We start from the raw sequence: 56,603 nt of genomic DNA, 5'->3' as shown, positions 1-56,603 counted from the left end.
AGGTCGGCGATGCAGGCGCGGGAGGTGTCGAGGCGGTCGTCGCCGACGCTGGGATCGACGCCGAAGAACGACTCGATCACCAGGGCCACATAGGCGCCGGCGGAGGAGCAGGCCCAGTCGATGATGTACGGCAGCTGGGGAGGCGCTTTGCGCGCGCCGCCGTTGACCGGCGGCATGGCCTCCTCGGTGAAGTGCGCCTGCCCGGGCGGCCCCTGGTTCGCGGAGCGGGCGAGTCCGGGGAGCCAGTCGAGGGCGGCGGACGGCGCGCCGAGCGCGACGAGCGAGCGGGCCGCGTCCGCGGGCCACGCGGGGTAGGCGCCGTTCCACTGGTGGTCGGGGCGGACGCTGAAGCTCGCGTCGGGGTCCCTTGGGGACAGTGAGCGCGTCCAGACCCCGGTCTGGAGTTCGCGCCGGTAGAAGTCGACCATCTCCCCGCGCACCCGGGCGGGGAGGTCGTCGGCGATGGTGGTGCCGACGACGCTGAAGTCGTAGACGTGCCGCACCGGGACGCGGGTGCCGTCGGGCTGGCGGGCGGCGAAGTGCCCGGCGCCGGGCAGGTAGAGGTCGACGACCTCGCCGACGAGGGCGTCCGCTTCGGCCGCCAGGTCCTCGGCCGTGTCGGGATCGCCGGTGGCGGCGAGGATCTCGGCCGCGGTGCGGAGGTTCCACACGTTCGCGGCGTTGAGGCTCGCGACCTCGTGCGTGTAGGAGCTGACGCATTCGAGGAGGTTGTCGATCTCGCCGTAGTCGGCCAGCGCGGACGAGCCGCGCAGGCCGCGCCAGGCCAGGGCCCAGTCGCGCAGATGCTCGCGCACCGGACGGCCGCCGGCGGACTCGTCGAGCAGGCCGGTGTCGCCGGTGAACCGGAGGTAGTCGTGGACGAGCCGGGTCATCGCGTAGTCGTTGACCGAGTACCAGCGGCCGACGGGCCCGCCCGTGAGGGACGAGGTGCCGAAGTGCGTGTGGATGTCGGAGGCGATCCAGTGCGACAGCTGACGTCGCATGACGTCCGGGTCGAGCAGCGCGTGCGTGATGGAGCTGAGGCTGTAGTCCCAGATGAACGTGGTGGTGGCCCAGTAGTTGGGCATGAGGGTGTCGTAGCTGCGTCCGAGGACGTTGCCCGCGAAGTCGCGCCGGAACCAGATGACGCCGAGCGCGCCCCACCAGTAGAGGCGGCGCAGCGCGTCGGAGGAGGTCTCCAATGTGGGCAGATGCCCGGAGAACTCGCCGTTCCCGGGCCGGAAGGCGGCGTCGAGCTGCGTGTTCCAGAAGGACTCGGCGGCGGCCACGGTGGCCGGGACGTCGGCGGCGATGGCGGCGAAGGCCGCGGTGGCGGCCGCTTCGGTGGCGCCGACGGCGTGGACGTAGCCGAATCGGGCCGTCCCGCCGGGGGCGACGTCGAGGCTGACGCGGACCTCGCCGCCGCGCTCGATGCCGCCGATGCCGACCTCGTGCTCCCCCGCGGCGGGGGCAATGCCGGAGAGCCGCACCTCGGCGTCGGTGTCGACGCCTTGAACGCTCCAGGCCGTGCCCGCCTCGTTCGCGAAGACCAGGCGCGAGGGCGCGGCGGTGGCGCGGTTGCGTTCCTCGGGGGCGACCGCGTCGAGCCAGGCCGTCCCGGATCGGGTCGCCGCGGCGGCGAGCGAGAGCGCGACCGGGACGGTCCGGGGCGCGTCGCCGGTGTTGGTGACGCTGACGTCGACGGCGACGCCGGCCCGGCCGGGGGCGCACACCGTGACGGTGGCGAGGTCGAGCCCGGGGAGGGACACGCTGCGGCGCACCCGGTCGGGACGCCATTCGTGCGTGATCGGCGCGCCGTAGGACTCCAGCAGGCGTCCGTCCACGAAGCACGCCGCGGTCCGGGTGGGGCCTTGGGAGACGGGCGGGAACGTGACGGCACTGATCGCGGTGAGGTCGTGCTCGACTCGGGCGGTGCCGAGCAGGTTGGTGAGCCCGCTGGGCGCGATCATGTCGTCGTAGTGGTGCGTGACCGGGTCGGCGGCGAGGTCGTCGACCGTGGGGACGGTGCGCGAGGCGGCAGGGCGCATGAGGACTCCTAGTACTGCCCGAGGGCGAGGCCGCGGGCGAAGAACTTCTGCGTGCAGAGGAAGAGCACGACCGTGGGCAGCGAGACGAGCAGGCCGCCGGCGAGCACGGTCGACATCTGCGCGCCGCCGTAGGTGCTCTGCATCCCGGCGAGGCTGGTCACGATGGGCCGCACGGTGTCGGACTGGCTGAGGGTGAGGCCGAGCAGGAAGTCGTTCCAGATGAACGTGGCCTGCAGGATGAAGATCGCGACGAGCGCGCTCGAGGCCATCGGCAGGTACACCCGGGTGAAGATGCGCAGGGTGGACGCGCCGTCGAGCACGGCCGCCTCGAAGACGTTGTGCGCGATGCCGGTGAAGAAGTTGCGCATCACGAACGCCGAGAACGGGACCGAGATCGCCGTGTAGACGATGACCATGCCGGTCCGGGTGTCGAACAGGCCCGTGCGCGAGTACGCGTCGAACATCGGCAGCAGGATCATCTGGAGCGGGAAGACGGTGCCGCCGAAGATCGCGACGAACCAGGCGAACCCGTGCCGCAGACGGAGCGCGACGATCGCGAAGCCCGCGGCGGAGCCGATCAGAACGGCGATCGCGGGCGAGACGACCGCGTAGAGCAGGGTGCTGGCGACGCTCTCACCGAGCCCGGACAGCCGCATGGCCTCGGCGATGTTCCCGAACAGCGAGAAGTCGGTGGGCCGCCACGACTCGGCGGTCGTGAACGTCTCCGGCGCCTTCGCGGCGTTGATCAGGAGCAGGTACACCGGCAGCAGCCAGATCAGGCCGAGGACGATGAGGACGCCGGTGCGGATGACTCGTGACATGGTCAGGCCTCGTGCTTCCGGGACAGCTGCTCGCGCAGGTAGAGGATCGCGGCGGCGAGCGTCACGACCGTGAGGAACACCGCGATCGCCGAGCCCAGGCCGTATTCGCTGTTCACGAAGGTCTCCTTGTACATCGTCAGCGCGAGCGTCTCGGATTCGCGGCCCGGCCCGCCCTTGGTCATGCCCTGCACGATGTCGAACGTCTTCAGGCTGGCGACGATCGAGAGCCCGACGACGACCGCGGTGAGCGGGCGCAGCATGGGCCACAGGATGCTGCGGAAGAGCCGCAGGCCCGTCGCGCCGTCCATCCGGGCCGCTTCGAGGGGCTCCTTGGGGATCGACTGGAGGCCGATCGTGAAGAGCAGGGCGTTCACGCCGACGCCCTGCCAGGCGGTCGCGAGGATCATCACGACCGTGTTGAGCGGGGCGTCGACGAGCCAGCGGGGCGTGTCGACGATCCCGAAGGCGGCGAGCGCCTGGTCGAGCGCGCCGTCGCCGCCGAGGATGAACGACCAGATCACCGCCACCCCGATGCCCGAGAGGGCGTACGGGATGAGGAACGGCAGCCGCAGCCAGCTGCCGCCGGCGAGGTTCCAGGTGAGCAGGGCGACCCCGAGCCCGATGCCCACCGGGACGAGGAGGGTGCCGACGACCCACAGCAGCGTGTTGAACACGGAGCCGAGGAACTGCGGGTCGTCGAACATCTCGACGTAGTTCTCGACGCCGACCCATTCGGGGTCGCCCAGGCCGTTGTACTCGGTGAGGCTGAGGAAGGTCGTCCACAGCAGCGGCAGGTACAGCAGCACCGCCACGAAGAGGACGCCCGGTGCGATGAACCCCAGGGCCGACCAGCGGTACGGGTCCTTGGGGGCCTTCACCGTCGGGGTCTTGTCGGACGTCATCGGGTGCTACTCCTGGTCTGCCCAGTAGTCGTCGGCCTCGGCCTGGATCGTCTCCAGGTACGGCAGCGGGTCGCCCGGGTCGGCGATGAACGCGCCGAACTGCTCGAGCGCGACGGTGAGGATCGGCGTGGGCGTGGCCTCGTAGTACCGGTCGTAGAGCTCGTAGTCGTCACCGGAGACGGTCGTGCCGAGCTCTTCGAGCATCGGGTCGGCGACGGTGGCCTTCGGGTTGAACGCGACGTCGCCGCGGGCTTCGCTCCACGCGGTCTGCGCCTCGGGCGACATCCACCATTCGGAGTAGGCCAGGCCGAGCGTCTTCTGCGAGGAGTTCTCGGCGACGCAGAGCGGTCCGGATTCGACGGCGACCGGGGTCTTGGCGAGGTCGGGGTTCACCGCGGGGATGACGAACATGTCGTAGTCCTCGCCGGAGACCATGCCGGCCCCGTCGAGCGAGCCGTTGAAGAACGACCCGAAGTTGATCATCGCGAAGTCGCCCTGCTTGAGGCCGACGGCCGGGTCGACCGTGCTGCCGGCGTCGCTGAACCAGCCCGCTTCCTGCTGGTCGCGCCAGGTCTCCATGATCGCGACGATCCGCGGGTCGGTGTACTGCACCTCGCCGGTGGCGAGTCCGTTGTAGAGCTCGGGGTCGGTGCCGGCGACGAGCTGCTGGAACCACGGGAAGGTGAACAGCGTGCTGGTCTGGTAGTAGGGCGTGATCCCGGCTTCGGTGAGCCGCTCGGCGATCGCGTCGAGTTCGGCCCAGGTGGTGGGCTCTTCGAGGCCCTGCTCTTCGAAGACGTGCTTGTTGTAGTACATCACCCAGTAGGCGATGTTCATCGGGACGCAGTACTGCTTGCCGTCGAAGGTGTAGGCCTCGCGCATGTCGGCGGCGACCCAGCCCTCGTCCACGGCCTCGGTCCAGATGTCGGTGGTCTCCGCGACGAGGCCCTCGTCGACGAGTTCGGCGAGCGAGGGGCCGGTCTGCCAGGTGAAGAGCCCGGGGCTCTTGTCCGTGCGGAAGGACTGCTTGATGAACGCGTCGTACTGGTCGGCGTCGGAGTAGCCGGTCGTGTTCAGCGTGATGTCGGCGTCGGATTCGCTGGTCGCGTTGAGCTCGTCGAAGTCGGGCTCCCACGCGGCCTTGTTCGTGTAGAAGTCGAGCGTGCCGGTGGTCGCGCCGTCGTCCTCGCCGCCTCCGCCGCAGGCGGTGAGCACCAGCCCGGCGGCGAGGGCGACGGCGAGGGGGATCTTCCTGGTTCGCATTGGGAACTCCTTTGTTCTTGTCGGTTCGGGGCGACGAGGGGCCGCCCGAAGTCGGTGTCAGGCCTCGCCGACGCGAGTGCCGCGGACGGAGGCCTTGACGGTCGCGAAGCGCTCACTGCGCGAGCGGGCGGTGCGGCGGACGACGTAGGGGCCGACCGCCGCCGGCACGATGAACGTCTCGGCGTAGTGGATCTCGTACGGGTCGAACGCGCCGGTGGGGCTGACGACCTCGACCTCGTCGCCTTCCACGAGGTTGAGCACGTTCACGGTGCCCTCGGTGTCGTGGGCGGCCTCCTCGGCGAACCAGTGGCGGCGGACCTCGATGAACTCGAGTTCGTGCAGCCCGGTGCGTTCCTCCACGACGTCGCCGTCGGCGGACACGACCTCGACCCGGTTGACGAGCTGCTCCTCGGTCCAGCCCGCGTCCCGGCTCCACACGAGGTTCCGTTCGCCGTGGTCCAGGTGGACGGGGCGGGGGATGCCGTCGAGGCCGAGGCGCCCCCAGTCCCAGAGCTTGAAGGTGAAGATGAACGGGGTCGCGGAGATCTCGAGGACCATCGAGTTCGCGCCGGAGCTGTGGACGGTGCCGGCCGGGATGAGGAAGTGGTCGTGTTTCTTGGCGGGGAAGGTGTTCACGTACTTCTCGGCCTCGAAGGGGCGCTCGCCGGTCTGCGCGGCGCGCAGGTCCTCCATCATCGCGTCCTTGTCGACGCCGTCCTTGAACCCGAGGTAGACGCGGGCGTCGTCCCCGGCGTCGAGCATGTAGTACGACTCGTCCTGCGTGTAGTGCATGCCGAACGTCTGCTGGATGTAGTCGGTGAGCGGGTGCACCTGGAGGGAGAGGTTGCCGCCCTCCATGGTGTCGAGGAAGTCGAACCGGATCGGGAACTCGGCGCCGAAGCGCGCGTAGGTCCGCTCCCCCAGCAGCGCCTTCGGCTGCGTGAACACCAGGTCCAGGGAGGGGATCTCGACGACGGCGCCCTCGGCGTCTTCGAGGAGCAGCGAGTTCTCCTCCGGGACGCAGTCGAAGCACCACGCGTAGTTCGGCTTCGCCGGGTCGAGGCCGAACCGGCGCTTCATCCACTGGCCGCCCCACGAACCGGGGTCGAAGAAGGGCACGACGCGGAACGGACGGCGCGCGGCGTTCGCGATCGCGGTGCGGAAGGCCTCGCCGGTGATCATGCCGGCCTCGCGGGAGGTCGGCTCGGCGGCGCCGATCGCGTTGGCGTCGAGCAGGAAGTCGACCCGGTCGAACAGGGTGCGCTTGTGGCGGTCGGCCACGCGCCATTCCACGAAGAACCCTCGCTTGTACTTGCGCAGCTGGTCCTCCCCCGGGTTCCGGGCCCGCCAGTTCGCGGCCCCGGCGCGCTGGCGCTGCTGGATCTCCCAGCGGGCCATGTCCGCGAGGACGAGCGCGTACGGGGCGCCGGTGCGGCGGGCGATGAGGTCGGCGCCCCAGCCGAGGAGGACGACGGGCCCGTCGTCGCCGTCCACTTCGACGGCGAGCTTGTCGAGGCGTTCGGCGTCGTAGAAGGCGTCCACGGTGGCGTGCGAGAGGACGCCGAAGACGCGGTCGTCGGTGAGGTTGTCGGCGATGCGGGCGTCGATCTGCTCGATCGGGAGGGCGGCGGCGTCCTCGACGTCGACCAGCCGCCACTGCGGGAGCGCGGCGGCGATCGCCTCCCCGATGCGCGGGAGGTCCGCACCGGGGTAGGCGTCGACGACGAGCAGCGGTGCGCGCCCGGCGGCCCGCTCGGTCGCGAGCGCCGCGGCCTCGGCCCAGGCCGGAGCACCGTGGAGCACGCGGGCCTCCGCCGGCAGCGGCACGGTCGGCTGCTTGACGTAGCTTCCGGTCGGACCGGCGGGGGACGGACTGGCGGTGGTCAAGGTCGCTCCTTCAGCGGTGGTGTTCGGCGGCGAGGACGGCGAGTCCGCGCAGCACCGAGAGGTCGGGTCGGTCGGGGATGACGAAGGCGGGCCGGTGCGAGCTGGTCCAGAGGTGCTTCCGGACGTGCGCTTCGACGGGTTCGGCGACGGCGCGGCCGGCGCGCATGACGCCGCCGGAGAGGATGACGACCTCCGGGTCGTAGGCGTGGCACAGGGACACGGCGGTGGCGCCCCAGGCGCGGATGGCGCGGTCGCGGAGGGCGAGGGCGGCTTCGTCGCCTACTGCGGCGGCGGCGAACAGCGCTTCGACGTCGGTGACCGCGTCGCCGCGGGCGGCGAGGTCGCGTCGGAGGGCCCAGGCTCCGGCGATCGATTCGGCGCAGCCGACGTTGCCGCAGTTGCAGGTCGCGGCGTCGAGGTCGACGGTGAGGTGGCCGCCGAGGATGCCCGCGTGGTCGTGGGCTCCTCTGAGGACGGTGCCGTCCATGGCGGCGGCGGTGCCGATCCCGGTGCCGAGGGTCATGAGGACGGCGTCCCGGGCTCCGGCGGCCGAGCCGGTGGTGATCTCGCCGACGAGCGCGGCGCGGGCGTCGTTCTCGACCACGGCCGGGAGTCCGAAGGCGGTCTCGGCCCAGGCGATGAGGTCGAGGCCGCCGAGGCGGGGGTGCTTGTCGTGCGCCTTCACGAGCCGGCCGGCGGCGCGGTCCACGACGCCGGGGACCGCGATCCCGGCGGCGGTCGGCGAGCAGTCGGCGACCAGCGCGGCCGCCGCGTCCCGCGTCGCCTCGAGGTCGCCCTCGCCGACGGGGATCGCGGCGGTGCGGAGGGGCGCGCCACGATCGAGGACGCCGAGCTTGATCGCGGAGCCGCCGAAGTCGATGCAGAGTTCCACCGCTCGTCTCCTTCCTCGTGCGTGGGCCGCGAGACCGTGGTGGTGAGCTTGAGGTTGGTAACGTTACCAACAACTGTCGAGACTGGCAACTCCCCTGGTCAGAGGCAAGATATCAGGGATGTTCGATGGTGACGGGCAATTCGACCGTGGTGGGCGCGGCGGTCTCGTCGCCCCCGTCGAGGCGCGCGAACAGGAGGGTCGCCGCCTCGCGTCCGAGCAGCCGCGCGTCGTGGTCGATGACGGTGACCGGCACCGGCATGAGCTCGGAGAGCTCGAAGTCGTCGAAGCTCACGATCGCGGGGCGGGGCCCGGGGAGGTCGTCGCGGATCCGCCGCCCGATCTCGCGCAGGGCGCCGATGGTGTTGCGGTTGTTGGCGCTGAAGATCGCCGTCGGCGGCTCGTCGAGGTCGAGCATCGCCTTGGCGGCGCGGCTGGCCGCGGTCACGTCCTGCTGGTCCCGGGCGACGATCGCGGGATCGATCGGCGCCCCGCGCTCGTTCATCGCCTGCTCGTAGCCGCGGTAGCGGCGTTCGCCGGTGAACACCGAGCTGCGGTTCCCGAGGAACCCGATGCGGGTGTGCCCGGCGTCGAGCAGCGAGATTGTGCCGCGGTAGGCGCCGCCCACGTCGTCGAGCAGCACCGTGTCGACGTCCAGGCCGGGCACGCGGCGGGAGGCGAGCACGAGCGGGACGTCGCCGAGGCGCTCGGGCCGCAGGTGCTCGGCGTCGCCGCTGGTCGGCACGAGGATGAGCCCGTCGACCTGGCGTCCGATGAAGTCGCTGACGAGCTGCCGTTCGCGCGCGTCGTCCTCACCCGTGTTGCCGAGGAGGATCCGCCGGCCGTGCTCGGCGGCGACCTCCTCGACGCCGAGCGCGAAGTTGCCGTAGTAGGGGTTCGCGAGGTTCGTGATCGCGACCCCGATGAGCCCGCTGGGCTGCCCGGGGCGGAGGCTGCGAGCGTTCTCGTTGCGGTAGTAGCCGAGTTCGCGGACGGCCGTCATGACGCGCTCTTGCAGATCGGGCCGGACGTTCCTGCCCCCGGCGAGTGTGCGGGAGACGGTCATCGGGCTCACTCCGGCGCGTCGCGCGACCTCTTTGATCGTCAACTGGCGCGCCCCTCGCGATGTCGCCATGCCCGCCCTCCTGCCAGTGGTGGGCCAATCCTATTCGAACGCCGCGCCGACCGGACGCCCCCGCCGCGGCCGGGCGTCGAGCGCCGGGAGGGCGGGCTTCGCCTTGCGCGCCAAGGGCCCGGCGCCCGGAGGAGCGTCCGGGCGCCGGGCCTTCGCCGCAAGGCGCTCGCGCCGCACCGCGACGCGGGCGGAGCGATGCTCAGATGGCCTGGCCGGTCTCGGACTGGACGGAGCCGCCCTCGGGGGCGGCCTCGGTGTGGACGGTGTCGAGGAAGCCGTCGCCGTCGGCGTCGGTCAGGACGGTGTCCGCGATCCCGTCGCCGTCGGAGTCGACCTCGATCTCGTCGACCAGGCCGTCGCCGTCGTGGTCCGTCGCGATGACGTCGGCGCGCCCGTCGCCGTCGAGGTCGGTGACGACCTGGTTGACGACGCCGTCGCCGTCGGTGTCGTAGGAGATCTGGTCCACCAGGCCGTCCCCGTCGGTGTCCGACTCGTAGGTGTCGACCACGCCGTCGCCGTCGGTGTCGGCGATGGCGGTCTCGAAGGTGCCGTCGCCGTCGAGGTCGATCAGCACCTCGTCGGAGATCCCGTCCCCGTCGTCGTCGACGGCGACCGCGTCGGCCTCGCCGTCGCCGTCCGAGTCGATGTACGTGACGCCGTCGGCGGTGAGGGTGGCGTCCGCGTAACCGTCGCCGTCCAGGTCGAAGACCTCTTCGACGTGCGAGACGGTGCCCGCGGCGTCGTCGTCGGCGGCCGTGTCCTCGGGCGTGGGTCCGGCTTCCTCGGGGGTCTCGTCGTACTCGCTCATCGGTCGCGTCCTTCACTCGGTGGTGCGTCGGTGCAGACGACTCTACGGTCGCCGCAGGGGCCCGGGATCCCCAGAGCGTGCCATCCGGCCCGGCCGTGCGGCGCCGTCACGGCCGGTGCGGTGCGGGCTCGGCCAGAGCCGCAGGTTCCGGCGATGCCGCCTGACGGGGCGGCGTACCGAGGTCGAGGGGCTTCACGCGCCTGCGGACGCCGCCGAGGAGGACGCCGCCGACGACCAGGACGCCGCCGAGGGCTTCGGGGAGCGTCACGGTCTCGCCCAGGATCAGCCACGCGGCGGTCATGCCGGTCACGGGCACCAGCATCGAGAACGGCGCCACCACCCCCGCGGGGTGGCGCGACATGAGCCAGGTCCACAGCCCCGAACCGAGGACCGTGGCGATCACGACGGTGTAGAGCAGGCCGACCACGGCCCCGACGGCGCCCGGTTCGCCGTAGTCGGTCAGCGAATCGGCGATGCGCGAGGGCCCTTCCCACGCCAATGCGAGCGCCAGCATCGGCAGGGGCGGGACCACGGACATCCACAGGGTCAGATGCAGCGGGTTCGCCGCTCGCGCCTGCCGGTTGCTGATGTTGCCGATCGCCCAGCCGAGGGCGCCGGCGAGCGTCAGCAGGAACGGGATCACGCTGGCGTGTTCGGCGCGCTGCCAGCCGACCACCGCGAGGCCGCCGACCGCGACCAGGACGCCGAGCAGCTGCGCGCCGCTCACGCGCTCGCGCAGGAACGTGGCGCCCAGCAGCATGGTGAACGGCCCGGAGGCCTGGAGGACCAGGGACGCGAGCCCCGCGGGCATCCCGGCGGCCATGCCCCAGTACAGGAACAGGAACTGCAGGGTGCCGAAGCCGAGGCCGTAGCCGATCAGCCAGCGCAGCGGCACGTCGGGCCGTTTGACCAGCAGCACCGTCGGCACGGCGATCAGGGCGAAGCGGAGCGCCACGAGGAACATCGGAGGGAAGTGCTGGAGCGAGGCGTCGATGGCGATGAAGTTGAGCCCCCACATGACGGCGACGGCGATCGCGAGGAGGACGTGGCGAACAGGCATGGGCCCATCATGAACGCCATGACTGTAAAGCACAAATGAAACTTGCTTAACCTATTATGTAGCATTGCTACATGGACGTACGCCACCTGGAGTTGCTTCGCGAGTTGGCCCTCCGCGGCAGTGTCACCGAGGTGGCGCGCGCCACGCATCGGACGCCGTCGGCGGTCTCGCAGCAGCTCAAGGCCGCGCAGCGCGAGTTCGGCATGGCGCTGGCGGAGCCGTCGGGCCGCGGGCTGCGCTTGACCGAGGCGGGCCGGGTGCTGGCCGAGGGCGGTTCGACGGTGGCCACCGCGCTCGAACAGGTGCGGGCCCGCTGGGACTCGTTCCTCGGGGAACCGTCCGGGACCGTCACCGTCGCGGCCCTCCCGAGTGCGGCGACGTTCATGCTCGCGGCGGTGATGCGGGACATCGAGGGCAGCGCGATCGAGCTGCGGTGCAGTGACATCGACCTTGCCGAGGCGGAGTTCGCCGCGCTGGCGGCCGACAGCGACATCGTGATCGCGCACAGTTTCACCGGTGTGCGCCCGGCGGGCGCGGCCTCGCTCACGGTCGCGCCGCTGGCGCGCGAGCCGCTCGACGTGGCGATGGCCGCGGACCATCCGCTCGCCGCGCGGGCGACCGTCCGCACCGACGACCTCGTCGACTGGGAGTGGATCGGCGTGCCCAAGGGCTACCCGTTCGACTCCGTGCTCGAGTCGATCGAGCGGGCGACCGGGACCGCGCTGCGGGTGTCCCAGCGGATCCGCGACAACCGGCTCGTGGAGTCGCTCGTGGCCGGGAGCCGCCGCATCGCCGTGCTCCCCCGGTTCACCACCCCGACGGGGACCGGTCTCGTCCTGCGCGAGATCGCCGACATCCCCACGCGACGGCACATCACCGCGATCCTGCGGCCGGACCGGGCCGAACGGCTGGCGGTCAAGCGCGTCCTGGACGCGTTCCGGCGGGTGGCCGCCGATGTGGAACGGCGGCACCGCCGCACCGAGGCCTGACCGGGGACCGCTTCAGGCGGCGCCGGTATGGCCTCCCGGCACGCGCGTGCCCACCTCGCCGCGAGGCGATGGCGTGTCCGGCGGGGGGCGCTTGAGTAGGGTGGCGCTGTGGCGAACGAATCGATGCGGCAGAACTGGTCCGATGCGGCCGACGGCTGGGTGGAGAACGAGGCGGTCTACGACGCCGTGCTCGCGCCGGTGACGGCGGCGATCCTCGAACGGTCCGACCCGCGGGCCGGGCACCGGGTGCTCGACGTGGGCTGCGGGAGCGGGACGCTCCTCGCGAAGCACGCCGCCGCGGGGGCCGAGGTCGTCGGGATCGACATCGCCGAGGGCATGGCCGCCGCCGCGCGCCGGCGAGTCCCCGGGGCGACTGTGGTGGTCGCCGACGCGCAGACCGCCGACCTGGTCGACGCGGTCCCGGGCCCCCCGTTCGACCGGGTCGTGTCGCGGTTCGGCGTCATGTTCTTCGAGGACCCGGAGGCCGCGTTCGCGAACCTCCGACGCGCCGCCGCTCCCGGCGCGCGGCTCGTGTTCGCCTGCTGGCGAAGCGAAGCGGAGAACCCGATCTTCAGCCTGGGGACGGACGTCCTCGCGGCGCGTCTCGACCCGGCGCCCGAGCCGCCGGAGCCCGGAGCGCCGGGCCCCACCGCGTTCGCCGACGCCGGCCGGCTCGAGTCGCTGCTCGCCGCGTCCGGGTGGGGCCGGACCCGGATCGACGCGTTCGACTTCGTGTGCGACTTCGGTTTCGACGGCGCCGACGGCGTCGAGGAACGGCTCACGATGATCTTGAACGGCCGCACCGGCCGCCTCGCCGAAGAGCAGCTCGTGCCCCGTATCGGCGTCGACGGCTGGGAGTCCGTCGTGGAGGAGGTCCGCGACGAACTCCGCCGCCACCTCGTCGGCGGCGCCGTCCGCCTGCCGGCCGCGGTATGGCTCGTCACCGCGGTCAATCCCGCTTGACCGGCGCTTCGCGGGCTACGTGAGCGCGGCGGCGACCGCGTCGAGCCGGGCTTCGCGGGAGGCCTTGACGAGCACCACATCGCCGGCGGCCAGGTGGCCGCGCAGCCATTCGGCGGCGGTGTCGTTGTCCTCCAACGCCACCGATCGGGCTCCCGCGCCCTCGGCGATCGGCCGCGCGGTCTCGCCGACCGCGACCACCACGTCGGCCCGGGAACCGGCGTACGCCCCGATCGCGCGGTGCTCGGCCTCGCTCGCGTCGCCGAGTTCGGCCATCGCGCCGAGGACGGCGATGCGCCGCCCGCCTTCGATCGTCGCCAGCGCGTCCAGGGCGGCGCGGGCCGAGTCCGGGTTGGCGTTGTAGGAGTCGTCGAGCAGCGTCACGCCGCTCTCGAGGGGGCGCAATTCCATGCGCCACTTCGAGAGTGAAGCGGAGGCCAGGGCCGTCGCGGCCGCTTCGAGGGGCACGCCGGCCGCCAGACCCGCCGCTGCGGCGGCCGCCGCGTTGCACGCCTGGTGGGCGCCCACGAGCGGCAGGGTGACGGGCACCGAGGTCTCGGCCGTCCGCAGCGTGAAGGTCGGGCGCCCGAGCCGGTCCACGCGCAGATCGAGCACACGCACGTCGGCGTGCGCCGCCCGGCCGAAGGTCAGCACCGGGCCGTCGGTGAGCGCGCGCATGGCGACCACTCGGGGATCGTCGGCGTTGAGGACGGCGGTGCCGCCGGGCGCCAGGCCCGCCACGAGCTCGCCCTTGGCCTCGGCGATGGCCGCCCGCGACCCGAAGTGGCTGAGGTGGGCCTGCCCGACGTTGAGCACGACGGCGGTGTCGGGTGCGACCAGGTCGGTGAGCGCGGCGATGTCGCCGACGCGGCGGGCGCCCAGTTCGAGTGCGAGGAACCGGGTGTCGGCGTCGGCGCGCAGCATGGTGGTCGGGACGCCGAGTTCGTTGTTCCGCGAGCCGATCGCGGCGATCGTCGGCGCGGCGCTCGACAGCACGGCGCCCAGCAGGTCCTTGGTGCCGGTCTTGCCCTGCGAACCGGTCACTCCGACGACGTGGAGCCGACCGCGCAGCCGGGCCACGACGTCGGCGGCGAGCGACTGCAGCGCGGTCTGGGCGTCCTCGACCACGACGGTGGGCAGCGAGGTGGGCCGCGATCCGAGCACGGCCGCCGCTCCGGCCCGGCCCGCCTGGTCGGCGTAGTCGTGGCCGTCCACGTGCTCGCCGTCGAAGGCGACGAAGAGACCGCCGGGCTCGGCTTCCCGGCCGTCGAGCACCGCGGGCGCGGTGACCATGACGGTGCCGTCGCCTTTGACCGTGCCGCCGGTGATCGCGGCGATCTCGCCGATGCCGAGCGGGATCATGATCGGACCGCCCGGGAGTCGGTGAGGCCGGTGGCGGCTCGGTCGCGGCGGCGGCCGTCGAAGGTGTTGCTGCGATAGGTCATGCCGCCCAGTCAAGGCGCCGCGGTGTTGCCGTCGCGTATGCGTTTTTCGATACGGCGACGATAGGCGCGAAGGCGGCCCGGATATCACCGGACGGTAGCTTATCGTCGGCATATCGAAAAGCGCATACGCCCTCACAACGGCGGGACGCCTTGACTGGGCGGCATGTCCGACAACGAACCAGCGCTCACAGCGGCCGGCCGTGCCCCGTCGCCGCCTTCCCCGTCCGCAGCCGTGGGGATCACCGTGTACGGATGCGAGGAGGACGAGGCCGCCCTGTTCCGGGAGATGGCGCCCCGCTTCGGGGTGACGCCCCGCATCACCGAGGCCGGCGTCGCCGAAGCGAACGCCGCACTGGCGTCCGGAAACCGATGCATCAGCGTCGGCCACAAGACCCGGATCACGAGCGCCGTGCTTCGCGAGCTCGGCCGCGTCGGCGTGCGATACGTCTCGACGAGGAGCATCGGCTGCGACCACATCAACGTGCCGTACGCGGCGAGCATCGGCATCACCGTCGGGACCGTCGCGTACTCACCCGACAGCGTGGCCGACTACACCCTGATGCTGATGCTGATGGCGATCCGCGACGCGAAGACCACCGTCCGCCGCGCCGACGTCCACGATTACCGGCTGAACGACAGGCGCGGCAGGGAACTGCGCGACTTGACCGTCGGCGTGGTCGGCACCGGGCGCATCGGGGCCGCGGTCATGGACCGGCTGCGCGGCTTCGGCTGCCGGATCCTGGCCCACGACAGGAACGCCAAGACCACCGCCGACTACGTGCCGCTCGATGCGCTGCTGCAGCGCAGTGACGTCGTCACGCTCCACACGCCGCTGAACGCGGGCACCTACCACCTCCTGGACCGCCGGCGGATCGAGCGGATGAAGCCCGGCGCCGTCATCGTCAACACCGGACGCGGCGCGCTCGTCGACACCGAGGCCCTGGTGCCGGCCGTGGAGAGCGGCAGGCTGGGCGGGGCCGCCCTGGACGTCGTCGAAGGCGAAGAGGGCGTGTTCTACACCGACTGCAGGAACCGGCCCGTCGAGAGCAAGGCGCTGCTGCGGCTGCAGGAGCTGCCGAACGTGGTCATCAGCCCGCACACCGCCTACTACACCGACCGCGCCCTGAGCGACACGGTCGAGCACTCGATCGCCAACTGTCTCGAATTCGAAAGCAGGAACCGGCATGGCTAAGTTGCAGATCGGCGTGCTCTTCGGGGGCGTCTCCGAAGAGCACCCCGTCTCGGTCAAATCCGCTCGAGAGGTCGCCCGCCACCTCGATGCCGAGCGGTACGAGCCGATCTACATCGGCATCACGAGGAGCGGCGCCTGGAAGCTCTGCGACGGCCCCGGCGAGGGCTGGGAGGACGATGACCACCGCCCTGCCGTGCTCGCACCGGACCGCACCGTGCACGGCCTGCTCGTCCTCGACGAGGGGAAGTACGAGACGATCAGGCTGGACCTCGTCCTGCCGGTCCTGCACGGCCGGCTCGGGGAGGACGGCGCGGTGCAGGGCCTCCTGGAGCTCTCCGGCATCCCCTACGTCGGCTGCGACGTGCCGAGCTCCGCGCTGTGCATGGACAAGTCCCTCGCCTACACCGTCGTTCGCAGCGCGGGCGTCCCCACGCCGGAATTCCGGATCGTCGCCGCGGACGAGACCGTCGACCCCGACGAGATCGCCTATCCCGTCTTCGTGAAGCCGGCCCGATCGGGATCGTCCTTCGGCGTCGGCAAGGTGTCCCGAAAGGAGGAACTGGCGGATGCGGTGGCGAACGCGCGGCAGTACGATGCGAAGGTGCTGATCGAGGAGGCCGTCGCCGGCAGTGAGATCGGCTGCGCCGTCCTGGGAAGCGGCCGGGATCTCATCACGGGCGAAGCCGATCGCATCGCGCTCTCGCACGGCTTCTTCAGGATCCACCAGGAGGAGGCGCCCGAGCGCGGCTCCGAGAACTCGATCGCCATCGTCCCCGCCGATGTTCCCGCGGCGGCGCGCTCGCGCGTCCAGGAGGCGGCCGAGGCCGTGTACCGCGCGCTGGGGTGCCGGGGCCTGGCGCGGGTGGACATGTTCCTCAAGGAGGACGGCACCGTGGTCCTCAACGAGGTCAACACGATGCCGGGCCTGACCTCGTACAGCCGCTATCCGAGAATGATGGCGGCCGCGGGCCTGCCGCTCGCCGAGGTGATCGACCTGCTGGTGTCGTCGGCGCTGACGGGGACGATGCGATGAGCGACGCCCTCGTCTACGTGGACGAGCTCGTGCCCGGCGTGCGGTGGGACGCCAAGTACGCCACCGCGGACAACTTCACGGGCAGGCCGGTGGAGGGCTATCTGGCGAACCGGATCATGGGGACGAGCGCCCTGTGCGCGGCTCTGGCGAGCGCGCAGGAGAAGGCCGCCTCCCACGGCTTCGGCCTGCTGCTGTGGGACGGTTACCGACCGCAGCGAGCCGTGGACGCCTTCCTTCGCTGGGCCGCGCAGCCGGAGGACGGCCGGACGAAGCCGCGGCACCATCCGAACATCGACCGCTCCGAGATGGTCGCGCGCGGCTATGTGGCCGCGAAGTCGGGCCACAGCCGGGGCAGCACCGTCGACCTGACGCTGTATCACCTGGACACCGGGGCGCTCGCCGCCATGGGCGGCGGGCACGATCTCATGGACGCGGTCTCGCACCACGGGGCGGCAGGCGTCACACAGGTCGAAGCGGACCATCGCCGGCGCCTGCGGTCCATCATGGAGGACTGCGGCTTCGTCGCGTACGAATGCGAGTGGTGGCACTACACGCTGCGGGACGAACCCTATCCGGACACGTACTTCGATGTCCCCGTCGTTTAAGGGCGCGGGGATGCGGATCCGGCCGCTCCACGCCGCCGACGCCGGCCGCCGGTGCGACGCGCACGCGTTCCACCGGCGGCTCGGCCACCTCGACCAGACCGGGACGTCGTCCCGGTTCCTGCGCGACTCAACGGGCCGGTTCGCGGGGAGCCGCGTCGACGGCGGGCAGACGGACCGTGACGCGGAGCCCGCCTTCGTCCCCGGGCACGACCGAGAGGGTGCCGTCATGCGCTTGGACGATGCTCTTGACGATCGCCAGGCCGAGCCCGACACCGGCGTGCTCGGCGCGGATGCGCCTGGTGCCGCGCTGGAACGGTTCGGTGAGCGTCGCGACCAGCTGCGGTTTGAGCTGCTCGCCGGTGTTCTCGACGGTGAGCGCGACCGACTCGGGCCCGGCGGCGGTGTCGACCCGCACGGTGCCGCCTTCGGGGCGATTGTGGACGATGGCGTTGTGCATCAGGTTCGTGGCCATCTGCAGCAGGAGCGCGTATGAGCCGACGGTCGGCGCGACGTCGCCCGAGGTCCGGAGGGTGACGCCGCGCCGCTCCGCGAGCGGCAGCAGCGTCTCTGCGGCCTCTTCCGCGATGAGGGACAGGTCGACGGCCTCGCGCGTGAAGGTACGCTGCTCGGCACGGGTGAGCAGGAGCAGCGCTTCGGTGAGGTCGATCGCTCGGGTGTTGACGGCGTAGAGCTGTTCGACGAGTTCGCCGTTGGCCCGGGCCGGGTCGGTGCGGGCGACTTCGAGCAGCGTCTGCGTGATCGCGAGGGGCGTGCGCAGTTCGTGGGAGGCGTTGGCGGCGAACCGCCGCTGTTCGGCGATGTGCGCCTCGAGCCGCGCGAGCATGTCGTCGAAGGCGTCGGCGAGTTCGCGGAACTCGTCCTGGCGGCCTTCCAACCGGACCCGGTGGGAGAGCGATCCGTCCGCGACCAGACGGGCGGCGTCGGCGATGCGGTGCAGGGGCGCGAGCATGCGCCCGGCGAGGAACCACCCGCCTGCCAGGCCGAGCACCAGGAGCAGCCCCAAGGCGGCGCCCGCCCACGGAAAGAACGCGCGCCAGAGGTCGTACCGGCCGGGAGCGAAGATCCCGGGGCCCCGCATGCCTCCCGCGCGCACCTCGCCGCGGACCGTGATCGCCTCCTCCGGCACGTACCGCAGCAGGAACACCCACACGACCGCGAGCAGCATGGCGCCAGCGAGCATGAGGAATCCGGCGTAGCTGAGGGTGAGTCGGAAGCGGGCGCTCCGTCCGGGCGCCCTATCCACGTCCGCCTCCCCCCGCCTCGCCGTCCGCTCCGGTGTCGATGCGGTAGCCGACACCGGGGACCGTGGCGATCAGCCAGGGTTCGCCGAGCCGTTTGCGCAGGGCCGAGACGGTGATCCGCACGGCGTTGGTGAACGGATCGGCGTTCTCGTCCCACGCCCGCTCCAGCAGTTCCTCGGCGCTGATGACACCGCCTTCGGCGGCGACGAGGACCTCGAGCACGGCGAACTGCTTCCTGGTCAGCGCGACGTAGCGGCCGTCCCGGTAGACCTCCCGGCGGAACGGGTCCAGCCGCAGCCCCGCGATCTCGCGCACGGGCGGCCGGTGGTGCGCGCGCCTGCGGTCGAGGGCTCTGAGCCTGAGCACGAGTTCCCGGAGCGCGAAGGGCTTCGTGAGGTAGTCGTCGGCGCCGAGCTCGAATCCGGAGGCCTTGTCGTCGAGCCGGTCGGCGGCCGTGAGCATGAGGATGGGCATGCCGCCGCCGGAGGCGACGATCCGTTCGGCGACCTCGTCGCCGGTGGGCCCGGGGATGTCGCGGTCGAGGACGGCGATGTCGTAGGCGTTGACGCTCAGCAGCTCCAAGGCGGTGTCGCCGTCGCCGGCGATGTCGGCCGCGATCGCCTCCAGGCGCAGGCCGTCGCGGATGGCCTCGGCCATATAGGGCTCGTCTTCGACGACCAGTACACGCATGCGCTCGATCCTAGGAGCCGGGGCATATCGCCGGCATATGGAAAACCGGATACGGGCCGACAACGCCGCGCCGCCTTGAATGGCGGCATGAGTCGAACGGCATCAGCGCCGACCCTGGCCCCCCGGATCGTCGCGACCACGGCACGCAGGATCCGCCGACGCCTCGCCGCCCTCCTGCTGCGCGTCGTCGCGGCGGTCGCGGAGGCCCTCGGCTACCGGCTGCTCCGCATCCGCGACCGCGGCTCCCTCGGCGTGGCCGACGGCGCCGTCCCCTACCGCACCCGCGTCTTCGACGAGGCCGTCCCGGGTGTGGCCAACCTCGATCCGGCGCTCCTGGCCGCCCTGCGCCGGGCGGCCGCGGACGCCGCCGCCCACGGGGTGGCCTTCACCGTGAACAGCGGCTGGCGCTCCCCCGAGTACCAGCGTCAACTTCGCCGCGAAGCGGTCGCCCGCTACGGGTCCGAGGCGGCGGCCGCGCGGTGGGTGTCCACACCGGAGACGTCCGCCCACGTCGCGGGGGACGCCGTCGACATCGGGCCTCCCGAGGCCGCGGCGTGGCTGTCCGAGCACGGCGCCGCTTACGGGCTGTGCCGGATCTACCGCAACGAGCCCTGGCATTTCGAACTGCGCCCCGAAGCGATCGAGCACGGCTGCCCGCCCATGTACGCCGACCCCGGCGAGGACCCGCGGACGCGGCGGTGACCGGCCCGCGTCCGCAGGGAGCCTCGAGTGCCGGAGTCACTCCCAGCGGAAGCACTTGACGGCGACCGCCGTGCTCAGCACCGCGGCGGCGGCCAGTGCGAGGAGGTGCGCCGGGTTCTGGTCCGCGCCGGCCCAGGCCCGGCCCACGGCCTGGACCGCGGCGCCGAACGGCAGGGCCTCGCCGATCCGCGCCAGCGGCTCCGGCAGGTTCTCGGTGGGTCCGAACATGCCGCCGGTCGCGCCGAGCGCGAAGAACAGCGCCAGCCCGATCGCGACGGCGGCGTTGCCGGTGGGCGCGATGGCGGCGACGAGCATGCCGATCGCGTACATCGTCAACGCCGCCAGAGCGAACACGGCCAGCGCGGTCCCGGCCCGCTCGGGCACGCCTACGTCGAAGAACAGCATCGCCGCGGCCATGCCGATCGCGACGCCGACCGCCGACTGGATGAGGCTGACGACGAGTTGCGCCGCCAGGATCATGCCGGGGTTCGCCGGGGTGACCGCGAGGCGGCGCAGCACGTGCGAGCGGCGGTAGTAGGCGAGGAAGCTCGGCATGTTCACCACGCCGACCGTGGCGATCACGATGGTGAACACCACGGGCATGACGTACCGCTCGAAGACGCTCACGCCGTCCGCGGTGGTCGCTCCCGCTGAGCCGAGTCCGTTCATCACGAGGATGAGCAGGGGCATGCCGAGCGGGATGAGCAGGCCCGCGGTGTCGCGGACGACCATCTTCCCCTCGGCCAGGATGAGCTCGGCCCAGGCGCGCGGCCCCGGTCGGCGGGCCGGAGGGATCTCGATCGCGGTCATCGTTCGCTCCCGTGGTCGGAGGAGCCGTCGAAGGGACTGCCGGTCAGGGCGAGGAAGGCGTCTTCGAGCGTGGCCCGCTCGAAACTCGTGTCGAGCGCGGCGACGTCGGATCGGACGAGGGCGGTGCTGACCGCGTGCAGGAGGTTGCCCGAGCCGGTCACGACGACGCGGTCGCCCGCGGTCCGCACCGAGCGGGCCTCTTCGACGCCGTCGAGGATCGCCGCGTCGAACGGCGTCGCGGTGCGGAAGCGCACCACCTGCTCCAGTCCGGCGCGCGTCACGAGTCCCGCGGGCGTGTCGACGGCCGCGAGGCGGCCCGCGTCGATGAGCGCCACGCGGTCGCAGAGCCGCTCGACCTCCTCCATGTGGTGGCTGACGAGGACGACCGTGACGCCCTGGTCGCGCATCCCCTCGACGGTGGCCCACATCTGGCGGCGGGCCTCGGGGTCGAGACCGGTGGTGAGTTCGTCCAAGATGACCGCCTTGGGTTTGCCGAGCAGCGCGAGTGCGATGTTGAGACGCTGCTGCTGGCCGCCCGAGAGGTTCTCGAAGCGGGTGCCGCGCTGCTCGGTCAGGCCCATGCGGTCGATCAGCTCGCCGGGATCGGCGCCGTCCCGGTAGAAGGAGCGGTGGAGGCGCATCAGCTCCCGCACCGTCAGCGCGGAGTGCAGCGCGGACTCCTGGAGCTGGACGCCGAGGACCTGCCGGAGCCGTGCGCGGTCGCGTCGCGGATCGAGCCCGAGGACGCGCACCTCGCCTCGGTCGGGGCGCCGCAGCCCCGCGACGGCCTCGACGGTGGTGGTCTTGCCCGCGCCGTTGCGGCCCAGGATCCCGTAGATCTCCCCGAGCTCGACCGACAGGCTCAGATCGTCGACGGCGACCTTGTCGCCGTAGCGTTTGTGCAGGCCTCGCACTTCGATGGCGTGCATCGAACCTCCTTCGTCTCCTGTCGGGTTCGACGCTATGGGCCGGGAGGCCCGGGCGCGCGTGCGAGAGGTCATGGATCGGGCCCATGACTTCCGGCACGGGTGCGGCGGCCCGCAGGCGTTTAAGCTGTTCGGTGATGAGACGAATAGGAGCGGACGTCGGGGGCGGGATCCTCGTGACCCTGGTCTGCCTCGCCGTCCCCGTGCCCGTGGTGGCCGTCCATCTCCAGGGCGACCGGCTGTCCGGCATCCCGACCGCCTGGTGGCTGGCGGTCTTCGCGGTCTTCGCCGCGGCGTTCATGACCGGCATGTGGTTCATGGAGCTCGCGCCCCGCAGGGTCCGCCTGGCCGCGCTCGCCGTGTACTCGGTGCTCGCCCCGGTCCTCGTGCTGACCGCCCCGGGGACCGGATGGACGCCGCTCCTGCTGGTCCTGACCGTGGCGGTGAGCGCCTATATGGTGCCGCCCCGGGTCTCGACCGCGCTCGTCGCGGCGAACACGGCGGTGGCGGCCCTCGCGACCGCCCGGGTTTCGGACTCGCCGCTCGAGATCGGGATGGTCGCGGGGCTGTACCTGATGCTGCAGGCCGTGAGCGTGCTGAGCGTCCGGGCGCAGCAGAGCGAGATCGAGTCGCGTCACCGGCTCGCCGAGGCCCACGTGCGCCTGCGGGCGGCCGCGGCGCTGCAGGCCGAGTCGAGCCGCCTCGACGAGCGGCTGCGCATCGCCAGGGACCTGCACGACCTGGTGGGCCACCAGCTCACGGTGCTGTCGTTGGAGCTGGAGATCGCCTCGCACCGGGCCGGACCGGAGACGGCGGAGTCGATCGATCGGGCCAAGGGGCTGACGCGGCAGCTGCTCGGCGACGTGCGCGCCACCGTCGGCGAGATGCGCCAGGACGTGCCGCGGCTGCGCGAGACGTTGGAGTCCGTCGTCGTCGACCTGCCCGAGCCGGTCGTCCACATGCGCATCGACGACTCGGTCGAGACGGACGCCGAGGTGACGCGGGCGCTGCTGCGGTGCGTCCAGGAGGTCGTCACGAACGCGATCCGGCACGCGCGCGCCGAGAACCTCTGGATCGACATCGCGCAGGACGGCGAGCGCGTCACCTTCGACGCCCGCGACGACGGCCTCGGGTCGCCGGGGTTCGAACCCGGCAACGGCCTGCGCGGCATGGTCGAGCGCATGGAAGACCTGGGCGGGACGGTCGAGTTCTCCGGCGAGGGCGGATTCCGGGTGCGCGCGGCGGTGCCGGCGTGATCCGCGTCTGCCTGGTCGACGACCAGCACCTGGTGCGCGAGGGCATCAAGCGGCTGCTCGACCTCAGCCCCGAAGTGGCGGTGGTGGCCGAGGCCGACGACGGCATGAGCGCCCTGGCGGCCATCGGCGAGTCCCGGCCCGACGTGGTGCTGCTCGACCTGCGCATGCCCCGCCACGACGGGATCTGGACGCTGGAGGCCTTGCGCGGCAGCGGCATCGAGGCGCCCGTGCTGGTGCTGACCACGTTCGACGACGACGAGCTGGCGCTGGAGGCGATCCGCGCCGGCGCCAGGGGCTACCTGCTCAAGGACGTGACGTTGCAGCAGCTGGTGGACGCGGTGCGCACGCTGGCCGAAGGCGGGACGATGCTGCGTCCGGCCGTCACCGACCGGCTCCTGCGCTCACTGCGCCGGACTGGAGCGACCGCTGAGGGCGGCGCCTCCGAGCCGCCGCCGATGCCGCTGACCGAGCGGGAGCTGGACGTGCTGCGGCTCCTGGCCTCGGGGTTCAGCAACCGCGAGATCGCCGAGGCGCTGTTCCTGGCGGAGGGCACCGTGAAGAACCACGTGTCGAACGTCCTCATGAAGCTCGGCTCCCGCGACCGCACCCGAGCGGTCCTGCGCGCCCTGCACCACGGTCTGCTGGATTGAGCGCGTTCGTCGTCGCCCGCGGCCGTGGCCGTGCGAGGAGGCCGGAGGCGATGCGCCTCCGGCCCCGTCTCGGCTGATCGTCAGCAGATGTTCCTCGACCCGTTGCCGGAGAGGTTCCAGGTGGAGTTGTCCGCGCAGGGCGACTCCCGGACCGAGGTGTTGTTGACCGTGAGCGTGATGTTCGTGTCGCGGGTGTTGGGGAATTCGCTGCGCGCGGCGATGCGCACTTCCCCGCCGCCGTTGACGGTGCCGCTCTGGATCGTGTAGCCGTAGCAGTTCTCGATGAGGATGGCGTTGTTGCCGTTGTTCGCCAGATCCACGTTGCGGATGTTCACGCCGCCGGACTGCGAGACGCAGAAGATGCCGCGCCCGCCGCCGCGTGAGACGACCTTGTCGACGTAGATGTTCGTCGCGTACGAGCCGTTCGCGAGGCGGCCGGCCGTGTTGGCGGTGCGGAACGTGGCGTACCCGGTGCCGGTGGCGACGTTGTCGCCGTCGACCAGGCCGATGTCGGCGTTCCGCGTGTTGTTCAGCAGCAGTCCGGCGTAACCGGTGTTGCGGGCGACGACCGTGCCGATCGTCAGCCCGTCGATGTTCCACGTCTCGACGCCGTGGCCGCTGGTGCCCGCGACGTAGACGTAGTCGATCGTCACGTCGCTGCTGGCGGCGAAGTCCCGCTCGAAGCGGATGCCCGCGCCTCCGGAGAGGTTGAGGTTGACCTGCCCGAGGTGGAGGTTCGAGTTGCCGTAGAACCGGGTCGCGAAGTACGGGCTGCCGGTGACATTCAGGTAAGGGATGCTCACATTGGACGTGCCGAGCGATTCGATCGCCCCGCGCCCGCCGCGGTTGGCGGCGTTGATGGTGCCGCAGCCTTCGAAGGTCTTGCCGCTGCTGATCGAGATGGTGCTCGCCCCGATCGAGCCCGAGGCCATGACCGCGACGCGCTGCCCGCTGCCGATCGAGTCGACGGCGGTCTGGATCGCGTTGCGGTAGTCGCTGCCGGTGTAGAGCGTCGAGGAGCCGTTGCGGGCGGTGTAGTTGCCGCTCGAACCGGTCACGGTCGCGTTCGGTGTGCCCGAGCCGCACTCGCCGGTGCCGGGGTCACCGCCGCCGCCGTCGCCGTCGACCTCGACCAGCTGGAACTGCTGGTTGACGCCGCCGTTGGGGGTGTACTGCGAGATGCGGCCTCCGGCCGTGGTGGACTTCTCCCACACGTCGAGGGCCTTGCCGGAGTGGCGGTTGACGAAGGTGGCGTAGCCGCCGCTCTCCTGCACTTGCCACTGCTGGTTGGTGCCGTTGAGGTCGGTCCACTGCGCGATGGTGGCGCCGTTCGCGGTGCTCCACTCGTAGGTCTCGAGCACGAGGTTGGAATGGCGGGCCTGGATGCGGTAGTAGCCGCCGCCCGCGTCGACGAAGCGGAACTGCTGGTTGGTCGCACCGGTGTCGTTCCACTGGATGAGCTCGGCGCCGGGGGCGGTCGAACGGTCGAGGACGTCGAGGGTGAGGCCGGAGTGGCGGCTGACGATCTTGTACCAGACGCCCGTCTCAACGGCGCCGGCCTGCGGGATCGCGACGAACGCGATGGCAATGCCGGTGACGGCGGCCGCCAGGGTGGCGAGGAGGAGGGCGAGTCTTCGTTTCAGCACTTGGGACATGGTGCTTCCTTTGCGTGTGAGTTGCCGGGTGCAGAGGAACGGTCGATTAGAACGATTCAATTGACCGCTCACAACATATCGAAGAACATTGATGTGGTCAAGGCCGGGAGGTGCATCAGTTCTCCACCGAGGAAGCTCCGCTTCGACCACATTCGAGGATCGCCTTGGCGCGCAACCGAAACCGGGTGGCCCAACCCAGTTCGCGCGCCGGGCCGGGCGGCGGTGGACGACGAGCGCCCAGGCGAGGCCGCCGAAGGCGATGGTGCTCGCCAGCGCCCGCACCGTGTTCCAAGTGGTCCAGCGCGCTTCGTCGAGGACCGCCCGGGCCGCTGCGAAGTCGATGCCGCCGTCGCGGTCGGTCATGTTTCTGAATTGCTCGTTCAAAGGCTCGTTGACGCCGAAGGTGGCCACTACGGCGACGGCCCCTCGCCTACCGGCGACGAGTCGCGAAGACCGCCTGACCTTCACGCCGTCCGCTGCCGCAGTCGCGTGTTGCGGGGCGCCGACCGCGCGCCGGCACCTCGCTGTGCGCTCCTCAAGCGCGGGGGCGGCTCATCCGGGGAGGACTCCGCGGCCCTCTCGGACTTCGAAGACGAGTTGGGTCTCCGTCTGCCGCACCATGGGGTGGACCGTCACGTGTTCCAGGATGAGATCGCGCAGGGCTTCCGGGCCCGCCACGGCCACGTGCAGGAGGAAGTCGTCGTCGCCGCCGACGTGGAAGACCGTCAGCACCCCCGGCAGCTTCACCAGCCTGTCGTAGAGGTTGTGGACCAGCTCCCGGCTGTGGCTCCCCAGGCGGACCTTGATGATGGCGCGGAGCGGGCGACCGAGGGCCTCGGGGTCGATGCGGGCCTTGATGCCCGCGAGGACTCCGGTCTCCCGCAGCGCGCGCACCCGGTACGCGCAGGTCGACTCGGCGACCCCTGCCCGGGCCGCCAGCGCGGCGTTGGTCATGCGCCCGTCCTCGACGAGTGCGGCGAGGATCGCCAGGTCGGTGCCGTCCAGCGGCACGGGGGGCGTTTGCGGTTTCTTCGGCGGCGGGCCCGCCATGTCGGGTCCTCTCGATGAATCTTCATTGATATCGGCCTATGATGCAGGATTCCACAGCGAGTATTGCAGTGGGCTGTGGTTCTCCTTAAAGTCTGGGCATGACTTCGCCGAGACTGCAACTCGACACCGTCGCCGTTCACGCCGGCCGCGAGGATCTCGCGGGGCTCGGCGTCCATGCGCTCCCCATCGACCTCTCATCCACCAACCCGCTGCCGGACATCGAGGCGGGCGGCCTGTCCTACGAGGCCATGGCCTCCGGAGGGGCGCCGACCGCGGAGGGCGGCGCGGTGTACGCGCGGCTGTGGAACCCGACCGTGGCCCGGTTCGAATCGGCCCTGGCGCGGTTGGAGCACGCGGAGGCGGCCGTGGCGTTCGCCTCGGGCATGGCGGCGATGACCGCCGCGATCCTCGCGGCCACCGCGGAGACCGGCCGCCGTCACCTCCTGGCCGTCCGTCCGCTCTACGGTGGGACCGACCACCTCTTGTCCACGGGCCTGCTCGGCACCGAGACCACCTTCTGCGGCGCGGACGAGGTCGCCGCCGCGGTCCGGCCCGACACGGCGCTGATCGTGCTCGAGACGCCGGCGAATCCGACGCTGGAGCTGGTCGACATCCGCACGGTCGTCGAAGCGGCCCAAGGCGTCCCGGTTCTCGTGGACAACACCTTCGCGACGCCGGTCCTCCAGAACCCCATCGACTCGGGCGCCTCGATGGCGCTGCACAGCGCGACGAAGTACCTCGGCGGCCACGGCGACGTGGTCGCGGGCGTCATCGCCTGCAGTGACGAATCCGCGGCCGCGCTGCGCCGGGTCCGGGCCGTCACGGGCGGCCTGCTCCACCCGTTGGGCGCCTACCTGCTCCACAGAGGATTGACGACGCTGCCGATCCGGATCCGGACGCAGCAGGCCAACGCCCAGCGCGTCGCCGCATGGCTGGAAGCGCACGCGAGTGTCGACCGGATCTACTACCCGGGGCTCATGGACGATCCGCAGGGGCTGCTCGGCACGCAGATGAAAGGCACCGGAGCAATGATCGCGATCGACCTGCGCGGCGGTTTCGAACAGGCGCGGCACGTCACCGCCGGGGTCGGTCTCTTCACCCATGCGGTGTCGCTCGGCGGCGTGGACTCGCTCATTCAGCATCCCGCCGCGCTGACGCACCGGCCCGTCTCCCCCGATGCCCGCCCGGCCGACAGCCTGGTCAGGCTCTCGATCGGGCTCGAAGCCCCCGAGGACCTGATCGCCGACCTGGAGCAGGCGCTCGCCGCCCACCGACCGCTCTCCGTCCCCGCTCAGGCGCTCGGGGCGTAGTCGGCCCCGGCACGGCGAACGGACTGCCGAGCGCGTCGGCGACCGCTCGTCCGCCGATGACGGCGGACCCGGTGTGAGACCATGTCGTCCGTTGGGGCGCATCATATTTGGAGGGCACATGTTCGAGGCTTCCCTGGGCGAGGGCGTCGAGTTGCGCCCGCTGGTGCCGGAGCTGGCCGAGGAGTTCGCGGCGCACATGGACCGCGGACGCGAGTACATCGGACGGTACGTCGCCATGCCCGACGTGGTCTCCGACCTGCCCGCGGCCCGGAAGTTCCTCAAGACCTATGCCGAGAAGACCGCCGCGGACACCGGGCGGATCTGGGGCATCTGGCTCGACGGCACGCTCGTCGGCGGCGTCCTCTTCCGCGTCATGGACCTCCGCATGGAGAGCGCCGAGGCCGGATGCTGGCTCGAACCCGCGGCGGTCGGCAAGGGCCTGGTGACCCGGGCGGTCACCGCGATCATCGACTGGGCGATCGAGGAACGCGGCGTCCACCGCGTCGACTGGTACGCGTCGAGCCGCAACGAGGCGAGCCTGGCCGTGGCGCGGCGGCTCGGCATGACGAAGGAGGGCACCCTCCGCGCCGCCTACCTCCACCGAGGCGAGCGCTACGACATGGAGGTGTGGTCGGTCCTCGCCCCTGAATGGCGCGCCGCCCGAAGGTCCTGATCGAGCCGGTGCTCGTCCCTCGGGTTCCCGGCGTTCCGCCGGGTCGAGCGGCCGCCGGCCAGGGCCTCATGCTCCGGTCGACTCTCGCGTCTCGTTCCAGAGCAGGTGCAGCCGTTCCGCCAGCGCGCGGGGGCGGGCGAGCGCGATCATGTGGCCGCCGTCGATCTCGTCGGGGGTGATGCCGAGGCGTTCGGCGACGTGGGCCCTGGCGAAGGCCGGCGGGAAGAGCCGGTCGTCGCGGCACAGCAGGTAGCGGGTCGGGACGTCGGGCCAGGCCTGCAAGGGGGAGGGCTCGTCCCACTTCCCGCCGCCCTGGTCGCGCGCGTGCTCGTGACTGGCGGCGATCAGCGGCTCGGGCACGCCGTTGTAGAAGACGTCGATCTCCTCCTGCGGCGTCCCGAAGGCGATGCCCAGCTCGTCGTGTCCCGTGGCGCTCCACCACTGGGCCGGGCTCTCCGCCGGTTCGGGGATCATCGCGGTGACGAGCACCATCAGCCGGGCCTCGGTGCGAGCGCAGACGACCGGGGCGACCAGCCCGCCGAAGGAGTGGGCGACGACGACCAGTCGCGGACGGCCGGCGCATGCGGCGACCACCGCGTCGGCGTATTCGGCGATCCCGTTGCGGTCGTCCTCGATGGGCATGTCGACCGCGATCACCTCGTGGCCGTATCCGCGCAGCTCGGGCTCCACGAGGTGCCAGTCCCACGAACTGCCTCCTCCGCCGTGGATGAGCACGAACGTGGCCGGCTCGGCGTCGTTTCCCATGGTGTCTGCTTCCTCTCGTGCGGGGTCGTGCTATTGGACGGTGGGCTCCGAGGCGGGCGCATCGCGCGGTCGGCGCGGGCGTTCGGCCTTCACCACGATGGCGACGGCGAGGAGGACCACGGCCCCGCCCACGACGATCGGCGCCGTCACCGCCTCGTCGAGGATCAGCCGGCCCAGGAGGAGCGCGACCAGCGGGTTGACGTACGCGTACGTGGCGACCAGGGAGACCGGGGCGGAAGCCAGCAGCCAGACGTAGGCCGAGAAGGCGATGACCGAGCCGAACACGACGAGGTAGGCCCATGCGATCCACGAACCGGCGGCGTACATCGCCGGTTCGAACCGCTCGCCGCTGCCCAGGCCGACGGCGGTGAGCACGGCGCCGCCGATGAGCATCTCGTACACGGTCGTCACGAACGGGTCGCGCGGCAGGCGCAGCCGCGGCTGGTACCAGGAGCCGAATGCCCATGCCACGGTGGCGAACACGACCAGGCAGACGGTCCAGAAGGGAAAACCGGTGTTGCCGCCGTTGGCGATGAGCAGTCCGGCCAGGCCGACGAACCCGACGACCGCTCCGAGGACGGCCGCCCGAGCGGGCCGCTCTCCGGACGCCCTGCGGTAGAGCAGCACCCAGAGCGGCACGCCGGCGACGAGCAGCGCCGTCAGGCCCGAGGGCGCGCCGCCGCTCTCGGCCACGGTCACCATGCCCTGGCCGAGGACCGGCAGCAGCATGCCGAGCAGGGCGCAGGAGGCGAGCTGGGCGCGGTCGACCCGCAGCCGGCGCCAGCCGCCGCGAAGGGACAGGACCCCGGCGAGCAGGACGCCGGCGAGCAGGAACCGCGTGCCCGCGGCGACGAGCGGCGGCATGTCCTCGACCATCACCCTGATGCCGAGGTAGGTGGAGCCCCAGATGAGGTAGACGGTGGCGAGCGCGATCCCGATCAGGAGGAGCCGTGGCGGCCGGCCCGCGGGGCCCGCGCTCTCGGGGTTCGCGGTGTCCGGGTGGAGATCGGCGACCATCGTCGTCACCGCCCTCCCGTGCGGCGGTCGGACGGCGGCTCGGCGGGCGGTGTCGTGGTCATGCGGATGACGCTAGACGTCGATTGGCATCGTGAAAAGCGATAATTCGCGATCGAAGCCATCGCCATCGCCGATGGCCATTGTTAGGCTCGACGCCATGACCGACGTTGAGCTGCGCCATCTCGCCACCATGGCCGCCGTGGTCGAGGAGGGCTCGTTCGGCCGCGCCGCCGTCCGGCTCGGATACACGCAGTCGACGGTGAGCCAGCAGATCGCCTTGCTGGAGAAGGCGGTCGGCGGCGCGGTCTTCGACCGCCCGGGCGGGCCCCGGCCGGTCCGGATCACGCCGCTGGGCCAGGTGGTGCTCGACCACGGTCGGGAACTGCTGGCGAAGGCGCGGGCGATGGCGACCGCCGTCGAACGCTTCAACGCGGGCGAGGGACGGATCGACATCGGGACGTTCCAGAGCCTCTCCAATGTGCTGCTCCCCCAGCTCGTCCGCCGACTGCGCGAAGCGCACCCGGGCTGCGACATCAGGCTCGTCGAGGACGAGTCCCCGGAGCCGCCGGTCGGCGAGGTCGATCTGATGTTCTTCGACCGGCGCGTCGGCGGTGGGGTCGAGCACCGCAAACTGTTCGACGACCCGTACGTCCTGGTGGCCCCGCGTGGGGCCTTTCCCGACGGACCGGTGAAGTTCGCCCAGCTCGACGACACGCCGATGGTGGCGTGGCCGCCGACGTGCGACCAGCCGCGGGTGGAGCAGGCGTTCGCGAGCAACGGCGCCGCGCCCCGGATCGTCTTCCGCGCCGCGGGCAACGAGGCCGTGCTGTCGATGGTGCGTGCCGGGATCGGGTCGGCGGTGCTGCCGCGGCTCGTGGTCGACAGCGCCGCCGCGCTCACCGACGAGGCGCTCACCGTCCACGAGCTGGTGCCGGAAGTGGCGCCGCGTGAGATCTTCCTGCTCTGGCAGGCCGGCCGCACGCAGTCCCCGCTCACGGAACGGGCGATCGCGATCGCCGTCGACCTCGCGGCGGTCTACCGGAGCTGAGGCGCGACCGGTGCTCCCCGGACGGTGAGCGCACGTCGAGCGCCGAGCCGGCGGGGTGCGGATTCGCCGGCTCGGCGCGGTCGGCTCAGGCGCGGGCGACGGCGATGTTCGTGGCCGAGCGCTGGCCGGCCTCGTAGAACATGTACATGCGCCCGTTCTCCTCGGCGAAGCTCGGGGCGGCGGCGCGGCCGTTGTCGGGTGCGGTGGAGGCCGAGTCGTAGAGGACGCCCAGATGCTCCTCGCGGTCGAAGCTCGTGCCGACGCGGGCGACGCGGATGTTGCCGTCGCCGGCGTGGTAGACGACGTGCCCGCCGCCGCCCTGCGACCAGTAGTGGGCGCCCGACAGCTGCCCGTTCTCGCCGGCGGCGGGCGAGATGAGCGGCTGGGGCTTGAACTGCCAGCCCGAGGCGAGGCGGTGGGACCATCCGATGAAGATCTTCCGGGTGCCGGCCTGGTTGCCCATGAACAGCATGACGTGGACGCCGGACTGGACCGGGTGCGGGAAGACCCGCGCGTAGGACGCCTCGGTCACATCGGACGGGAGCATCGCGGTGGTGAGGACGGTGCCGCCGTAGTCGAAGGTGCGCCCGTCGGTCGAGGTCGCGACGCGGGTGGTCGTGTTCTCGCCGTGGAAGTACAGGTACATCCGTCCGTCGGCGTCGTTCCACAGGGCGTGCGGGCTCGACACGTGGCTCACCGAGTAGTGGGGCGACCAGGTGCGCGGGATGATCGGGTTGGCCGAGTACTCCTTCCAGGGGCCTTCCAGCGAGTCGGCGTAGGCGAGGCAGATCCCGCCCGGCGCGTCGTGCGGGGCGTAGTACATGTACCAGGCGCCCAAGGGGTTCCGGACCCTTCCCGCGACGTGGCGGATCGAGGGGAAGATGAGCTCGTCGGTCGGGTTGTAGGCCAGGGCGCCCTTGTCCAGCGCCGTCTTCAGGTGGCGGAATTCGGGGAAGCCGGGCACGGCGGCCCCGGCCGGGGCGGCGCCGAAGGCGGCCGTCGTGCCGAGGGCGGCGGCGCCGAGCAGCAGGCCGCGGCGGCCGAAGGCGGGACGTCGATCGGGATCCATCGGGTTGCACTCCCATCCGGCCCGAGCGGCCGCCGCCGCGCTCCGATGCGCGGCGGCGCAGGAGCACCGCGGCGGGCCTATGAAGGACGAGTCTCCGAGTCCGGACGGTCGGCCGTCAAGATGATAATACGAATTATCATCTTGACGGTCTTCTCACGGGCGTGCAACATGATCACACGCACCCCTGCTGATACGCATTATCAGCTCGTCGAGAAAGGTCCCCGCCGTGACCGCACCCCGCCGCCGCGTCACCCAGCGCGACATCGCGCGCCTCAGCGGCGTCAGCCAGGCCACCGTGTCCGTGGTGCTCAACAACCGACTCGACGTCGGCGTCAGGATCGCCCCCGAGACCCGCGAACGGGTCCTCGACGCGATCCGCGAGACCGGCTACGTCGCCGACCCCGTCGCGCGCCGCCTCGCCGACCAGTACAACCGGATCATCGGCGTGTTCACGTACGAGCCCGTGTTCCCTTCGGGGACCAGGGACTTCTACCACCCGTTCCTCGTCGGTCTCGAAGAGCGGGCCGAGCGGCTCGGCTTCGACCTGCTGCTGCTCACCAGCGCGCCCGTGGAGGACGGACGCCGCCGCATGTTCGCCGAGGGCAGCCGCATCCGCCTCGCCGACGGCTGCGTGCTCCTCGGCCAGGAGGTCGACCGCGACGACCTCGCCCGCCTCGTGGCCGAGGGCATCCCCTTCGTGTCGGTGGGCCGCCGCGACGACGCGGGCGGGCCGGTGCCGTACGTCGGCGCCGACTACCCGACCGCGACCGCGGCCCTGGTCCACCGCGCCGCCGGGCTCGGGCACCGGAGTCTCGCCTACATCGGACGCGGCGCGGGCCCGGAGTCCTACATGGACCGCCTGCGCGGCTTCCTCGGTGCGGCGGAGGCCGCAGGGGCCGCCGCCCGCAGGCTCCCCGACGCCGGGACCGAGGCCCTCGACGCGGCCGTCGCCGACGGCGTGACCGCCCTGTTCCTCGAAGAGCCCGCCGACGTCCCGGCCGTGACCGCCTGGGCGGGCCGGCGCGGGCTCGGCGTCCCCGCCGACCTGTCCCTCGTCGCCCTCGGCGACCCGACCCGGCCGGTGTCGATCGACCTCGACGTCACCGGCTTCACCATCCCCCGCCGCGAGATGGGCCGTCAGGCCCTCGACGTCTTCGGCGCCCTCCTGGAGGGCGCCGAGACGGACGCGCAGCGACTGCTCCCGTGCGAACTGCACGACGGCGCGACCCTCGCAAGCCCCACTGAAAGGAACCACTCTTGAAGGCAGCACGACTGAGCGAACTGCGAGCCGACATCCTCGTCGTGGGCGGCGGGCTCGGCGGCGTCGCCGCCGCGCTGGCCGCGCTGCGCGCCGGCCGGCAGGTCGTCCTCACCGAGGAGTTCGACTGGATCGGCGGCCAGCTGACCAGCCAGGCCGTCCCGCCCGACGAGTCCTCCTGGGTGGAGCAGTTCGGCGTCACCGCCTCGTACCGGCAACTGCGCGAAGGGATCAGGGAGTACTACCGGCGCCACTACCCGCTCACCGAGGCCGCCCGGGCCAAGCGGGACCTCAACCCGGGCGGCGGGTACGTCAGCCGCCTGTGCCACGAGCCTCGCGTGGCCGTGGCCGTGCTCGAGTCGATGCTCGCGCCGTACGTCGGCTCGGGGCTGCTGCGGGTCCTCCAGCCCTACCGGCCCGTGAGCGCCGACGTCGACGGCGACCGGGTCGAGGCCGTGACCCTGGTCCACCGGGACGGCGGCGAGCGGATCACCGTGAGCGCGCCGTTCGTCCTGGACGCCACCGAGACCGGCGAGCTGCTGCCCCTCACCGGCACCGAGTACGTGACCGGGTTCGAATCGGCGAAGGACACCGGGGAGCCGAGCGCGCCCGACGAGGCGCAGCCGGAGAACATGCAGGCCGTCTCGGTGTGCTTCGCGATCGACCACGTCGACGGCGACCACACCATCGACAAGCCCGCCGACTACGACTTCTGGCGGGAGTTCCGCACCGACTTCTGGGGCGGGAACCTCCTCGGGTTCCGGGCCCCGAACCCGCGCACCCTCGAACCGTCCGACCGGACCTTCGAGCCGAACCCCGACGACGACCCGCTCGCGGTCGTCGGCGACCAGCGCCGCGGCGGCGGCGACATGAACTTGTGGACGTTCCGCCGCATCGCCGCCCGCCGCAACTTCGTGCCGGGCGCGTACGCCAGCGACATCACCCTCGTCAACTGGCCGATGATCGACTACTTCCTCGCGCCCGTCGTCGACCATCCCGAGGCGGCCCTGCATCTGGAGCGGGCACGCGGGCTCTCGTACAGCGTCCTGTACTGGCTCCAGACCGAGGCGCCGCGCGCCGACGGCGGCGCCGGCTGGCCCGGACTGCGCCTGCGCGGCGACGTCACCGGCTCGGCCGACGGCCTCGCCCAAGCGCCGTACCACCGCGAATCGCGCCGCATCAAGGCCGAGTACACGATCGTCGAGCAGGACCTGTCCGCCGCCGTCCGCGGCGACAAGGGCGCCGTGTCCTATCAGGACAGTGTCGGGATCGGCATGTACCGCATCGACCTCCATCCTTCGACCGGGGGCGACAATTACATCGACGTCGCCTCCTGTCCGTTCGAGATCCCGCTCGGCGCACTCCTGCCGGTCCGGGTGGACAACCTCCTCCCCGCCGCGAAGAACCTCGGCACCACCCACATCACCAACGGCTGCTACCGGCTGCACCCGGTCGAGTGGAACATCGGCGAGGCCGCCGGGGCCCTCGCGGCCTTCAGCCTCGAACGCGGCGTCGCGCCGCGCGCCGTCGGCAGCGAACCGGCGCTCCTCGCCGCGTTCCAGGACCGGCTCGCCTCGCAGGGCGTCGAACTGCGATGGCCCGACATCGCCGCCTACTGAAAGGAAGAACCCCTTATGAAGCACGCACGCCTGCTGCTGGCCGCCGCCGCGGCCGCGCCGCTCGTCCTCGCCGCCTGCGGTGGCGGCGGCGACGACGGCGGACCGGTCACGCTGCGCATGACCACCTGGTCCGCGAACGAGGACCACCTCGCGATGCTGAACGAGATCGCCGACGCCTACATCGCCGACCATCCCGAGGTCGAGGCGATCGAGTTCGACCCGCTCCCGTTCGAGGGCTACACGAGCACCCTCACCACCCAGATCGCCGGGGACAACGCCCCCGACCTGGCGTGGATCCTGGAGAACGCCGCGCCCGACTTCGTCAGCAGCGGCGCGCTCGTGCCGCTGAGCGAGACCCTCGCCGAGACCGAGGGATACGAGTACGACGACCTCGTCCCGGCCGCCACCGAACTGTGGCGGCAGGACGACGAGCTGTACGCGTACCCGTTCTCGACCTCGCCGTTCGGGATGTTCGTCAACACCGACCTCCTCGCCGAGGCCGGGCAGCCGGCCCCCGCCGAGCTCATCGCCGACGGCCAGTGGACCTGGGAGCGGGCCGTCGAGGCCGGGGCCGCCGTCCACGCCGCCACGGGCACCGACGGGATCGTCATCCGCGACTTCGACTACACCGGCTGGGACAACCTCTCGACACTGTGGACCGGCTGGGGCGCGAGCGCGTGGAGCGCGGACGGCGCCGAGTGCGGCTTCGACGACCCGGAGATGGTCGAGGCGCTCACGTTCATGCACGACGCCGTGTTCGAGCATCAGGCGATGCCCGGTCCGGGCACGACCGCGGACTTCTTCGCGGGCGAGGCGGCCATGACGGTCACGCAGATCTCCCGCGCCGGGCTCCTCGCCGACGCCCCGTTCGCGTGGGACCTCGTGCCCCTCCCGGCCGGGCCCACCGGCGAATACGCCGTGATCGGCCAGGCCGGGCTCGGCGTCCTCACCGTCGCGCCGCACCCGGAGGAGGCCGCGGACTTCCTCGCGTACATGACGAACCCGGAGAACTCCGCGAAGCTCGCGCAGTACTTCCCGCCGCCGCGCGCCTCGCAGCTGACCGCCGAGGTCCTCGGTCAGGCCAACCCGCTCCTGACCCCCGAGCAGCTGCAGACCGTGGTGATCGACCAGATCGACTCCGGCGTCGTCAAGCCCAGCCACACCGGCCAGGCGCAGCTCGACCAGGCCGTGCGGGCCGCGCTCGACCCGCTCTGGACGGCCGACGCGGACGTCGCCGGCGTCCTCACCGAGCTGTGCACCGCCATCGATCCGCTGCTGGCCCGATGACCTCGCCGCACAAGACGACGTCCCCGCGCGGCACGGCGCCGCGCGGGGACGCGCCCGAGGCCGGCCCGTCGGGGAAGCCCGCGTGGTGGACCGCGCGGCGTCGCGACCGGCTCGCCGGGTACGCGTTCATCGCCCCGCAGCTGGCCGGCACGGCCCTGTTCGTGATCCTCCCGCTGGGCCTGATGTTCTGGTACAGCCTGCACGACTGGAACGTCCTCGCCGGGGGCTTCGTGTTCAGCGGCGCCGAGAACTACGAGCGGCTCGCCCGGGACCCGGCCCTGCCGGGCGTCCTCCGCGCCACCGCCGCGTTCTCGGTCGGCCTGGTCGCGCTCAACCTGAGTCTGGCGCTGCTGCTCGCGATCCTGCTGAACCAGCGGCTCAGGGGCACCGTCGTCTTCCGGACGATCTTCTTCTCCCCCGTCGCCGTCACCCTCGTGGCCTGGACCATCGTGTGGCGGTTCCTGCTCCAGGACGACGGTGGGATCAACGGCCTCCTCTCGGCGCTGGGGGCCGAGGGCCCGAACTGGCTGCGCGGCGAGACGACCGCGATGATCAGCGTGATCGTGGTGCAGGTGCTCAAGAACGTGGGCCTCAACATGGTCCTGTTCCTGGCGGCGCTCCAAGGGGTGCCCAAGGAGCTGTACGAGGCGTCCACCATCGACGGCGCGGGCGCGTGGACCCGCTTCCGCCGCATCACGATGCCGATGATCAGCCCCACCATCCTGCTCACCGCGATCATCACCGTGGTCGGCTCGCTCCAGGTGTTCGCCCAGATCGACGTCCTCACCGGCGGCGGGCCGGGCACCGCGACGACGGTGCTCGTCTACTACCTGTACCAGAACGCGTTCCAGTTCCACGACTTCGGCTACGGCGCGACCCTCTCGGTGCTGCTGTTCGCGATCGTCCTGGTGCTCACCGTGATCCAGTGGCAGATGCGCAGAAAGTGGGTCGTCCATGAAGACTGAGCACCGCACGCGTCGCGCCCGGCTGCTCCTCTACGGGCTGCTGTGCGTCCTGGCCGTCCCGTTCGTGTTCCCCACGTGGTGGATGGTCACGTCGAGCCTCAAGTCCGCCAACGAGATCTTCGCCTTCCCGCCGACGCTCCTGCCCGCGGACCCGAGCCTGGAGGCGTACGGGCGGGTCTTCGAGTTCGCGCCGTTCGCCGCACAGTACTGGAACAGCATGTACATCGCGGCGGTGGTCACCGTGGGGACGCTCGCGGTGTCCTCGCTCGCCGGCTACGCGTTCGCGCGCATCCGCTTCCCCGGGCACAACCTGCTGTTCCTGGTCGTGCTCGTGGGCCTGCTCATCCCGAGCGAGGTCACGATCGTCCCGCTGTTCCAGCTGTTCAACGGGCTCGGCATGGTGGACACGCACTGGCCGCTCATCCTCGTGCCGATCTTCGGCGCGCCGAGCGTCCTGGCGACGCTCATCATGCGGCAGTTCTTCATCGCGATCCCGGCCGAGATCGAGGAGGCCGGCCGCATGGACGGCCTCGGCCGGTTCGGCCTTTACCGGCGGATCGCGCTGCCGCTGTCGCGTCCGGCCCTCGGCGCGGTCGCGATCTTCTCGTTCCTGCACAGCTGGAACCTGTACCTGGAGCCGGTCGTGTTCCTGTCGACGCCGGAGCGGTTCACGCTTCCGCAGGCGCTGACGCAGTTCACAGACGCCTACGGGGGTCCGATGTGGGACGTGCAGCTGTCGGCGGCGACCCTGTCGGCGCTGCCGGTGCTCATCGTGTTCGTCATCGCCCAGCGCCAGTTCGTGGAGGGCCTGGCCCACACCGGACTCAAGGGCTGAAGCGGCGCCCCGGCCCTGAGCCGGGGCGCCGCTCGCACGGCGGCCGGCCGTCGCTGCGGACGCGGCCGGTTCACAAGAGGGCGTGCAGTCCGCGCTGCGCTCCGGCGATCGCCTCGCGGATCTCGGCGGCGAGGCCGAGGCGTCCGTCGTCGAACAGGCCCGCGCGCATGAAGGTGAGGGCGCGCAGACGCCCATAGCGGTCCACTGTGGCGCGGCAGAGTCGGCTCGTGGAATAGGCTTCGCATCGGAACGTGTCGCCCTTGCCCGCGCCCGAGCCGATCTCCGGAAACGAGTCGTGCACGCCGAGTTCCTTCGCCCGGGGCCACCGCCGCTTCTCCGCGGCCACCCAGGCGCGCACGACGGCCATGCCGATCGACCTGCCTCCCAGGCGCTCCGCACCGCGCAGCAGTTCGAGCGCGCGCATCGAGCCGTCGATCGCAAGCGTCACGGACGCCAGGGACTTCGGATCGGCGCCGGTGAACTCGGTGTCCGGCGAAGGTGCGCGCCGCTCCTCGCGCCCGCGGGGAGGGGAGTCCCCGTCGTCGAGGCGGGACACGAAGGGTCGCGCGCCGACGGCCGCGGGCGTCCTCACCGCGTCGGCGACGATCAGGTCGGCCCGGTCGCGGAAGTCCGGATGCAGCTTGGCGATCTCCCGGATGACGAGGTGCTGCGCGGTGAGGAGCCGCCTGGGGTCGATGCCGCCGTTCGGCCATCCTTCCGCGAGCGAGCGGAGGACGCGCTTGACGCCTCCCGCGTACTGGGGATGCCGGGCGGCGACCCGCTCGATGAGGTCCTCCACCCGGTCCTCGGAGGGGTGCTCGCCGAGATGGCGGGCGAGCGCGCGGTCGTACACGCGGCGCACGGTGTCGCGGTACGCGAGGCGCTCCGCGTCGGGCAGGTCCCGGTAGGCGATGCGGGCGTTGCGGTCGCCGGTCCGGATATAGGAAACGAGCGCCTCTGGGCCGGGCACTGGTCGTGGCATCGGTGTCCTTGTGCGGAGCGGGTCGCCGCCGGTGGCGACAGGGTCGGGTGACGAGGCGGTCGAGTGGGTCGCCGGTCGTCGGAATCCGCCGAGTGTACGAAACCGCGACCGCTCCGGCGGTTTCGCGGCCTCCCGGTCCGGATGGCGGACTGGGCGATCCGCCCCGGCGCACGACTCGCCGCCGAATCGGAATGACCGCCGCCGTCCGGTCGAAGAAGACGAGCCGAGGTCCCTGGCCGGGGGCTCATCCGCGAACCGGTCGAAGCGTTCGAGGCGGCCAGGGGGTGGCTCGCCGGCCGGATCCGATCGGGGGTCGGCGAGCTTCAGGCGTGCGGGGCGTCGGCTTCGGCCACGAGGCGGGCCAGCTCGACGCGCGAGCGCACGCCGAGGACGGCGAAGATGTTCCTCAGGTGGTGGTCCACAGTGCGCACGCTTACCGAAAGCGCCTGTGCCACTTCGCGGTTGGTCGCTCCCGAGGCCACGTGCTGCGCCACGCGGCGCTGATGTGGAGTGAGTGAGGCCAGGGCCCCGTCGTCGATCCCGGGGCCCGCGGCCTCGCGCCGGGTGGGCCCGGGATCGCCCGTGGCCCGCAGCTCCGCGCGGGTCTGCTCGATCCACGGCCGAGCGCCGCAGGCTTCGAACCCGTGCAGGGCCTCGCGCAGGATCGCTCGGGCTTCGCGCGGACGGCGCCGCCGCCGCAGCCAGTTCCCGTACAGCAATTGCGTGCGGGCGCATTCGAAGTCGCCGATGTCCGCCGCATGCAGTTCGAGCGCGCGGCAGTACTCGGTCTCGACGGCGTCGGCGCCGGAGTCGGCCGTCGCGAGCAGCGCGCGGCACCGGGCGAGCTGGGCGGCCGCGGCCCGGTCGAGGCCGAACCCGGCCCACGACTCCAGCACTGCGATGAAGGGCCGCGCCGTGTCGGGGCGGCCGGCGAGGACCGCCGCTTCGATGAAGCAGGGCATCAGCAAGGGCCGCAACGCGAAGTGGCCGTCGCCGGGCCGGACGAGCGCCCCGAGCCGGGACGCGGCCGCGTCGGGCCGCCCGCGGCCGAGGTCCATTCGGGCGAGCGCCCATTCGGCGAGCGTGCGGGTCTGCGCCAGGCCGTGCCGCCGGGCGGTGGCGAGGGCGGCCTCGGCGTGGGCCACGACCGTGTCGGGATGGCCTTCGACCGACGCCGCCAAGGCGAGGACGGCGCGGTGATGCGCGGCGGTGTTGGACCGCCCGGTGAGCAGGGCCGTCCGCAGTCCTTCGACGGCGTGGGCGTGCGCCGTGGCGTGCCGCCCGGCCCGCATTTCGGCGTAGGCGAGGTATTCGAGGATCTGGCTGGCGAGGTCGTCGCGGTCCTCGGCGCGGGCCGCCGCGAGGGCGCGTCGGCCCATGCGGCAGGCGGTCTCGACGTCGCCGAGGAGGAGGGCCGCCACGGAGGCGCGGTGCAGGGCGTCGGAGGAGCCGTCCTCGTCGCCGAACGCGAGGACCCGGCCCAGTGGTGCGAGGGCGTCGGCGGGGCGTTGCTCGATGAGGGCGCGCAGGCCGCGCAGGTGGTCGTGGGGGCCGGCGCAGGCGCCGTCGGCCGCGGGTTCGCCGACGAGACCGGTGGTGAGCACCGAACCGGCGGCCTGGAGTGCGGCGAGGCAGGCGGGCCGGTCGCCGGCGGCCCAGGCGGCATCGGCGGCGGCGAGGATCGCGATGAGGGCGAGGCGCGCGTCGGTGCCCGCGGAGAGCGATCCGGCGAGGAGCAGCGAGGCGTGGGCGTCGCTCACCGGGCCGTCGCCGAGGGCGCTCAGGCCGCGGGCGAGTTCGACCATGGCGCGGTTCCGGTCCGGCGCGAGGCCGGCGGCCACGTGGACCAGGATCGGCGTGCCGGAGCGGCCCGCTTCGGCCAGCAGACGGGAGTCGGCGTCGTCGAGGACGAGGGCGAGGCTGCCGTCGTCGAGCAGGCGGACGCTGGCCGTCATGGCAGAACTGCGGGGCTGCGCCGGCGTCGTCGTCCGGGCAGCGGCCCGCAGACTGCTCCGTTGCATGGACCAATGGTATAAAACCGAACGGTCGGTCCGGAAGGGCTGAATGCAAAATATCGGACGGCGACCGTGCGGGTGCGCGGTCGCCGTCCGTGTCGCTGCGGCGGTCAGCCGATGGGGCAGGAGCCCCGGACCTCCTCGATGGAGCGGTCGTCGGGCAGCGGGCAGAGGAACTGGTCGTACCGGGTGTCGTTGTCCACGAACCGCTTGAGCCACGAGATGGAGTACTTCGCGATGGTCGTGTTCGACGAGTTCGGGGCGAAGTGCGAGGCCCCGTCGAGTTCGATGTACATCTTGTCGGTCGAGCTCGGGATCGAGCTGTAGAACCGCTCGGAGTGGGAGCCGACCGAGGCGATCGTGTCGTTCTCGGCCCCGAAGATCAGGGTCGGGGTGCGGACGGTGTTCCAGGTCTTGTCGGAGTGCCAGGGGGTGAGCGGGATGCTCGCCTGGATGTCCGGGTTGTCGGTGGTCGCTTCGAGCGAGCCGCCGCCGCCCATCGAGTGGCCCATCACGGCGAGGCGGTCGGGGTCGATGCGGTCGGACACGGTGCTGTCCTCGACCAGGTAGTCCAGCGCGGCGTTGAGCTGGTCCGCCCGCTGGCCCGGCTGGTCGTACCGGGAGTTGGTGTCGATCGTGAAGACCACGAAGCCCTGCGAGGCGAGGCGCGGGCCGAGCCACGACATCGTCGACGACGACGCGGTGTAGCCGGGGGCGATCGCGACCGCTCCGAAGGTGCCGTCGGCGCGGGTCGTCGGGTAGTAGATGGTGCCGCCGCCGAATCCGAAGACCAGGCTGGAGACGTTCGCGGTGGACACGGAGTAGTGGCCGCGGGTGGCTTCGATGCTGGATTCGGTCGGGGCCGGGCCGCGCTCGTACGGGTTCTGGGCGACCGCGGCGTTCGGGCCTGCCAGCGCCCCGAACACGAGCGTGGCGGCCGTGGCCAGCGCGAGGCCGACGGCGCGGAGTGATCGGCGGGGGCGGGTCGGTGAGTGCATGATTCGTCCTCCTTGACGAGACTCGTCGACTGATGCCCGCTCACTGTCACATACCGACCAGACGGTCTGCATCGGCGAAATCACCGGTGCCGTGTCCAGCACCGCGCAGTCGCCCGTTCCCGTGGCGGCAGCCGAGCGAACGGGGGGCGTCTGGTGCCGCGGAACGGCGCCGGGAGGAGCGGTCAGGGCGGGCTGAACAGGAGTTGCGGGGCGCCGTCGATGTTCAGGCGTGCGGTCGCGATCCGGGAGACCGGATCGATGCGGTCCGAGCCGGTCCGGATCGGCGGCGGCCCCGGGCCGCTCCGTTCGCAGGCCGTCGGCTCCTCGGCTCGAGTCGCCATTACCAGCGCCACCAGAGGAAGCGGCGCTCGTAGCGGACCTTGACCCTCCCCCAGTGGTTGCCGCCGGTGAGGTGAATCCGCGGTCCGTCGGCCGCCCGGTGGCACCGGTTGTCGACCCTGCCGCCCTGGAGCCGCACGCCGTCGTCGACCGCGGAGGCGTTCGCGGGGAGGATCACCCTGACCGAGGAGTGGTGGACGTCGAGCGCGATCTCGACGTCGTCGGCGGCGAAGTCGGCGTGACGGCAGTCGAGCTTGACCGAGCTGTGCCTGGGCCTGAGCGTGGTCCGCTCGGGCACGGTCCAGGCGCCTTCGCGTCGCACGTGGCTGTGCTGGGGATCCAGGACGAGGTCGGGCGCGTCGGCGACGGCCTCGGGACGGGTCCGGGGGGCGAGGGCCCGGTCGTCGGCGGGCAGGTCGGCGAGCAGGCGTTCGACGTCGGCGTACGTCTTGGCCTCGTAGACCTGCCGGGAGCGTTCGGCGAACTCGTGGAGGTCCAGGCGGCCCTCTTCGGTGGCCTCGTGGAGTTTGCCGATGAGGGCTTCTCGCTCGGCGTTGGAGAGGCGGATGTTCGGATCGGGCGCGGACATGGCGGTTCACCTTCTGCTCGGACCACCGTCGAAGATACCGGTTCCCGGCGCCGTGCCGCGCGCCGCTGCAGCGCCTCGGCCGAGACGTTGGCGCTCGGGCGCTATCGTCTGCCGCACGACCCTCTGCCGCCGCACGCGCGGTGGCCGCTCGTGACGCGTTCTCGGAAAGGACCCCCGATGAAGACCCGGTACTCGTGGGTGATGCTGCCGGCGCCGTTGCTCCTCATGCTTCCGGGCCTGCTCATCGTTCCGCTCAAGGTGTCCGGGTTCGACGGGTCCCTCGAGGCGTGGGCCCGTTTCATGCTGCTGCCCGTCGGCATCGTGACGCTCGCGGGCGCGCCCGTCCTGCTCCTCACTCCGCAGGCCGAGATCTACGGCGACCGTTACCGGACCATGGGCCGGCGTTGGTCGCCTTGGCGCGTGCTCGGACCGGGGGAACGGCTCGTGATCTGCCGCAACGAGGTTCAGATCCAGCGGCCCGACGGGTCGTTGAAGCGGACGTGGGTGGCGAAGTGGCTCACCGCCAAGAGGGATTGGAGGCGGCTCGAGCAGTGGCTGCCGACGATCGACCGCCGCTGAGGATCCATCTCGGAGGACAGGGCCGGTGAGCGCTGCTCGGCAGGGCGTCGGCACTCCCCCGGCCGACTGGGGGTGCCCGCCCGAGGGCGGGCACCCGTTCCTCAGTCGATGATGAGCTCGAAGGTGCTGGTCGTGTTCTTGATGTCCTGGTGGTTGCCGCTCATCTGGAGGTCGTGGAAGACCGCGGAACCGACCGCCGGGCCCTGGCCGTCCTCGGGCATCTCGTTGACCCAGATGCCGAACCCGGACTTGGACTCGAACTCGTCACCGCTGAGCCGGGCCCCGGTGATGGTGACGTCGGTGAACACGGTGTCCGTGACCGGGTGCTCCGGCTGGCCGCCGGTGTACTTGGTCTGGAACATGATCCCCGAGTACGTCGGGTCCACGATGTCCGCATTGCTGATGCGGATGCCCTGGAACTCCTTGTCTCCCGAGAAGATCCAGATCCCCGGGAACGTCTGCGCGCCCCAGAAGTGACCGCCGGAGCGGACGACCGAGAGGTTCTCGAACCTCGTCGGCGGGTCCGCCTCGAAACCGTCCATCGGGATGCCGAAGTCCAGCGAGCTGATGGTGACGCCCGAGTAGACGAGCGTGTCGGCGATGTGGATGTTCCGGAACGTGTTCCCGTACCCGCCGTAGACCGCCAGACCGGCGGCCCGCCAGGTCAGGATCGACGTCAGGTTCTCGTACACGTTGCCGGTCTGCGCGCCGCCGCCCGCGTCGGTGGCGGCGAACAGCGCGAAGCTGTCGTCGCCGGAGGCGCGGGACTCGACGTTCCGCACCAGGTTCCCGTTGCTGCCGTTGGTCATGTTGATCGCGTCGGCGAACAGGTTCCGGGCCCGTGAGTTCGTGATCTCGCTGTCCTTGATGCGCGAGCCCCAGAACATGCAGACCTGGTGCTCGACCCAGACGTCGTCGATGGTCATGTCCGCGACGTTCTGCCAGTCGAAGACCTTGCCGGGGCCGTCGATGCGGGTGGTGTAGTTGCCGAAGTAGGCGAACCCTGCGAACGTGGACCCGTTCGCCGAGGCCTCGGACCGGAAGCCGACGTCCGTGTTCTGCAGGTCCTGCGGCGCGTAGAAGCGGGTGAACCAGGGACCGGCGCCGATGACCTCGGTGGCCTTGCCGTAGACCTGGAACTTCTGCGCGGTCTGGTAGTCGCCCGCCGGGAGGTACACGCCGAGCAGGTCGCCCGAGGTGTCCATCCGGAAGCGGTCCAGGGCGTTCTGGACGTCCTGGTGCGTGAAGCCGGCGGGCTCGATGTACCGCGTCGGGTCGGGGTTCGCGTTCGGCGTGGCCTGCTCGAGGCTGATGAAGTCGATCGCGTAGTAGGCCGCGGTGTTCGCCGCGTCCTTCTGGAGCCGGATGGTGCTGCCGGCGGGGATCGTCTCGTCGAGCAGCAGGTTGGCCTCGTCGTAGACGTGGCGGGCCGGGCCGGAGCTCGGCGAGTTGTTCGGGCCGGCCTCGGGGCCGTAGAGCCACGCGTATCGGGAGGTCAGCTCGATCGGCCGGACGAACCGCCCGTCCACATAGAGGTTGAGGGTCGCGTCGATGCCGCCGCCTCCCGCGGCGTCGGGGATGGCGAACCGGGTGACGAGCGTGTTGGTGTCCGTGGTCGTCGTGAACTCGACGTATTCGCCGGTGGCGTCGAGCGTCACGGCCTGGCGTCCGGAGGCTTCGCCGGCGAGGTCGCCGACGCTCCGGTTGGGCGCGAGGATCTGCGCGCCGCCGCCGACGGAGGCGTGCTCGGCCTCGTCGAGGGTGTAGGGCATGTCGGCGCCGCGGCCGATGGAGAGCGACCGGGAGGCGGTGTTGTTCCCCTGCTTGACGGGCAGTTCGTTGGCGTCGGCCTCGATCTCCACGAGGACGCTGTACTCGCCGTCGGTGGCGGTCCACGTGCCCAGGTCGATCGGGGCGGTGGCGTCGCCCGAGGCGATGACGCCCTCGTGCGAGCCGGTCAAGGTGCGAACGACCTGGCCGGTGTCGTTGTCGCTCAGGGTCAGTGCGACGCCGTGGGCGCCGCTCGCGGAGTCGATGCCGCCCTGGTTCTGGAGCACGACCGAGAAGGCGACCTCGTCGCCCGTCGCGGGGCTGCTCGGCGACCAGGTGACGGCCGAGGCGATGAGGTCCGAGGTCGGGACCGCGGTCACGACCATGGCCTCCGGGTGCTCGTAGTCGTTGTTGCCCTCGTCGCTTTCGGCGACCGAGCCGCCGGGGTCGACCGTGGCGCTGAGTTCACGGCTCCCGGCGTTCTGCGTGCCGATCGCGGCTGAGACGGTTTCGCCGGAGCCTGCGGCCAAGCCGCTCACCGGGACGGTGGCGACCAGGACGCCGTCCGAGTACAGGTCGACGGCGGAGGCGGCCGAGGCCACTTCGCCGACGTTCTCGACGCGGGCCGAGAGCGTCACCTCGTCGGTCTCGACCGGTTCGGCGGGGCTCCACGACAGGTCGGTGACGACCAGGTCGGCGGCGGGCGCGGGCGTGCCGAACACCTGGAACTCGGCGACCTGCGCGCCGGGGGCGCCGGTGTTGGCGGTGAACCGCAGCTGGACCTCGCCGACGGTGCCCGAGACGGGAATCGTGACGGTGTTGCCGCTCGCCGGGTCGAAGACGTAGTCGGCCGAGGCCTGCAGCGTGGTGAACGAGCCGCCGCCGACGTCGCGGCCGAGGACCGAGAACGTCTGCGTCCGGGTCGACCAGGCCGTATTGGGATTCAGCTTCACCACGACGCGATCGAGTTCGGCGTTCGCTCCCAATGCGACGGTGAGCGTGCTCGGATACGATCCGGACCCGCCCTCCCAGTACGTGGTCGCGTCGCCGTCGTTGGCGTGCTCCGCGACGAAGTCGTACACCTGGGACGAGGCGCTGATCGGCCGGCCCGCGGCCAGGTCGGCCCCTGCCGGGGGCGGTCCGCTGTCGCCGTAGACCTCCAGTTCGGAGAGCTGGGCGGCGGGCCACCCGGTGTTCGCGGTGACGACCACGCGGAGGTAGCGGAGGGTCTCCGGCCCGAACGAGACGGTGACCGTGTTGCCGGCGGCGGGATCGAAGGCGTACGCCTGCGCGGCGACGATGGTGGTGAACGACGACCCGTCGGTGCTGCCGCGCACCTCGATCGTCTGGGTGCGGGTCTGCCAGGACGGGATCGCCGGCAGTTCCAGCACGATGTCGCCGACCTCGGCCGAGGCGCCGAGGTCGACCTGCAGCCACTGGGGGAACGCGTCGTTCGCGCTCTCCCAGTAGGTGCCCTGGTTGCCGTCGTTGGCGTTGCTCGCGGTGTAGTTCTGGACGTGGCTGCTGGCGGTGATGGTCTTGCCCGCCGCCAGGTTCTGGCCGTTGACCGCAGATGCCGGTGTCAACGGCAAGAGCGCTGCCGCCGCGGTGACGACGGCTGCCGTCACCGCGAGGGCCATGCGCGAGAGTTTCATGATCGACTCCTTGTTCGGGGGCATCACAGCGATGCATCCGCCGCCGGACTCCGCCATGCGCGACCGGATCAGGGGTCGCTCGAACACCGGACGCCGGTGGTGCGGTCCGGATCGGCAAGGCATGACAAAGGACGAGGCCGGCTACGCGACCGACCATTCGATGGCGGGGCGCATGGCGATCACTGGGATGAATATTGGGTACGGAGTTGCTGGTAACAATAGGTTTAGCGCTATACCTACGCAAGCATTTTAATGTGACGAAATGACGATTGTCAATGCTTCGCTATAAGAGTCGGCGTCGAGAATCAATGGGAGCGATCAACTCGGGGGCAAGACCGCTGTCGCCCATTCCGACTGGCCGCGCCGCCTGCTCACCGTTCATTCGCTTCGCACGCCGCCGGCCTCCACCGAAGGAGCGGCCGGCGAAGTCGCGTCATCTCGGTTCGTGGTGCTTCGTGAAGATGTCGGCGAGCACTCTGAGTGCCATGACCGAGGCGATGAGCAGCAGGACGAGCCCGAAGAACTGGTAGAGGCCCATGTCGTCGGTGACGGCCGGTCCGCCTTCGGTCCCGATGAGCATCGCCGCCATCAGACCGGAAGCGGCGGCGAGCACGGTCAAGAGCGTCTGGTGCAGCCAGACGGTGATGGTGCGGCGGTCCTCGGCGCGCGAGAACAACCGCAGGTTCCCGGTGAGGCGGCCGGCTTCGGCGGCCGCGGCCAGGCGGTCGAGGCGGCGCGGCAGCTTGCGCAGCACCGGCAGCAGATCGGCGGCCTCCTCGACGACCATGTCCTTGACCGAGTCGGGGCGAAGGCGCCGCTGGGCGTAGGCCTCGCCGGCGCTGCGGGCCTCGCCGACGATGTCGAAGCGGGGATCGATCGCCGTCAGGCAGCCCTCCAGGGTGCCGAGGGCCCGGAAGACCGCCGCGAGCTCGGGCGGGATCGCGATGCGGTACTTGGCGATGATGCGGAACAGCTCGGTGAACATGCGCATCCCCGGCGCCGCCCCGGGCAGGAGGTGGCGTGCCATGAACGAGCCCAGCGCCCGTTCGAAGGCGACCTGGTCGAGCTCGTCGGGGCGGGTCGAGACGCCGATGAGGGCGTCGGCGAGCGCCGGGCCGTCCTGGCGGTCGACCGCTTGGAGGATCGCCTGGAGCGACGCGCGCAGCTCGCGGTCGAGCCGGCCCACGGAGCCGTAGTCGATGAGGCCCAGCCGGTCGTCGTCGAGCAGCAGCAGATTGCCCGGGTGCGGGTCGGCGTGGAAGATGCCGTCGATCATGATCTCGTCGAGCACCTCGCGCAGCAGCCCGGCCGCGACGGCGCGGGGATCCAGTCCGCGTTCGGGCAGCATCGGGCCCGCGGCGGCGAGTGAGACGCCCGTGAACCGCTCCATGACCAGGACTCGTTCGTCGGAGAGGTCGGGCCGGGGCCGGGGGACGCGGACCGCGGAGCGCCGCTTGTCGTGCGCGGCCGCGACCTGGGCGAGATTGCGGGCCTCGACGGTGAAGTCGGCCTCTTCGCGAAGCGCGGCCGCGAATCCGGCCGCGAGTCCGAGGACGTCCATCGAGCGGCCCCAGGCGGTGCGCCGGTCGAGGAGCTCGGCCAGGCGCTGGATGATGTCGAGGTCCCGTTCGATGGTGTCCGCCGCGCCGGGGCGGCGGACCTTGACGACGACCGCTTCGCCGGTGCGCAGGACGGCGCTGTGGACCTGGGCGACGGAGGCCGCGGCCATCGGTTCGAGGTCGAATTCGGCGAACACCTCGTCGACGGCCGCGCCGATGGCGGCTTCGACCCGGTCGGTGACGACGGCTCCGGGGATCGGGGCGGCCTGATCCTGGAGCTTGGCGAGTTCGGCGATGTAGACGGGCGGGAGAAGGTCGCGCCTGGTGGAGAGGATCTGGCCGAGTTTGACGAAGGTGACGCCGCCGTCGTCGAGGGCGCGGCGGATCGAGCGGGCCATCTCCGCGTCCTGGCCGATCTGGCGGCGGCCCCGCAGGAGGCCGGTGAGGCCGTGGCGGGCCGCGATGGCGAGGATCTGCAGGTAGCGGCGGGTTCGCCCGGCGCGGGCGCGCAGGCCTTTGAACCAGGTCCGCAACGGCGGGACCGCGCCGGTGGGGAGGATGGCCTCCCAGATCACCAGGAGGGTCATCGCGATCACCGGCGCGCAGACGACCGCGAGGGCGAGCAGGGCGACCAGGCCGGGGACGTCCGCCGGGGGCGGGTCGGCGCCCTCCAGGTCGATGACCGCCGGAACGAGTCCGTATTGGACGATGGACTGCCCCACGACGCTGACGAAGATCAGCCGCCAGAGCGTGTAGCGGACGTCGAGCAGCCTGGTCGCGACGTACGCGACGATGGCGGTGTTGAAGGCGATCCCGACCAGGGATACCAGGAAGACGGTCACGAGAAGGGGCCCTTCGTGATCGGGCGGTGATCAGATCCGCCACAGCCTACTGCAACGGGACACCGCTCCGGCCGCTGAAGAACCGCGACATGCTCCGCGCCGCGTCGCCGCTCGGCGTCGTGCCCGAGAGCGACGTGCTCCCCCGCCTCGTCCACATGAGGTGACGTCGGCCCGGTGATCGCCTATGGTGGTTGTTACTGACCAGTATCCGCCAGTCCTCTCGGGCGAGAGCGGAGCCTCGAAGGATTGGACGATCAATGGCGATTGCGACTGTCAACCCTGCGACCGGTGCGACCGAGCGGGAGTTCGAACCGCATTCCGGCGAGGAGGTGGAGCGGCGGATCGCGCGAGCGCAAGACGCGTTCAAGGCGCTGAAGGACACCACGTTCGCCGAACGGGCGCAATGGCTGCGGCGCGCGGCCGAGATCCTCGAAGGCGAAGTGGACGAGACCGCGCGGATGCTCGTGGTGGAGATGGGCAAGCCCATCGGCCAAGCCGAGGCCGAGGTGCGCAAGAGCGCGAAAGGCCTGCGGTTCTACGCCGACCACGCCGAGTCCTTCCTCGCCGACGAGCCGCTGGACGACCCCGCCGCCGTCGGCGCCTCCCGAGCGTGGACGCGGTACGAGCCGCTCGGCGTCGTGCTCGCCGTCATGCCCTGGAACTTCCCGGTCTGGCAGGCGCTGCGGTTCGCGGCCCCCGCGCTGGCGGCGGGGAACACGGGGCTGCTCAAGCACGCGTCGAACGTGCCCCAGACGGCGCTGTACCTCGACGGGCTGTTCGAACGCGCGGGGTTCCCGCCAGGGGCGTTCCAGGCGCTCCTGATCGGCTCGCGCGAGGTCAAGGCGGTGATCGAAGACGCGCGCGTCAAGGCCGTGACGCTCACCGGATCGGAACCGGCCGGGAGTTCGGTGGCGGCGACCGCGGGCGCGGCGATCAAGAAGTCGGTGCTGGAGCTGGGCGGATCGGATCCCTTCATCGTGCTGCCCTCCGCGGATCTGGACGCGGCCGTCGAGACGGCGGTGCGCGCCCGCACGATCAACAACGGGCAGTCGTGCATCGCGGGCAAGCGGTTCATCGTCCACACCGACGTCTACGACGAGTTCAGCCGTCGCTTCACCGAGGCGACCGCGGCGCTCGTCGTCGGGGACCCGCTCGACCCGAAGACCGAAGTCGGACCGCTCGCCACCGAAGCGGGTCGCGACGAGCTCGCTGAACTGGTCGACGACGCGGTCGCCAAAGGTGCGAGGGTCCTCACCGGCGGCGGCGCGCTCGACCGGCCCGGCTGGTTCTACGCGCCCACGGTGCTGGCCGACCTGAGCGACGACGCGGCCATCGTGCAGGAGGAGACGTTCGGACCGGTCGCGGCCCTGTACCGCGCCGAGGACGCGGCCGACGCGGCGCGGATCGCGAACCAGACGAGGTTCGGCCTGTCGAGCGCGGTGTGGACGAACGACGCCGACGAGCAGGAGTGGTTCATTCGCAACCTCGACGCCGGCGCGGTGTTCGTCAACGGGATGACGGTGTCGTTTCCCGAACTGCCGTTCGGCGGCGTCAAGGCCTCCGGATACGGCCGCGAACTCGCCGCCGCCGGCATCCGCGAGTTCACCAACCTCAAGACCGTCTGGAAAGGCTGACCCCGCAAAGGCCCACGGCGGCGGAGCCCGGAGCCGGTCGCCTCTCGTTGCGGGGGCCGCGCGGCGCCCGCAGTCGTCCGTCCGGGTCGCGTCAATTCGGCGACAGCGATGACACGGACTCGCGGGTGCACCGCCGGGTCGCCGGTCTGCATAGCGCCCATGGCGGTCCGGGGCGGGTCGATAGACTCGGTCCGGCGGCGGACTGCCGTGAGGGCGGGCGTCCAAGCGCCACACGGGCGCCGCGCCAGGACCATACGAGGAGCACACAGGCTGTGGAGGCATGGTGAAGCGCGGCAAGGTCACCATGAGCGACGTCGCACAGCTCGCCGGCGTGTCGCCCATGACCGTCTCCAACGTCATCAACAACCGCGTCAAGGTCAGCGACGACGCCCGTGAACGCGTCCTCGCCGCCATCCGCGAATCGGGCTACCAGCTCAACCCGTCGGCGCGGAATCTCCGCTCCGGCCGCAGCGGCGTCATCGGACTCGCGGTCCCCCAGATCGGCAACGCCTACTTCGGGATGCTCGCCGCGCTGGTCATCGAGGAGGCCCGGCGGCACGGCTACCATGTCGCGGTCGAGCAGACCGGTGCCCTCGCCAAGGGCGAGGCGGCGGCCATCGCCCAGTCCCGCAGGCTCCAGCTCGACGGTCTCATCCTCTCCGTGGTCGAGATCGACTCGCCGGCCCCGCTGGTGCCGACCCAGGGCTACCCGATCGTGCTGCTCGGCGAGCAGGACCTCGCGGGCCGCTTCGACCACGTCACGGTGCCCAACGAGGCGGGCACCGCCGCGGCCACCGAGCACCTGATCGACCAGGGATGCGAGCGCATCGCCGTCGTCACCGGAGGCGACCTCGACCGGCTCACCATGATCACGCGGCGCTACAACGGCTACCGGGCCGCACTGGAGGACCGCGGGATCGAACCGGATCCCCGGTTGCGGTTCACCCTCGATGCGCTCTCGTGGGAAGGCGCCCGGAGCACCGGACGCCGGATCGCCGACTCGGGCCTCGGCGTCGACGGCGTGGTGGCGTTCAGCGACACGGTCGCGATGGGGGTCGTGCGCGGTCTGCGCGACCGCGGCGTCAGCGTCCCCGACGACGTGCGCCTCATCGGCTTCGACAACGTCCCCGAGTCCGCGGTCTTCATCCCGTCGCTGTCCACGGTGAGCCCCGATCACCGGTGGAAGGCCGCCAAGGCCGTCGACCTCATCGTCTCGCGCATCGCCGACCCCGCGCTCCCGCCCCGCCAGTACACCGCCCCGTTCGCGATCATCCGGCGCGAATCCACCGCCTGAGCGCGGCGAAGCCGCGGCGGCCGCCCGATCAGGACGGCCGCCGCTTCAGGTCAGAGCCCGGAGCACTGCCCGCTCTTGGGTCCCTTCACCGCGTTCGCGGACCCGTTGTTCACCGGCGCCGCCTCGCTGCCGGAGCACGAGAGCGGACCGCTGATGTCGTTGCCGGCGATCACGTTCCACCAGGTGGTGCCGGTGACCGTGACCGGACCGGACACCCGGTTCGGGGCGCAGTCCAGAACGGGATCGCCGAGGGTGACCGAGGCGCTCCCGGTGAGGCTCACCGGGCCGCTGACGTGCGTGCCGCAGAGGACCACCACGTCCGCGCCGTCAGCGGCGACGGGACCGGTGATCCGGGCCCCGTCCGCCACCAGCCCGGTGCCTTCGGCCACGTTCACCGGACCGAACACGCGGGCGCCCTCGGCCAGGCAGGTGGTGCCCGTCTCGACCGACAGCGGCCCGTAGTGCGCACCGCTCACCACCGTGTCGCACTCGGGCGAGGCGAACTCGTCCACCACATGCACGACCGCCGTCACCTCGCCGTACTCGGTCGTGCCCGATACGGTGAGTTCGCCGGCGGCGTCGGTGGCGTCGGACGGCGCCTCGTCCCATTCGACCGGGACCGCGTTCACGGATCCGTCCGCAGTGGTCAGTACGTCGACCGAGTCGGGCAGCGCGGGCGTCTCGCCGGTCTTGACCGCGGTGTAGACCGTGTCCTCGAGGACGTGCTCAGCGCGGCTCTTGTTGTAGACGTCGATCGAGGCGTTGGGCTCGGAGGTGTTCGTCATGCCCGGCACCGATCGGAACATCGCCTGGTAGCTCGCCGGTTCCCAGGTGAGCGTGCCGACGCCCTGGTTGTCGATGACGTCGTTGACCATCTGGAACACGTGCTGGACGGCGTCGGCCTGGCCCTGGACGGTCCGCGGGAACGTGGAGTTGGGCTGCGTGCCGCCGCCAGTGGCGGGATACGAGGTCTCCGCGATCTCCAGCTTGTACTGCGGGTAGGTCGTCGCGAGCGTGTGCAGGTTCTGCTCCATGCGCTCGAGGGTGCCGTGGTGCTCCGGGTAGTAGGAGAGCCCGAGCACGTCGAAGTCCTGGCCCTTGGCGTTCAGCCGAGTCGTCAGCTGGTGCCAGAACTCCCCCGCCTTGTCCATGCCGCTGATCCGCCCGACCACCGAGTGGAGTTCCACTTCGGATTCCGGTGAGGCGTCGCGGACCGCCGCGATCCCGGCGGCCAGGAGGGTGGTGAACCGGTCCCAGGAGTCCAGGTACAGCTGGCGCTCCTCCGGATCCTCGGAGTGCCGGTACTGCCAGAGGATGCCGCCGCCGGGCTGCGACTGGTAGACGTCGGCCTGGTCGCGGAAGTACGGCGGGTTGGCGCCGGCGTGCACCGCCTCCGTGGCGGGCGCCCCGACCGCCTCGCTCCCCCACATGAAGCCGTTGGCGATCTCGTTGCCGACCGCGACCTTGTCCGGGACCGTGCCCTGTGCGACCAGTTGCGAGACGTAGTCGTAGGTGTAGTCGTAGACCGCGTCGGTGAGCTCGGGGAACTCCAGCTCCGCCCAGGCCCGGGGCTTGGGCTGCTTGCCCGGGTCCGCCCACGAGTCGGCGTAGTGGAAGTCGATGCCCAGCCCGAGGCCGCGCTCGGCGACCCACTGCGCCGAGGTCAGGGTGCGTTCCGGCCCTTGGTAGGGAATCGTGTTCGGGTTGCCGGTGGACTCGTTGCGCGGCTCGTTGAAGACCCGCAGCCGCGTGTACTCCAGGCCTCGGTCCTGCATGACGTCGAGGAGGAACGGCCCGGCGCCCCGGTCCTCCTCCTGCGGGTGCACCCAGTACTCGCGGTTCCGCTGGTCGTCCATCCAGGACAGGTCCGCGCCGAGGACGAGGTCGTCGCGCAGGTAGTTGAAGACCATCAGCTCGCTGACGCCGACCGCCGCACCGGGCGACGCGCCCGTGACCGTGACGCGCACGTACCTGGTTCCTGGCCGAGTGAACGGGTCGACCCCGCCCAGGCCCGGGGTGGCGGTGGCCGACCGGTCGGCGATGACCTCCCACTCCTCCCCGTCCGGGGAGGCCTCGACCACGTACTGGTACACGGCGCCGGGGTCGGGGAAGGCGACGTGGACCTTGCGGACGTTGTCATAGGCCCCGCCCAGATCCAGCTGCAGCCATTGGCCCGGGCCGGTTTCCGTTGCCAGCCAGGCGGTGTCCGGGTCCTGGTCGATGGCCAGCGCGGCGGTGGCGTCGCCGCTGGCGGCGGTCGCCTCCACCCAGTACTTGGCGGCCAGGTTGCTTTCGACGGGCTGTATCTCGGCCTCGCCGTAGAGGGCCGAGGCCGGTGCCGCCGAGCCGAGCACGCCCGTCCCGGCCAGGACGAGCGCAGCCGCGCCGCTCGCGGTCGCGCGGCGCAGTCGTTCGCCGCGTTCGGGTGCGGGGCCGGTTCGATTGTTGGGGATTCGCATCAATGCTCCATGAGGGAATCGGTCGATGAAAGGGTTACAGGGTCCATTGCTGGCCGGTGCCGCTCGAGCAGGTGGACTGCTGCAGGCGGGCGCTGTTCGCGGTCGAGGAGCCGATCACCTCCACACATTTGCCCGAGTGGCGGGCGACGATCTGGACGTGGCCGCCGCTCTCGCGCAGCTGCCACTGCTGATTGGCGCCGCCGCCGCACGTCCACTGGATGATCCGGGCGCCGTCCGCCGTCGAAGCGCCGTTGACGTCGAGGCATTTGCCGGAGGCCAGCGAGACGATCCGGTGATGGCCGCCGCCGGCGTCCTGGAGTTCCCACTGCTGGTTCGCGCCGCCGTGGCAGGTCCACTGAATGGCCTCCGCACCGTCCGCGGTCGAGGCCGAGACCACGTCGATGCATTTGCCGGAGTTGCGGTTCGCGATGTCGGTCGCCTGGGTGCCGCCGCCTGCTCCCACCGTCCAGTTCAGGACGTCGATCTGGCTGCCGCCGTAGCGGGGGGCGAAGACCGAGACGACGCCGTCGAGCAGGCGTGCGTGGTCGAGCAGCGGGTCCGAGTAGTACTGGACGCTGGAGGTGTAGCGGGTGGCCCAGTCGGTCCATCCCGAGGCCTTCGACGCCGTGTAGACGCTCAACCGCCTGGTCGAGGAGTTCCCGGCGGCGATGTAGAGGTTGTCGTCGGCGTCGACGCCGATGTCGGCGCGGGTCATCACGCCCGTGTACGAGAGCACCTGGCGCTTCCACTCCTTGCTGGGCTTGTCGCGCCAGTAGTGCACGAGCACGGACTTGCCTCGCGCACTGTCGAAGTTGCTGTCGTTCGAGGCCGACGGGGCCATGTGCGAGGCGAGCACGTGGACGTTGCCCGCGCTGTCGACCACCTGCGACTCCTGGTTCATGAGTCCGCGGTTCTGGCCGATGCCGACGACGCGCAGCCCGGCCGAGTCGGCGACGAGCGGGTTCGAGCCCGTCGTCGCCACCACGTCGCCGTTGTTGTTGCGCCAGGTGCGGCCCTGGTCCTTGCTGTAGGCGTAGTAGATGTCGTGGTTGGTGCTCGCGTTCGGCGTCTCGCGGACCGTCCACGTGGCGTGCAGCAGGTCGCTCGTGTCGAGGCCGGTGTCGTCGTACTCGATGCCGAAGAGGTACGCGTTGTTGTCGGCGCGGATCCCGTTGAGGAACTCGCCCAGGTGGCTCCAGCTCCCGTTCCGGTATTCGAAGAGCACCAGATTGCCGGCGCCGCTGGCGCCGGTGCGGATGCTCATCTGCAGCACGCCGTCCGGGGAGCGGAAGAACCGCGGGTAGGTGGCCTGCGCCAGGCGCTGGCCCGCGAGCGAATCGGACACGGCCCCGAAGCTCGACGCCGACCAGTTCGCGGACGAGGGGGAGGTCGCCAGGCCCGCGATCGACTTGCGGTACTTGAGCACCGAGTTGTGCATGTCGAAGGAGAGGTGGATCGAGCCGTCCTGGCCGGAGATGCCGATGGAGATCGTGTTGTGCGAGTCGGTCGAGGTGGTCCGGTAGTCGGTGAGGCGGATCGTCTGCCACGAGGTGGCGGCGGCCGCCCGGCGGGCCAGGTTGACGTAGCCTGACTGGTCCCACCAGGCCGTGTACTGCCAGCCGTTGAACGTGGTGATGCCGTCCTGCTGGAACGACTCGCCGTTCATGTAGCCGGTGTAGGTCAGCGCCGTGCGCCCGTCGGTGGTGAGGGTGGTGACGCTCGGCGATCCGAGCGAGGGTGCGACCCCGGACGCCGGGACCGCGGTGAAGGCGAGCAGGGCGGCCAGCGCGGCGATGAGCGCGGCGCTGACTGCGGATCGACGTTTCATGGGAGGTGCCTCCTTGTTGTCGTCCTCGGGGCCCCGGACCGGCGGCCGCGATGGTCGCGGCCGCCGGTCCGGGGTGTCCACAAGGGTGTGACCGCTGTGGCGAGCGGTCACCGCGCGCCCCGGGCGCTCCGGCACAAGTGCCCGGGGCGGCGGGGCCCTACGGGGTGTGGATGTCG

General features: G+C 71.4%; 47 protein-coding genes and 1 pseudogene (1 of these 48 running past the window's edge). 19 read left to right on the top strand and 29 right to left on the bottom strand.

Annotated features, from left to right (window positions below; translation table 11 throughout):
• The 9 genes from K3N28_RS22640 to K3N28_RS22600 form a co-directional block, all read right to left on the bottom strand.
• On the bottom strand, window positions 1-2,048 hold the 5' portion of the coding sequence (locus K3N28_RS22640) for a hypothetical protein (protein WP_228095082.1). 88 nt of this gene lie to the left of the window's left edge; the window shows 2,048 of its 2,136 coding nt (coding positions 1-2,048); its start codon is at window positions 2,046-2,048; its stop codon lies off the left edge, out of view.
• Between the two features lie 8 nt (window positions 2,049-2,056).
• On the bottom strand, window positions 2,057-2,869 hold the full coding sequence (locus K3N28_RS22635; RefSeq protein ID WP_228095080.1) for a carbohydrate ABC transporter permease: 813 nt from the start codon (window positions 2,867-2,869) through the stop codon (window positions 2,057-2,059).
• A gap of 2 nt (window positions 2,870-2,871) precedes the next feature.
• Window positions 2,872-3,771: a carbohydrate ABC transporter permease gene (locus K3N28_RS22630; protein WP_228095078.1), complete on the bottom strand. Its 900-nt coding sequence runs from the start codon at window positions 3,769-3,771 to the stop codon at window positions 2,872-2,874.
• A 6-nt stretch (window positions 3,772-3,777) separates the two neighbouring features.
• The gene (locus tag K3N28_RS22625; protein WP_228095076.1) at window positions 3,778-5,034 is read right to left on the bottom strand and encodes an ABC transporter substrate-binding protein; all 1,257 of its coding nucleotides are present in this window, start codon (window positions 5,032-5,034) and stop codon (window positions 3,778-3,780) included.
• 57 nt (window positions 5,035-5,091) lie between these two features.
• A complete protein-coding gene (locus K3N28_RS22620; RefSeq protein ID WP_228095074.1) occupies window positions 5,092-6,921 on the bottom strand; it encodes a class I mannose-6-phosphate isomerase in 1,830 nt (609 codons plus the stop codon).
• 10 nt (window positions 6,922-6,931) lie between these two features.
• Window positions 6,932-7,813 (bottom strand): ROK family protein, encoded by an 882-nt coding sequence (locus K3N28_RS22615; RefSeq protein ID WP_228095072.1) that lies wholly within the window; start codon window positions 7,811-7,813, stop codon window positions 6,932-6,934.
• A gap of 112 nt (window positions 7,814-7,925) precedes the next feature.
• A complete protein-coding gene (locus K3N28_RS22610) occupies window positions 7,926-8,945 on the bottom strand; it encodes a LacI family DNA-binding transcriptional regulator (protein ID WP_228095071.1) in 1,020 nt (339 codons plus the stop codon).
• A 199-nt stretch (window positions 8,946-9,144) separates the two neighbouring features.
• Window positions 9,145-9,753, bottom strand: coding sequence for a hypothetical protein (locus K3N28_RS22605; RefSeq protein WP_228095068.1), 609 nt, complete (start codon window positions 9,751-9,753; stop codon window positions 9,145-9,147).
• A 106-nt stretch (window positions 9,754-9,859) separates the two neighbouring features.
• Window positions 9,860-10,813, bottom strand: a complete 954-nt coding sequence (locus K3N28_RS22600) for an EamA family transporter (RefSeq protein WP_228095066.1) — start codon at window positions 10,811-10,813, stop codon at window positions 9,860-9,862.
• A gap of 71 nt (window positions 10,814-10,884) precedes the next feature.
• On the opposite strand from K3N28_RS22600, the gene K3N28_RS22595 reads away from it, so the two are divergent.
• Window positions 10,885-11,802: a LysR family transcriptional regulator gene (locus tag K3N28_RS22595; protein ID WP_228095058.1), complete on the top strand. Its 918-nt coding sequence runs from the start codon at window positions 10,885-10,887 to the stop codon at window positions 11,800-11,802.
• 108 nt (window positions 11,803-11,910) lie between these two features.
• The gene (locus K3N28_RS22590; RefSeq protein ID WP_228095056.1) at window positions 11,911-12,765 is read left to right on the top strand and encodes a class I SAM-dependent methyltransferase; all 855 of its coding nucleotides are present in this window, start codon (window positions 11,911-11,913) and stop codon (window positions 12,763-12,765) included.
• 15 nt (window positions 12,766-12,780) lie between these two features.
• On the opposite strand, the gene murF is transcribed toward K3N28_RS22590, so the two are convergent.
• Window positions 12,781-14,124, bottom strand: a complete 1,344-nt coding sequence (murF, locus tag K3N28_RS22585; protein ID WP_228095054.1) for a UDP-N-acetylmuramoyl-tripeptide--D-alanyl-D-alanine ligase — start codon at window positions 14,122-14,124, stop codon at window positions 12,781-12,783.
• Between the two features lie 246 nt (window positions 14,125-14,370).
• On the opposite strand from murF, the gene K3N28_RS22580 reads away from it, so the two are divergent.
• From K3N28_RS22580 to vanX, 3 genes are read left to right on the top strand one after another with little or no spacing between them, the layout of a single operon-like run.
• Window positions 14,371-15,399: a D-isomer specific 2-hydroxyacid dehydrogenase family protein gene (locus tag K3N28_RS22580; RefSeq protein WP_255640308.1), complete on the top strand. Its 1,029-nt coding sequence runs from the start codon at window positions 14,371-14,373 to the stop codon at window positions 15,397-15,399.
• On the top strand, window positions 15,392-16,432 hold the full coding sequence (gene vanA, locus K3N28_RS22575) for a D-alanine--(R)-lactate ligase (RefSeq protein ID WP_228095050.1): 1,041 nt from the start codon (window positions 15,392-15,394) through the stop codon (window positions 16,430-16,432). Before K3N28_RS22580 ends, vanA begins: the two co-directional genes overlap by 8 nt.
• Entirely contained in the window at window positions 16,429-17,037 is a 609-nt protein-coding gene (gene vanX / locus K3N28_RS22570; protein WP_228095049.1) for a D-Ala-D-Ala dipeptidase VanX, read from the top strand. Before vanA ends, vanX begins: the two co-directional genes overlap by 4 nt.
• Window positions 17,038-17,164: 127 nt before the next feature.
• Here the strand turns inward: vanX and K3N28_RS22565 are convergent, their stop codons facing one another.
• Both K3N28_RS22565 and K3N28_RS22560 read right to left on the bottom strand, forming a co-directional pair.
• Entirely contained in the window at window positions 17,165-18,301 is a 1,137-nt protein-coding gene (locus tag K3N28_RS22565) for a HAMP domain-containing sensor histidine kinase (protein WP_228095048.1), read from the bottom strand.
• Window positions 18,294-18,989 carry a response regulator transcription factor gene (locus K3N28_RS22560; protein WP_228095047.1) on the bottom strand — a complete coding sequence of 232 codons (696 nt, stop codon included), beginning with the start codon at window positions 18,987-18,989 and terminating at the stop codon, window positions 18,294-18,296. The genes K3N28_RS22565 and K3N28_RS22560 overlap by 8 nt, the downstream gene beginning before the upstream one ends.
• 87 nt (window positions 18,990-19,076) lie before the next feature.
• On the opposite strand from K3N28_RS22560, the gene K3N28_RS22555 reads away from it, so the two are divergent.
• Window positions 19,077-19,691, top strand: a complete 615-nt coding sequence (locus K3N28_RS22555; protein WP_228095046.1) for a M15 family metallopeptidase — start codon at window positions 19,077-19,079, stop codon at window positions 19,689-19,691.
• Between the two features lie 36 nt (window positions 19,692-19,727).
• Here K3N28_RS22555 and K3N28_RS22550 read toward each other — a convergent pair whose 3' ends face one another.
• Window positions 19,728-20,501, bottom strand: coding sequence for an ABC transporter permease (locus K3N28_RS22550; RefSeq protein ID WP_228095045.1), 774 nt, complete (start codon window positions 20,499-20,501; stop codon window positions 19,728-19,730).
• Window positions 20,498-21,430: an ABC transporter ATP-binding protein gene (locus tag K3N28_RS22545; RefSeq protein ID WP_228095039.1), complete on the bottom strand. Its 933-nt coding sequence runs from the start codon at window positions 21,428-21,430 to the stop codon at window positions 20,498-20,500. Before K3N28_RS22545 ends, K3N28_RS22550 begins: the two co-directional genes overlap by 4 nt.
• Before the next feature lie 134 nt (window positions 21,431-21,564).
• Between K3N28_RS22545 and K3N28_RS22540 the strand changes: the two genes are divergently transcribed.
• Both K3N28_RS22540 and K3N28_RS22535 read left to right on the top strand, forming a co-directional pair.
• Window positions 21,565-22,683, top strand: coding sequence for a sensor histidine kinase (locus K3N28_RS22540; protein ID WP_228095037.1), 1,119 nt, complete (start codon window positions 21,565-21,567; stop codon window positions 22,681-22,683).
• Window positions 22,680-23,333: a response regulator transcription factor gene (locus K3N28_RS22535; protein WP_228095035.1), complete on the top strand. Its 654-nt coding sequence runs from the start codon at window positions 22,680-22,682 to the stop codon at window positions 23,331-23,333. The genes K3N28_RS22540 and K3N28_RS22535 overlap by 4 nt, the downstream gene beginning before the upstream one ends.
• Before the next feature lie 80 nt (window positions 23,334-23,413).
• Here K3N28_RS22535 and K3N28_RS22530 read toward each other — a convergent pair whose 3' ends face one another.
• From K3N28_RS22530 to K3N28_RS22520, 3 genes and pseudogenes are all read right to left on the bottom strand, one after another.
• Complete coding sequence (locus K3N28_RS22530) at window positions 23,414-24,988, bottom strand: RICIN domain-containing protein (protein ID WP_228095142.1); 1,575 nt, start codon at window positions 24,986-24,988, stop codon at window positions 23,414-23,416.
• Between the two features lie 261 nt (window positions 24,989-25,249).
• A pseudogene (locus K3N28_RS22525) lies at window positions 25,250-25,456 on the bottom strand (anthrone oxygenase family protein); the annotation flags it as partial.
• Between the two features lie 84 nt (window positions 25,457-25,540).
• On the bottom strand, window positions 25,541-26,038 hold the full coding sequence (locus K3N28_RS22520; protein ID WP_228095033.1) for an Lrp/AsnC family transcriptional regulator: 498 nt from the start codon (window positions 26,036-26,038) through the stop codon (window positions 25,541-25,543).
• Between the two features lie 98 nt (window positions 26,039-26,136).
• Here K3N28_RS22520 and K3N28_RS22515 point away from each other — a divergent pair, with 98 nt between their 5' ends.
• Together K3N28_RS22515 and K3N28_RS22510 are read left to right on the top strand one after the other, a co-directional pair.
• Complete coding sequence (locus K3N28_RS22515; protein ID WP_228095032.1) at window positions 26,137-27,348, top strand: PLP-dependent aspartate aminotransferase family protein; 1,212 nt, start codon at window positions 26,137-26,139, stop codon at window positions 27,346-27,348.
• Between the two features lie 118 nt (window positions 27,349-27,466).
• A complete protein-coding gene (locus K3N28_RS22510; RefSeq protein ID WP_228095022.1) occupies window positions 27,467-28,021 on the top strand; it encodes a GNAT family N-acetyltransferase in 555 nt (184 codons plus the stop codon).
• A gap of 66 nt (window positions 28,022-28,087) precedes the next feature.
• On the opposite strand, the gene K3N28_RS22505 is transcribed toward K3N28_RS22510, so the two are convergent.
• Window positions 28,088-28,786, bottom strand: a complete 699-nt coding sequence (locus tag K3N28_RS22505) for an alpha/beta fold hydrolase (RefSeq protein WP_228095020.1) — start codon at window positions 28,784-28,786, stop codon at window positions 28,088-28,090.
• Between the two features lie 30 nt (window positions 28,787-28,816).
• Window positions 28,817-29,803: an EamA family transporter gene (locus tag K3N28_RS22500; RefSeq protein WP_228095140.1), complete on the bottom strand. Its 987-nt coding sequence runs from the start codon at window positions 29,801-29,803 to the stop codon at window positions 28,817-28,819.
• A gap of 157 nt (window positions 29,804-29,960) precedes the next feature.
• Here K3N28_RS22500 and K3N28_RS22495 point away from each other — a divergent pair, with 157 nt between their 5' ends.
• Window positions 29,961-30,851 carry a LysR family transcriptional regulator gene (locus K3N28_RS22495; protein WP_228095018.1) on the top strand — a complete coding sequence of 297 codons (891 nt, stop codon included), beginning with the start codon at window positions 29,961-29,963 and terminating at the stop codon, window positions 30,849-30,851.
• 85 nt (window positions 30,852-30,936) lie between these two features.
• On the opposite strand, the gene K3N28_RS22490 is transcribed toward K3N28_RS22495, so the two are convergent.
• Entirely contained in the window at window positions 30,937-31,920 is a 984-nt protein-coding gene (locus K3N28_RS22490; protein ID WP_228095017.1) for a hypothetical protein, read from the bottom strand.
• 226 nt (window positions 31,921-32,146) lie between these two features.
• Between K3N28_RS22490 and K3N28_RS22485 the strand changes: the two genes are divergently transcribed.
• From K3N28_RS22485 to K3N28_RS22465, 5 genes are read left to right on the top strand one after another with little or no spacing between them, the layout of a single operon-like run.
• Window positions 32,147-33,181: a LacI family DNA-binding transcriptional regulator gene (locus K3N28_RS22485; RefSeq protein WP_228095016.1), complete on the top strand. Its 1,035-nt coding sequence runs from the start codon at window positions 32,147-32,149 to the stop codon at window positions 33,179-33,181.
• Between the two features lie 20 nt (window positions 33,182-33,201).
• Window positions 33,202-34,797: an FAD-dependent oxidoreductase gene (locus K3N28_RS22480; RefSeq protein WP_374209864.1), complete on the top strand. Its 1,596-nt coding sequence runs from the start codon at window positions 33,202-33,204 to the stop codon at window positions 34,795-34,797.
• Window positions 34,798-34,812: 15 nt separating this feature from the next.
• Entirely contained in the window at window positions 34,813-36,084 is a 1,272-nt protein-coding gene (locus K3N28_RS22475) for a sugar ABC transporter substrate-binding protein (protein WP_228095011.1), read from the top strand.
• Window positions 36,081-37,049, top strand: a complete 969-nt coding sequence (locus K3N28_RS22470; protein WP_228095009.1) for a carbohydrate ABC transporter permease — start codon at window positions 36,081-36,083, stop codon at window positions 37,047-37,049. Before K3N28_RS22475 ends, K3N28_RS22470 begins: the two co-directional genes overlap by 4 nt.
• Window positions 37,039-37,884 carry a carbohydrate ABC transporter permease gene (locus K3N28_RS22465; RefSeq protein WP_228095007.1) on the top strand — a complete coding sequence of 282 codons (846 nt, stop codon included), beginning with the start codon at window positions 37,039-37,041 and terminating at the stop codon, window positions 37,882-37,884. Before K3N28_RS22470 ends, K3N28_RS22465 begins: the two co-directional genes overlap by 11 nt.
• Window positions 37,885-37,954: 70 nt before the next feature.
• Here the strand turns inward: K3N28_RS22465 and K3N28_RS22460 are convergent, their stop codons facing one another.
• The 5 genes from K3N28_RS22460 to K3N28_RS22440 all read right to left on the bottom strand — a co-directional run bounded on the left by K3N28_RS22460 (window position 37,955) and on the right by K3N28_RS22440 (window position 42,807).
• On the bottom strand, window positions 37,955-38,866 hold the full coding sequence (locus tag K3N28_RS22460; RefSeq protein ID WP_228095006.1) for a hypothetical protein: 912 nt from the start codon (window positions 38,864-38,866) through the stop codon (window positions 37,955-37,957).
• 323 nt (window positions 38,867-39,189) lie between these two features.
• Window positions 39,190-40,821, bottom strand: coding sequence for a LuxR family transcriptional regulator (locus K3N28_RS22455; RefSeq protein WP_228095005.1), 1,632 nt, complete (start codon window positions 40,819-40,821; stop codon window positions 39,190-39,192).
• Between the two features lie 170 nt (window positions 40,822-40,991).
• Entirely contained in the window at window positions 40,992-41,879 is an 888-nt protein-coding gene (locus tag K3N28_RS22450; protein WP_228095004.1) for a serine aminopeptidase domain-containing protein, read from the bottom strand.
• Window positions 41,880-42,061: 182 nt separating this feature from the next.
• On the bottom strand, window positions 42,062-42,220 hold the full coding sequence (locus tag K3N28_RS22445) for a hypothetical protein (RefSeq protein ID WP_228095003.1): 159 nt from the start codon (window positions 42,218-42,220) through the stop codon (window positions 42,062-42,064).
• Complete coding sequence (locus K3N28_RS22440) at window positions 42,220-42,807, bottom strand: DUF1707 domain-containing protein (RefSeq protein ID WP_228095002.1); 588 nt, start codon at window positions 42,805-42,807, stop codon at window positions 42,220-42,222. The genes K3N28_RS22445 and K3N28_RS22440 overlap by 1 nt, the downstream gene beginning before the upstream one ends.
• Before the next feature lie 177 nt (window positions 42,808-42,984).
• Between K3N28_RS22440 and K3N28_RS22435 the strand changes: the two genes are divergently transcribed.
• A complete protein-coding gene (locus K3N28_RS22435; RefSeq protein ID WP_228095001.1) occupies window positions 42,985-43,386 on the top strand; it encodes a hypothetical protein in 402 nt (133 codons plus the stop codon).
• 101 nt (window positions 43,387-43,487) lie between these two features.
• On the opposite strand, the gene K3N28_RS22430 is transcribed toward K3N28_RS22435, so the two are convergent.
• Complete coding sequence (locus K3N28_RS22430) at window positions 43,488-46,811, bottom strand: discoidin domain-containing protein (RefSeq protein WP_228094999.1); 3,324 nt, start codon at window positions 46,809-46,811, stop codon at window positions 43,488-43,490.
• A 433-nt stretch (window positions 46,812-47,244) separates the two neighbouring features.
• Window positions 47,245-49,212, bottom strand: a complete 1,968-nt coding sequence (locus K3N28_RS22425) for an AarF/ABC1/UbiB kinase family protein (RefSeq protein ID WP_228094997.1) — start codon at window positions 49,210-49,212, stop codon at window positions 47,245-47,247.
• A gap of 257 nt (window positions 49,213-49,469) precedes the next feature.
• On the opposite strand from K3N28_RS22425, the gene K3N28_RS22420 reads away from it, so the two are divergent.
• Together K3N28_RS22420 and K3N28_RS22415 are read left to right on the top strand one after the other, a co-directional pair.
• Window positions 49,470-50,846: an NADP-dependent succinic semialdehyde dehydrogenase gene (locus K3N28_RS22420; RefSeq protein ID WP_228094996.1), complete on the top strand. Its 1,377-nt coding sequence runs from the start codon at window positions 49,470-49,472 to the stop codon at window positions 50,844-50,846.
• A 280-nt stretch (window positions 50,847-51,126) separates the two neighbouring features.
• On the top strand, window positions 51,127-52,140 hold the full coding sequence (locus tag K3N28_RS22415) for a LacI family DNA-binding transcriptional regulator (protein WP_228094992.1): 1,014 nt from the start codon (window positions 51,127-51,129) through the stop codon (window positions 52,138-52,140).
• Window positions 52,141-52,190: 50 nt separating this feature from the next.
• Here K3N28_RS22415 and K3N28_RS22410 read toward each other — a convergent pair whose 3' ends face one another.
• Both K3N28_RS22410 and K3N28_RS22405 read right to left on the bottom strand, forming a co-directional pair.
• Window positions 52,191-54,599 carry a glycosyl hydrolase 53 family protein gene (locus tag K3N28_RS22410; RefSeq protein ID WP_228094991.1) on the bottom strand — a complete coding sequence of 803 codons (2,409 nt, stop codon included), beginning with the start codon at window positions 54,597-54,599 and terminating at the stop codon, window positions 52,191-52,193.
• 34 nt (window positions 54,600-54,633) lie between these two features.
• Window positions 54,634-56,427, bottom strand: coding sequence for a BNR-4 repeat-containing protein (locus K3N28_RS22405; RefSeq protein WP_228094990.1), 1,794 nt, complete (start codon window positions 56,425-56,427; stop codon window positions 54,634-54,636).
• Window positions 56,428-56,603 lie beyond the last annotated feature (176 nt).

The organism is Glycomyces sp. TRM65418 (assembly GCF_019710475.1).
Taxonomy (GTDB): domain Bacteria; phylum Actinomycetota; class Actinomycetes; order Mycobacteriales; family Micromonosporaceae; genus Glycomyces.
Note: the sequence above shows the minus strand (reverse complement) of the source record. Positions and strands in the feature narration are given on the sequence as shown.

Bases quoted from the DNA above. Each gene is read 5' to 3' on its own strand.
- K3N28_RS22635 (WP_228095080.1), bottom strand. From the start codon at position 2,869: ATGTCACGAGTCATCCGCACCGGCGTCCTCATCGTCCTCGGCCTGATC.
- K3N28_RS22630 (WP_228095078.1), bottom strand. From the start codon at position 3,771: ATGACGTCCGACAAGACCCCGACGGTGAAGGCCCCCAAGGACCCGTAC.
- K3N28_RS22625 (WP_228095076.1), bottom strand. From the start codon at position 5,034: ATGCGAACCAGGAAGATCCCCCTCGCCGTCGCCCTCGCCGCCGGGCTG.
- K3N28_RS22610 (WP_228095071.1), bottom strand. From the start codon at position 8,945: ATGGCGACATCGCGAGGGGCGCGCCAGTTGACGATCAAAGAGGTCGCG.
- K3N28_RS22605 (WP_228095068.1), bottom strand. From the start codon at position 9,753: ATGAGCGAGTACGACGAGACCCCCGAGGAAGCCGGACCCACGCCCGAG.
- K3N28_RS22600 (WP_228095066.1), bottom strand. From the start codon at position 10,813: ATGCCTGTTCGCCACGTCCTCCTCGCGATCGCCGTCGCCGTCATGTGG.
- K3N28_RS22595 (WP_228095058.1), top strand. From the start codon at position 10,885: ATGGACGTACGCCACCTGGAGTTGCTTCGCGAGTTGGCCCTCCGCGGC.
- murF (WP_228095054.1), bottom strand. From the start codon at position 14,124: ATGATCCCGCTCGGCATCGGCGAGATCGCCGCGATCACCGGCGGCACG.
- K3N28_RS22580 (WP_255640308.1), top strand. From the start codon at position 14,371: ATGTCCGACAACGAACCAGCGCTCACAGCGGCCGGCCGTGCCCCGTCG.
- vanA (WP_228095050.1), top strand. From the start codon at position 15,392: ATGGCTAAGTTGCAGATCGGCGTGCTCTTCGGGGGCGTCTCCGAAGAG.
- vanX (WP_228095049.1), top strand. From the start codon at position 16,429: ATGAGCGACGCCCTCGTCTACGTGGACGAGCTCGTGCCCGGCGTGCGG.
- K3N28_RS22560 (WP_228095047.1), bottom strand. From the start codon at position 18,989: ATGCGTGTACTGGTCGTCGAAGACGAGCCCTATATGGCCGAGGCCATC.
- K3N28_RS22555 (WP_228095046.1), top strand. From the start codon at position 19,077: ATGAGTCGAACGGCATCAGCGCCGACCCTGGCCCCCCGGATCGTCGCG.
- K3N28_RS22550 (WP_228095045.1), bottom strand. From the start codon at position 20,501: ATGACCGCGATCGAGATCCCTCCGGCCCGCCGACCGGGGCCGCGCGCC.
- K3N28_RS22545 (WP_228095039.1), bottom strand. From the start codon at position 21,430: ATGCACGCCATCGAAGTGCGAGGCCTGCACAAACGCTACGGCGACAAG.
- K3N28_RS22540 (WP_228095037.1), top strand. From the start codon at position 21,565: ATGAGACGAATAGGAGCGGACGTCGGGGGCGGGATCCTCGTGACCCTG.
- K3N28_RS22530 (WP_228095142.1), bottom strand. From the start codon at position 24,988: ATGTCCCAAGTGCTGAAACGAAGACTCGCCCTCCTCCTCGCCACCCTG.
- K3N28_RS22520 (WP_228095033.1), bottom strand. From the start codon at position 26,038: ATGGCGGGCCCGCCGCCGAAGAAACCGCAAACGCCCCCCGTGCCGCTG.
- K3N28_RS22515 (WP_228095032.1), top strand. From the start codon at position 26,137: ATGACTTCGCCGAGACTGCAACTCGACACCGTCGCCGTTCACGCCGGC.
- K3N28_RS22510 (WP_228095022.1), top strand. From the start codon at position 27,467: ATGTTCGAGGCTTCCCTGGGCGAGGGCGTCGAGTTGCGCCCGCTGGTG.
- K3N28_RS22505 (WP_228095020.1), bottom strand. From the start codon at position 28,786: ATGGGAAACGACGCCGAGCCGGCCACGTTCGTGCTCATCCACGGCGGA.
- K3N28_RS22500 (WP_228095140.1), bottom strand. From the start codon at position 29,803: ATGGTCGCCGATCTCCACCCGGACACCGCGAACCCCGAGAGCGCGGGC.
- K3N28_RS22495 (WP_228095018.1), top strand. From the start codon at position 29,961: ATGACCGACGTTGAGCTGCGCCATCTCGCCACCATGGCCGCCGTGGTC.
- K3N28_RS22490 (WP_228095017.1), bottom strand. From the start codon at position 31,920: ATGGATCCCGATCGACGTCCCGCCTTCGGCCGCCGCGGCCTGCTGCTC.
- K3N28_RS22475 (WP_228095011.1), top strand. From the start codon at position 34,813: ATGAAGCACGCACGCCTGCTGCTGGCCGCCGCCGCGGCCGCGCCGCTC.
- K3N28_RS22470 (WP_228095009.1), top strand. From the start codon at position 36,081: ATGACCTCGCCGCACAAGACGACGTCCCCGCGCGGCACGGCGCCGCGC.
- K3N28_RS22465 (WP_228095007.1), top strand. From the start codon at position 37,039: ATGAAGACTGAGCACCGCACGCGTCGCGCCCGGCTGCTCCTCTACGGG.
- K3N28_RS22460 (WP_228095006.1), bottom strand. From the start codon at position 38,866: ATGCCACGACCAGTGCCCGGCCCAGAGGCGCTCGTTTCCTATATCCGG.
- K3N28_RS22455 (WP_228095005.1), bottom strand. From the start codon at position 40,821: ATGACGGCCAGCGTCCGCCTGCTCGACGACGGCAGCCTCGCCCTCGTC.
- K3N28_RS22450 (WP_228095004.1), bottom strand. From the start codon at position 41,879: ATGCACTCACCGACCCGCCCCCGCCGATCACTCCGCGCCGTCGGCCTC.
- K3N28_RS22445 (WP_228095003.1), bottom strand. From the start codon at position 42,220: ATGGCGACTCGAGCCGAGGAGCCGACGGCCTGCGAACGGAGCGGCCCG.
- K3N28_RS22440 (WP_228095002.1), bottom strand. From the start codon at position 42,807: ATGTCCGCGCCCGATCCGAACATCCGCCTCTCCAACGCCGAGCGAGAA.
- K3N28_RS22435 (WP_228095001.1), top strand. From the start codon at position 42,985: ATGAAGACCCGGTACTCGTGGGTGATGCTGCCGGCGCCGTTGCTCCTC.
- K3N28_RS22430 (WP_228094999.1), bottom strand. From the start codon at position 46,811: ATGAAACTCTCGCGCATGGCCCTCGCGGTGACGGCAGCCGTCGTCACC.
- K3N28_RS22420 (WP_228094996.1), top strand. From the start codon at position 49,470: ATGGCGATTGCGACTGTCAACCCTGCGACCGGTGCGACCGAGCGGGAG.
- K3N28_RS22415 (WP_228094992.1), top strand. From the start codon at position 51,127: ATGGTGAAGCGCGGCAAGGTCACCATGAGCGACGTCGCACAGCTCGCC.
- K3N28_RS22410 (WP_228094991.1), bottom strand. From the start codon at position 54,599: ATGCGAATCCCCAACAATCGAACCGGCCCCGCACCCGAACGCGGCGAA.
- K3N28_RS22405 (WP_228094990.1), bottom strand. From the start codon at position 56,427: ATGAAACGTCGATCCGCAGTCAGCGCCGCGCTCATCGCCGCGCTGGCC.